The following is a 57,500-nucleotide window of genomic DNA, read 5'->3' as shown; positions in this document are numbered from 1 at the left end:
GCAGGGATCCGCTGTGCTGATAAATTTTGCTCAGTAAATCCTGAGCGATAAATTCACTTTTCTTCATCGGCGCTTCTGTGAGATCGCAAAAACGATATTTGAACATGCGGCGGCGGGGAGGGCAATTGATGACTTCTATCCCTTGCAGGGGATATTAATTTTTTATCCGCCCTGGAGGATAGAAATTGATTTATCCCTTTTAGGGGATATACTAAAAAAATCCGCCATGGAGGATAAAATGAACATAACTTCGACAAAAATGTTGGCCAATGCCCTCCGGAATGAGCGCAAAAAGCGTAAACTGAGCCAGAGTAAAACAGCAGAAACGATAGGACTTAAGCAATCTACCGTTTCAGAATTTGAAAACTACCCGGACGGTACCCGACTGGAAACTCTGTTTAAATTATTAGCAGCGCTGGATTTGGAACTGCAAATAACACCAAGGAACAGTAATCCACAGGATAAAACGACCTGGGATCAGGAGTGGTGATACATGGATAAGTTAACGCTCGCGTTGAACGGCATCATTGTGGGTACGTTAGAAAAAGCAGGCGGCGGGGAAATGTCATTTGTCTATCATGAAAGCTGGCTGGAACGTGCCGGCTCTCGTGCTATTTCACTTTCATTGCCGCTGCAGGTAGCCAAATTCCGTGGTTCTGTGGTGTACAACTTTTTTGATAATCTTCTCCCCGACAACGAACACATCCGAAATCGAATTCAGGCACGTTTTCATATCCCCACCAGGCAACCCTTTGATCTCCTCTCCCGAATCGGCAGTGATTGTGTGGGTGCAATCCAGTTGTATCCGGAAGGTGAACCGGTTTCGCCGGTGACTGAAATCCATGCCCAGCCTTTGAGTGATACAGAGATCGAGCAACTGCTACAGGGCTATAAAGAAGCTCCGTTAGGCATGGGGGCCGAAATCGACGATTTCCGTATTTCCATTGCCGGAGCTCAGGAGAAAACTGCGTTGTTGTGGTATCGCAACCAGTGGCATCGGCCTCAGGGGAGTACACCGACCAGCCATATTCTTAAACTTCCCATCGGATATATCGCTAACAATGGTATTGATTTGAGTGAGAGCGTTGAAAATGAATGGTTGTGCCTGAAGATTGCCGAAAAATTTGGATTTCCGGTGGCGCATGCTGAGATTGCGCGTTTCGGCGGCCAAAAGGTACTGATCGTTGAAAGGTTCGACCGCCGCTGGTCGCAGGATGCATCATGGTTGATGCGTTTGCCGCAGGAGGATTTTTGTCAGGCACTGGGTGTCGCGCCTGCGCTCAAATATGAGTCGGACGGTGGACCCGGTATTGCATCGGCAATGAAGCTGTTGCTCGGTTCTCAGCAGGTGGCAAAAGACCGCGACACCTTCTTTAAAAGCCAGATCCTGTTCTGGATGCTGGCGGCCATTGACGGGCATGCTAAGAATTTCAGCCTCTACATTGAGCCGGGCAGTGCTTACCGGATGACGCCACTTTATGATGTTATGTCGGCATATCCTCTGATGCATCCGCTGGGTATCCCGGCGAAAAAAGCGAAGATGGCGATGGCCTTGCAAGGCAGCAACCGGCATTTTCACTGGAGTAGAATTCTCCCGCGGCATTTTGTCTCAATGGCTCAACGCGTGGATTATCCGGGTGAAAACATCGTTCGTATGATGGCGGAGCTGAAAGAACAAACGGGACCTGTGATCGAAGAGGTGAAATCTCTGTTGCCTGATGATTTTCCTGAAAAAATCAGTAGCGCTATCTTCGATGGATTGCAGCGACAAGCGGACCGATTGCCGTAACTTCGCCAGGATCCTGGCGATGATCCCACCAAAAAAACGGCAGTGAAGCCTCTCATTTACCCTCTGCATGAAAGACAATTCACTGCCGCGTCATTGACCTTACTCAGCCCGATACCAACTGAACCACCACCAGTCTTCCGCCCTCTTCGGCAGACAGAACAAACTGAGTACCGTCATTCAGGGCGATTTTATCACCGATGGGGATATTCTTTTTGTCGGGCAACGACATCAGACCGGTTATCCCTTCGTTCACAAGCCACCACTGATCATGGTGAAAAACAAAGTAACCGACACGTTTTTTTTGCGCGTCGGATGTTCTTTCGTTTGGGGCAATCAGCCGGTTAACGTGCCAGGCAAAAAGAGACTGGCCGCTCCATACCATCAGGCGGTGATCGTCCGGTCGGTAACTGCCTGCCTTGCGGGAAGAGTATAAATTCAGGATCGGTAACTTTCCTTTGAAGGGTGTCGCGCAGTAAGGGCAAACGGGCTGGGTTTTCCCGGAGAAAACATACCATTTCTGCTCGCAGGCGGGGTTCAGGCAGGGCTGGATAAGATCCACTGTTTTCACCAGCGCAGTTTCCCATTCATCGGCGGTCGGACGTTTAGCCGGTACGTGCAGGCCGTCGATAAAGGCCTTTTCAAACAAAGGCGTAAGGTAAGGGCCCATAATGGTGTACGGGATTTGCTGAGGATCTGCCCAGGGTAAAGAAGAAGCGCTCACCTGACTGAGTTTAACCGCATTACTGTGATCTGTCGGGTGTTCAATGAACAGCGCTTTTTCACCCATGGACAGCGACTCGTCGCGCATTTCGTCATCCATATCGTGGATCTTTCCACCACGTAAAGGATGGCGGTAAAAAAGATACATGTAGATCAGTACCGAAAGGGCATGACGATCGGTCGAGATGCTGGGTAAGAATCTCTGATTATCGTCTTTCTCCAGATGGCTGGTTTTCACCACTTCTGGCGCAATGAAATCTGGCGTTCCCACCACGTCGGGAGGATATTTCCCGGCACAACCAGCCCGTCGATATCAATGACGCAGGCGTGCCCTTGCTCGGGATCAATCAGAACGTTTTTATAACTCAGATCGCTGTGACATAAACCCGCCGCATGCATTCTTCTGACCGCCCTGGTCAGCAGCAGACAGACCTTGAGATAATTGAGGATGTTCCCTCGCTCGCGGGGATCCAAAAACTTGCTCTGATTGTTGGCACTGGCAAACCATTTACCCTCTTTTTCACGGCCTTTAATACCCAGAAAATCATTATTTTTAGAGCCGTATTTGAAGAAGAAATGATTCTGATAAGTGGGCACCACTACCCCGATCTTGCCCTGAGATTCGACCACGCTGGTTGGCCAGCAGAATAAGCCTTTCCAGTAGTCACCGCCTGATTGTTCAAAAATGCTCTCCCGGTAACGCCCGGTGATCATATCAATGCGTTCTTTAGCCTGAGCCGATGGGGTCTTTTTATAGAATGCCACCACGTAAGATTTATCCGGTGAGAAGTACACGTCTTTCATCGACCCGGAACCAATAATTTCGTCAACGTACTGGATGGTTTTTCCATCCCGGGTTGTACACGTAATAATATTTGCCATCGTTAATCACCAGTAAACAATGATCGTGCGGTCATCGTGGTTGCCGGGAGAAAAGAAGTTCAGCCATTCAGCCAGCTGCTCCGCCGTATTGCCTGTCCCGTCCAATGACGGTGCGATTTCAGCGATCAGCGCATCCCATTTTTCGGCTTTCAGCAACCCATTATCGGTTTCAAAATAGGGGTCGGAAATACCGTCGGTCATCAGGATCAAATGTGAGATGTCCGGCCACTTACCGATGCGGATACGTTTACTGAATTCAGCATCCTGTAACGCTTCCAGGTCGAGGAACCGCGTTTGCCCGGCATATTCACCGCTGTCGGGTGTACCCAGAACACGGACTTTTCCCGCCGGGCCATAAGCTGCGATCGCGCCATCACCCATCCAGAAAGAGGCGGCAAAAAGTTCGGCACCTGTTCTGAGTGTCACCGTCGCCAGCAGAGTGGTGGAGTAGGATTTCACGGGTTCCTCTGTCGAAATAGAGGCATTGTTGATGTTATTGACGGCCATTTTCGAGGCCTGATGAAACTGTTTAATGAAGTCAGCGCCAATGACCTGCTGATCCTCAGCGCTCCAGTTCAGCACCCGTTCTTTTAACTCGCGGCCACGCTCCCCCCCGAGATACTGTGTCAACTGTTTGCCCACGGTTTCGGTGACAATGCGTGAGCCCTCGCGGGAATTCTTCGCGCTGCCCGCCCCGTCGGCGACCAGCATGATGCTCCAGCCAGGGTCTGCACAGTGGGAGATGAAAAAATCATCATCACGAAAAGATCCGACATGCTCATGCGAACGTCCGCGTCGGCTGGCGGCGGCGATGCGGATACCGTTGTCGTCCAGCTGATGATGATCCACATTGGCTTTGAAATATTTATCGTCAGCCGGCGGATCGATGATTTTCCAGAGACTGCGCGGATCCGGGTTCACAATAAATAACACCTTTTGAGCATGAGATTGGGCATCGCCGGCGGACCAGGTGACGATAATCTCGTGGTCACCACTGGCGGCTGGTGTGCCCTGAAGCGAAGACGTCAGGGGATCGAAGGTAAGCCCGATATCTTGTGAAAAAGAGACATCCTGAATCGTGGCTTTTTCGCCGTTATCCAAGGTGATGTCAATTTCAGAATGGAAAAGTGACCCGGCGCGGGCATTCGCAATGTTAATTCTCGCCACCGATACCGCAGATAACACCGGCGTCACTGTTAGCCTGTCGGCATCCGAAGGCACCTGACCGGGTTTTAATACCGGTTTAGCCGTCACGGGCGGCGGGTTTTCTTCCTGATCGAACGACGGAAAAGGCGCCTGTTTCCACGTTTCTTCAGGGACGGACACCGGCGAAGCGGTTTTTGTCTCTTCTGTCGGAGGAAGTTCCGGTTCAGGCGATGAAAGGATATCGCTGGCGGGCTCCTCTTCCAGTGGTTGTGTCACCTCTGGCATCTCTCTCATTTCGTCTTCCATGACTGAGGGTTCATGCGCTGAGTGATCCCTTTGCGCTTTCTCACTCACCAGACTCACGAAATGCTCAAATGCCGCCTGCAGTTCTGCATCCTCGCACAGCGCCACGCGCCGCGCGTCTGACAATGTCAGTGCGTGAGTCTCAATGATTTGTGACAGCACTTTCTGATGTAAATTGGCATTGATCTCCATCAGCCTCTTCCCCGGTTAACATCAAAATCACAGTGTCCGTTATCGTCACTGAATGAAAGCGCTTTGGCACACCACGGACAGATCACATCATCGGGACCGTTGATACACAGCAATTTCCCGCAGCTACAGGCGGCAAACGCGCTGGAGTTCCCGCAGTGCGGGCAGCCCGGAACGCCATTCAGTTCGCTGGTATTGACCTGTAGCGAAGACGCGGTTTCATCGCTCCATTCAAAATAATCCTCATCAATCGGGAAGCATCCGGCGAGATTAAAGCTGTTGATGTTCAGTTTGAAATTGAGGGTGGAGAGATTGATGTCCGGGCGTTCATATTTCATGAGATAAGGGCGGCGGGAGCGGCTGCAACGGCCGGTCAGCGTGACGCAGTTTTCATCATAGGCTCTCGCCACATCATCTTTCGCCAGCCGGACAATATAATCCGTGTTGTTCAGCAGAGGCGGCGCCTCTTCACCCACGCTGCGGCTGTGCGCGGAAACAGATGCCGTGATCCACTTGATAAACTGGGTGAAATCGCCTTCACGGGCATCTGTAAATAACAGGACATTTTCAGTGAGCTGTTGAAGCACGTTCAGATCGGCCGAAGGCCCGAGGCCAATGGCGATGAGGTTGACCTTGCGGGCGTAGTGCTCATTCCAGCGTTTGATTTCAGGGGTCACATCATCAGTTGGTCTGCCATCAGTGAGCAGATACACCACCGGTTTCCAGTCGCCTTTACGTTCCTGGGTGGTTTTTCGAACCTGGCTGTCAATCTGGCGCGTCAGTTCACGCAGTGCGCTGCCGAGGCTGGTACCCCCGCCTACGGGCAAACGAGGGGGATAAAATGATGCGGCCTCCACCAGCGGAACAATGGTTTTTGCCACACCTGCGAAGGCAATGACGGATACCCAGGCAGTTTCGAGGGCGTGGGGATCTTTTTTCAGGTCGTTGACGATCATCTGCAGACCATCATTCATTTTTTTCAGATTTTCTCCGACCATGGACTCAGAGCAGTCGAGGATGAAGAAAATGGGCAGTCTTCTCATAGCAACATCCTTTTCCGGCACAGACACACAAGTTGCCGCGCCTGAGGAAGCGATAAAAAAGGCAAAGTACAGAATGTCTGCACTTTGCCATCGGACTACAGAACCAGCTGAATCTCAGGTGGGGGAGGCGGGAGATTATCCGTACCTGTGTTGACGCCAGCGCTGCTGCTACCGGAAGCCACACTGGCTGATACCCATTTGAAGAAACCGGAGAAGGCGGTGGAATCCAGCGTCTCCAGCGCCACAATCTGAGAGGTCAATTGTTTCAAAGGCTCATGTCTGGCTTTTGGCCCCACCGCGCACGCGATAATGGAACCAAACGTGCGTTTTTTTATCTCTTTAATCGCTTCACCATAGGCCCACGCATCAGAAGGTGTGCCGTCGGTCATCAGAAAGACCAGAGGACGCCAGTCGCCTTTTTGATCACCCTCTGAACGTTTGATATCGCGGTCTACGCACTGAATCAGGCATTCCAGCGCGGCTCCCGTGAAGGTACCGCCCGCGGCAGGAACCACAATATCAGTGAACTGAAAGTCCTCCAGTGCAGTGAGCGGTATGAACTCACGCGCCTCGTTGTCATAAGTAATGATGGAGATATGTGCACTTTCCAGCGCATAAGGATCCTGACGCAGCGCGCTCAACATCGCCTGAATTCCGACGTTAACCGCGTGAATAGATTCACCACGCATTGAGCCGGAGGTATCGATCAGCAGATAAACGGGGAGCCTTCTCATATTACATATAGCCCTTCAGATGTGAGACAAAAGTATCCGAATCAGAAGGTTCTCCGACCGCAGTCAGTTTCCAGCCGTTGCTCTCGCGCACCAGTTCAGCGAAAAGCATTGACCGACGTCCTGTAAAGGCGGCTCCCCCTGAAAGGTCAAAGCGGGCCATTTCGATGTTTTTGGCGTCGACGGCGCGGATGAACGCATTCTTCACTTTGCCGAAATGCTGGTTCAGCTGGACGCCGTTGTAAATCTGCACGATAAACACAATTTTGTCGTACTTAGGATCCAGGGTGTTCAGTTTAACGATGATCTGCTCGTCATCACCGTCGCCTGCACCGGTTCGGTTGTCTCCGGTCAGCCAGATTTGGCCGGACTTGTGGCGCATGCTGTTGAAGAAAATGATATCGCCATCGACCAGCGTCGGTTTGCCGTTTTCAGTTTTCCCCAGATCGGTGACTTTGCCCTGTGCATTACACAGAAACGCCACCACATCGAGATCATACTCAGGGTCTTTTTTACCCAGCAATCCGCCCAAAAATCCCTTTTTCTCTTCGTTGATATCCCAGCCTAAACCAATGGTGACTGAGGATAAGTCGTGCTCATTTTTTTTCAGGCTTACGCCTTGTCCTTTGCTCAAACTGACTGTCATAGAAACCTCCTGATTATTTCTACAAAACGACGTTAACTTCCGGTGGTGGTGGGGGTAAGTCGTCCAGCCCGATAACCTCTTTCTTGCCGGATTCCACTTTCTGGCTGCCCACTGAAATACTGGCAGATACCCACTTAAAGAAGGCTTTGATCGAGGTGGAATCGGCGGTATCGAGCTGGAGTACGATTTCGGTGATCTCCTGCAAAACCTTGGTTTCAGCCGAATGCCCGGCTGCGCAGGCTACCACTACGCCGGTTCTGGCCGCTTTGAAATCACTGACACCTTTGCGCCAGTCATCGGTCGGTGAGCCATCGGTCATGATGAAGACCAGCGGTCGCCAGTCCCCTTTGGTTTCAGCGGTGGTTTTCTGAACTTCATCATTGATACGGCGAGCGGTGAGGGAAAGTGCTTCTCCCAGCGCCGTGGTGCCGCTGGCGACCAGGTCCGGAAGTTTAAAGTTAAGAAGATCGGTCAGCGGAACGGCTTGTCTGGCAGAAGAGTCGAAGGTAATCACGGAAACATAGGCTGTTTCAAGAGCATAAGGATCCTGGCGCAGGGTGGAAAGCAGCGTCTGAACGCCATTTTTCACCGCTTCAATCGGTTCTCCTGTCATGGAGCCTGACGTATCGAGCAGAAGGTAAACGGGTAATCTTCTCATGTTGTTTGTCCTGAAATAAGTCATGTCAAAATATGTACAATTTTTATTTTCAGGGTGTTATCTCAACAGAGAAGGTTGAGTGTCAAGCGTCATCAGCCGATGACTGATTAGATAGGTGAATGTTTAAAAGAATGTTGATCTCACGCATGCTGTGAGATCAACGGGCCCTAAGTTTCACCGCCGCCAAAACCTATCTGCGCCGCCGCGCTACCCATTGCCTGAGAATGCTGTCGGCGCTGACGGTCAGGATGCCGAGCATGATAAGCATAGCACCAAGAATGAAGTTCACTTTCAGCGGCTCATGCAGAAAAACTACCCCCGCGAGAATACCGAAAACCGGCGTCATAAAGGACAAGATCCCCAGCCGTGAAGCGTGATAGCGGCGCATCAGGCTGAACCACGCGAGATAGCTGGCGAAGGTGACGATCAGCGTCTGGAAAAGCATGCTGCTGACTGACACCGGGGTGAGGCGAAATTGCGTCTGGCCGGTCAGTAATGCCAGCCCGCCGAGCAGCACGAAGGCGCCGGCCAGCTGGTAGAACAACGTCATGGTCGCACTGCCGGAAGAGAGCTTGCTGCGGCGTACCACCAGAGTGGTCATCCCCCAGAACGCACCGGCCAGCAGGCCGAAGAAATCGCCGAGCAGCATGTTGCTGGCCTGCGGCGAGTTCGAAGCATGACCCCCAAACAGAAACGCCACCATCACGCCAAGAAATGTCACGCCGACGCCCGACCATTGCAGCCCGCTCAGCCGCTCTTCAGGCACCAGAAAATGCAGCCCGAGCGCGGCAAATATCGGCGCGGTGTAGAGAAATACCGCCATGTGCGCGGCGGTGGTGAACTGCAACCCCTCGGCGACGAACATAAATTCGATGGAAAAAAGCAGGCCGACCAGCAAACCGGGGCCAAGATTGTCAGCGCTGAACGGCACTTTACGCTGGCGCACCAGCAGCAAAATCAGCACCGCCAGCCCGGCGATCCCGGAACGCAGCGCGACCTGTAATAACGGCGTGATATCTGCCGCAGCGCTTTTGATCGCCACCTGCTGCACGCCCCAAATAACACACAACACCACCATCACGCTGCTGGCAAATCCGTCCAGCGGTTTACGCGGATCCATTTCCTGTCACCCCTTAAAATTCGAGGCGACAGCTTAGCGCGATTTAGCCTTTCAGATAACGATTCAGTGTGCCATTGATGATTTTTTCCACCTCAGGCTGCTCAGCGTCACCGCCATCACCGACAGCACCGCCAGCGCGGCAGCAGGGGCGAAAACGCTCCAGCCTGCACGTTCGATGTAAGGCATTCCTTCGGCCAGCACGCGCCCCCATTCGGGAACCGGCGGCGGTGCGCCGAGGCCGAGAAAGCCGAGGGAGGCCAGCGCCAGCGCAATGCCCGGCAGCCGCAACATGGCATGGCGCACCAGAGGGCCGGAAAGGGCAGGCAGGACGTAAAACAGGGTGCGACGCACTGCACCGACGCCCACCACCGGCAGCATTTTCATATAAGGACGTGCCTGAATCTCTGCCACCAGTGCCGCTGTGTGCGCGGCAAGCGGTGCCCAGCTGACGGCGGTCACGGCGACGATCGCGCCGGTTGCGGTCGGCCCGTTCAACGCGGCGACCACCAGCCCGGCGATCACCGGCGGCAGTGCGTTGGTGACTTCGGTGGGGCCGGTCATCGCGCGAGGGAATGCCCCCACGATGACGCCAATCGCCAGACAAATCAGCGAAACCACCAGCGCCTGTAAACAGGTATTCAGCGTTCCGTGGGCGACGCGGGCGAGAAGATCGCGTCCCATGGCATCCGCCCCAAAAGGCAGCCCGAATGACGGCGGCTGTAACCGCATATAGTCAGACGACAGCGGATCCCGTCCGTAACCGGCCAGGACCATCAGCAGCAGAAGGCCCAGACAGACCAGCGGGATCCACACCCTTTGCCGGTGCGCGGGGGCGGCCTGCGCGGGCACCGGGACGGCACCGAGCGTCAGGGCGCGGCCAAGCAACAGCCGCCGTGCCCCGCCCGCCAGCATGCCGATAACCGAGGCCAGCAGCAGCAGGATCAGCACGCCGGTTTGCAACGCCGGTAAATCTCCGGCGGCAGCGGCGCCCAGCGTGGCGCGCCCGATGCCGGGGATCGCGAACACTTTCTCGACGGCGACCGCGCCGCCGGTGAGTGCCACCAGCACCAGACCGGTTAACGGCATCACGCCCGGCAGCGAACGCAGGATCACTGCGCGCGCCGTATGACGACGTTTTATCCCCAGCACGCTCCAGGTCGTGATCCAGCTTTCGCCGAACGTGCCGGTCAGCGCATCGGAATAAATACGGCCAAGATAGCCTCCCGCAGGCAGCCCCAGCGCCAGCGACGGCAGTACGGCGTAATGCCAGCCCTGCCAGCCGTAAGGCGGAAAAAGTGGCAGCCAGACCGCGCCGGTAATCAGCAACAGCGAAGCCAGTAAAAACTCGGGCATCGCGGTCAGCATCGCGGCCAGAAAACCCGCCGGACGCGGCGTGCCGCCCTGCAATCCGCGCCTCAGGGTGCCAGCACACAGCAGCAGCGCGATGACCAGCGCCACCAGCGCCGAACAGGCCATCAGCGTCAGCGACACGCCGGTCGCCCGCAACATGCCGGGTAAAACCGGCAGGCCTGAAATCCACGACAGCCCTGCATCACCGCGCAGCAGGCCGCCCAGCCAGTGGGCCAGCGCGTGCCACGGCCCCTGATCCAGCCCGAGCGACAAACGGATGGCATTAAGGGTTTCCGCGGTGGCTTCCTGATCGCCGGAGCGTGCGCGCAGCAGCGACAGCGCGGGATCCGTGCCGGAAAGCCACGGCAGCAGGCCGATCAGCACCACGATGGCCGCCAGCGTCAGCAGGCGTGAGATCAGCGGTAACAGCGCTCCGCCGGGCTGGCGCTGACGAAAACGGCTCACCCCCGCGCAGGTGCGGCAATACAAGGACTCGCTCATCAGTCGGCCTGAACCCCGCGCTGCGTGGCGGCGTTAATCAGCGTGCGTTCACGCGGATCGCGCATTGCACCACGTACATCCGCCGCTTCGCCCTGAATCACGCGCTCGTGCAACATCGGAATGGCGGCATCGGTCGCGAGGATCAGGTTTTCAGCCTGCATGATCGCCTGGCGACGTTCCCCGCCCGCCGGAATAACGGCGGCCTGTTGCAGCGCCTTGTCGATTTCCGGGCGGCAAAGTTGCGCGATGTTGAACGACCCTTTACAGGCAAAATCGCTGTACATATAGGCCACCGGATCACCGGAATCGAGTACCGTTGCCCGCGATAAAATAAAGGCGTCGAATTTACCGGCCAGCGCGTCGGTTTCAATTTGCGAATATTCGCGCACAACCTGTCTGACGGTGAAACCTGCCGCGGTCAGCTGTTGCGCCAGGTACACCGCCACTTCCGGCAGTTCGGCGCGATCGCTGAAAGTGGCCAGCGTGATCGTTTCACCGGCCGGTTTGCGGGCGGCGACCGGATAATTCACCGGCTGGCGCAGTTGTGCGGCCCAGGGCAACGCCGGGCCGAGTAACCCCTGTGCAACGTCGGCGCGTTTTTCGTAAACGTTATCCACCAGTTGCTGGCGGTTAAGCGCTTCACGCACGGCGGCACGCAGCGCCGGATCCTGCATCACACCCAGCCGCGTATTGAGATACAACGTATTGGTGCGCGGCATCGGCACTTCGTGAATGAGGTGCTGGTCAAGCAGCGGTGCCTGCGACACCGGAATGGCCTCGACGATGTCCGCCGTGCCGGTGCGCAGGGCCGCGCCGCGAGCGGTGCCGTCCGGCACGAAACTGACGTCGATGCCGCTGGCTTTGGCTTTTTCACCCCAGTATCCGTCGAACCGCTCCAGCCGTGCGCTGCTGGTGCCGTTCACCTGCACCAGTTCGAACGGGCCGGAACCGGTGTGGCGCGGGTCCACCACGCCGCTGGCGCTGTAGGCTTTTTGCGATAACACCGCCAGCTGCGGGCTGGATAAACGTTGTGGCAGAAGCGGATCCGGCTGCGCGGTAGTGACGATCACCGCATGTTCTCCGTCGGCCATGGCGGTCAACTGCACGCCATCGAGAATGCGCGGTTTAGGCGCGGCGTGTGCGGCGACGGTCAGGGCGTTGACCACGGCAGCGGCGTCCAGCGCGGTGCCATCGTGGAATTTTACGTCAGGGCGCAATTCAAACCGCCAGCTGTTTTCGCCGGTCTGCTGCCAGCGGGTGGCCAGCGCAGGCCGGGCTTCGCCGAGTTTATCGAGTATCACCAACGTTTCTGCGGTGCTCCAGCGGGAGAGCTTGAACGCGTCGTCGCTCAGCGGTGTCAGGCCGGAGCGCGGCGGCTGTAACATCGCCAGACGCAGGCGCGCATCGCCGCTGTTTTCGGTGGTTTTATCGGCTTCATTGAAGCAGCCGGTCAGTAAAAGTGCAGCAAAAAGCAGCCCGGCCAGCGGGCTTATGCGTAACAGAGACATCAGAAGTTCCTTGTCAGATTGCAGGAGGAGGCAGCTGGCGGCAGATTTGCCACATCGCCAGCGCGCTTAAAAACGGAACGGCAGCCAGCGCCAGCCACGGGATCACCGCGCCGGGGGAAGGCACCAGCGCGTCATCGAGCAGGCCGCCGAGCAGGAAATTTCCCGCCAGCACGGCAATGCCGCCCATGGAGGAGAGTGCGCCATAATGGGCGCCGAGATTATGTTGCCCGGCAAAGCGCGGAATGAGATCCATCCCCACCGGCACTATCAGCATCTGCCCGACGGTCAGCAGCGTGATCAGTAACACCGAGGGCAGCAGCCGCAGCCAGCCTTCCGGCGGCACCGTCCAGGCAAACATCGCGACGGCGGCGAAGGCTGAAGACAGCAGCAGAAAACCGGCGGGCAGGATAATCCGTGCGCCGATGCGGCGGGAAAATCGTGCCAGCGGCATTTGCAGAACGATCACCAGAACCGAGGCCAGCACAAACAACGGCCCGAGATCTTGCTCGCTGCCGCCTGAGCGGCGCAATTCCACCGGCAGCGCCAGATACAGCTGGTTATAGCTGAACAGGTAAGCGCTGTAAGCCACAATGAAAGCCACAAACCGCGGCTGACGGAACGTCTGCCACCAGGGCACAATGTTCAGTCCGGCAGCGCGTTGCGGCGCGGCGGGCAGGGTGAAAAAAAGCACCACCAGCGCCAGTAAAAACAGCCCCGAACCGGCCAGCGCCACCGGCTGAAAACCATAGCCGGAAAGCAGTGATCCGAGTAACGGGCCGAGCACCGCGCCCAGCTCTGCGCACACCGCCGAAAGCGCGAACCATTCTGCCCGGCTGCGTTTTCCCGCTTTCTCACTGTGCGTTCCGGCCTGTGCCAGCAAGGCTTCGATGGACGGCGAAAACAGCGCGCCGCCGATGCCGGTCAGACAGGCACCGATGATCACCGGCGTCAGCGTGTCAGAAAGCCCGAGCAGCAGATAGCCGGCGATACGCACCACGCAGCCGCACAGAATCACCACCCGCGCGCCGAAACGATCGGACAGCGCGCCGCCGAGCAAAAACATTCCCTGCTGTGAAAACGTTCGCAGGCCGAGCACCAGACCGATCGCCCAGCCGGAAAGCAACATGTCATCGCGCAGGAAAATGGCAAGAAACGGCACCACCGCGTAAAAGCCGATGTTAAACACCAGATTACTGCCGAGCAGCAACGGAGGCCAGGGTGCGCCAGTGCGCGAAAGTGATCGGGTGAACATCCGGTTATCCATTAACGGTCAAAGGTAAATGTGGGACCGCCTGCAACAGCTGGCGGGTATGCGGGTGGTGCGGAGAATGCAGAATATCCTGTGTGGCGCGGTCTTCAATGATCTGGCCATCATGCATCACCAGCAGGCGTTGACACAGCCCGGCGACCATCGATATATCGTGCGTCACCATCATCAGACCCATGCCATTTTGCTGTGTCACCTGTTGCAGAAGGTGTTTGATTTGCGCGCGCAGCGGCAAATCAAGCCCGCTGACCGGCTCGTCGGCAAGCAAAAATTCAGGGCGGATGGCGAGTGCTCTGGCAATCGCCACACGCTGCGCCTGCCCGCCGGAAAGCGCCCCCGCTTTGCGTTCAAGCAGGGTGTCACTCAGCCCGACCTGCGCCATCACTTCCCGCACCCGCGGCATGACCGGCTCGCCCGCGCCGAGGCGTTTGAGCGGCTGTGCCACAATCTGAGCGACGGTGTGATCCGGCGGTAACGAACCTGCCGGATCTTGCGGAATGTATTGAACGCAACGCCGGAAATCGCGCAGCGAGCGGGCAGAGCCGGGGCGAACCGGCACGCCGTGACAGAAAACCTCACCGCTGTCCGGTGCTTCCATCGCCAGCATAATTTTCAGTAATGAAGATTTCCCGCAACCGGAGGCACCCACCAGCCCGACGCGCTCATGGCGGCCAATGCGCAGCGATAAATGCGAAAACAGCGTGTTGCGTTCAACCGGTGCCTGCCTTATGGCACGCCAGAAGGAGCGCGGCAGCGCGATATGGCGGCTGAGGTTGTGCAGATGCAGAAAAGGCTCAGTCACCAGATGCAGGGGAGAATGCATCAGACCGCCACTCCGCAGGCGGAGACGGCGGGAGAATGCAGTGTCGCGGCCTGTTTCGCGGCGTGAACCAGACGTTGGGTGTAAGGGTGTTGCGGGTGGCGCAGTAACTGCGCCATGGGCGCGGATTCCACCAGCCTGCCGTTTTCCATCACCAGTGCATGCTGACAAAGTTGTGCAGCAACCGCCACGTCGTGAGTGATAAACAGCAGCGCGCGAACCTCGCAGGCGTTGCGCATCACGTCTAAAACCCGTTGCTGGGTCAGCACATCGAGGGCAGTGGTGGGTTCGTCGGCAACCAGCAATGAGGAGGAAGATTGCATCGCCAGCGCGATACATAAGCGCTGGCGCTGGCCGCCGGAAAGCTCCGCCGGATAACGGGCCGAAAAGTGCGGGATATCACCCAGCCCGACGGCACCGAGCATGGCGCTGATGTCACTTTCCCTGGCCGCGGGCAGGGCGAGGCGCAACTGTTTGCCCAGCGTCATCAGCGGGTTAAGGGCGGTGGAAGAGTCCTGAAACACCGTTGCTACGCGGCCTGCCAGAGGGCGTGCCACCGGGTGTTTTCCGCAGACTTCCACGTCGTTGACGCGGATGCTGCCGCTGATTTTTGCCCCCGCAGGGGGAACGCCGGTGATACTTTTGGCGGTCAGCGATTTTCCGCAACCGGATGCACCCAGCAGACAAACGCGTTCACCCGCGTTCACGTGAAAGCTGAGATCGTCGATGCGTTTTTCCCCGGCGATCCACAGCGTCAGCCCTTCAACCGCAAGCACCGGTCGGCCATTTTTCATCCTGTCTGCTGTCATTCCCGTCAATCCGTCTTTCGCTGCTGATCATCTGATATGTGATAACATAACAAAATGTATCAATTTGATGCAAAAGGTTTTGTGATTTTCTTTCGTCAGCGGCACTGGCGCATTCTTATGCTCTCCGCCATGTCTTGTGCCACCTCGCGCATCAGCGACTGTTGCGCGCTGACCAGTCCGGCATCGCCTCCCCGCGCCGTTTGCTGATGTTGCGTGCGGCAGGTGAGGAGCTGTTCTTCGGCGGATCCTGCCGCAAAACTCAGCCGCCAGGTGACGGCGATGCTGGCGCGCTTTTCCGGCCAGGCATCGAAACGCTGAACCGCCACGCTGATGCCGACCACCGGTTTATCCTGCGGCGGCGTTAGCCCGCTGATCTCGGTGGTATTAAGCAAACGTTCCAGCTGGCCGGTAAGCGCGCTGCGCATTTCGTCCGGCAGTGGCGAGGCCCACAGGGCGTCGTCGGACATCACCATTTCGCCGTCGCCTTTGCGCGTGACCATTTGCGGCTGATTCAGCTGTTCCGGCACTGTCACCGGATGAATGCGGATCACGAACGGCGCGGCGGCCACGGCGGGCGGTGCGCTGTCGGCGGCGGTCACCAGCGTGTAATAGTGCGGCGGCGTGGAGGAAGCACAACCGCTGAGCAGCAGGGCGCAGGCGGTGTTTACAGCAGCGGTAAGTTTCATGGGTGTTCCTTCGGGTCATTCTGTCTGCCGGTCAACAAAGCCTGCGGCTGACGCGTCAGTAAACCGCTCAGTGTGCGCAGGGAATAGAGCGTGCGCTGGAATTCGGCCAGCGTGCTGAAGAGCGGAGAGTCCGCCGCCAGCAGCGCCTGCGCGCTTTTCATCGTTTGATCCAGCTGGCGCAGGGTTTGCGTGGTTTGCGGCAACACCTGGCCGTTCACCTGAATCAGCGTCTGATTGAGATTGCCCAGCGTGGCGTTGAGATTATTGCCTATCGACTCAATGGGCATTTTCGACACTTTGCCGATGATGGTGGCGAGCTGTTCCTGCAAATGGTCGAAACCACCGTTCAGCGTCGGAATGCGCAAAGGGCGGGCGTTGAGATCGAAAGGCACCGGCGCGGCACCGGGAACAAAATCGAGGGAAATATACAACTGGCCGGTCAGTAAATTGCCGGTACGCGCCTGTGCCCGCAGGCCATGCTGCACCAGATCGCGCAGGAAAAAGGCCGCCTGTTTATCGCCATCTTTCTGCGGTTTAGGCAGCTTTTGCAGCACGCGGCCTAAACGGTTCGGGTAGACCTCGAGCGTGACCACCGAAATAAAGCGTGAGCCCGCCGGTTCGAAATCCAGGTCAATCGCCGTCACTTTGCCAAGCTTTACGCTGGAAAATTCCACCGGCGCGCCGGTTTGCATCCCGCGTAAGGACTGCTGAAAACGCAGCTGAAGGATTTGCGGTGTGCCGTCCTGCGGGGCCATCGCCGAAGCCTGATCGTCTGCCAGATGAAAGACGCTGTGGCCGCCGGAGGGGAGAGACGCGCCACTTTCCGGCGGATTGGCAAACGCGATCCCGCCAGCTATCACCGAGGCCAGTGTCTGAGTTTTCAGCTGTAACCCGTCGGAATTCAATGATAAATCGACACCGCTGGCATTCCAGAAACGGGTGGATGGCGTGACAAAACGGTCATAGGGGGCATCAATGAAAATATTCACACTCACGCCCTTGCCGTCCGGGCGCAGCGCGTAAGAAGAGACGCGGCCAACCGGTATCCGCCGGTAATAGACCGCCGAGCCGATATCCAGCGAACCCAGATCGTCGGCCACCACTTCAAACTGTTTGCCGGGCATGCCGTTTATCACCGTCGGCGGCGATTCCAGCCCCTGAAAAAGACTGCCGGATTTCTCAGAGGTGCCGGTGTCGAGACTGATGTACGCGCCCGACAGCAACGTATCAATGCCTGATATGCCGCCCATACCGACGCGCGGGCGAACCACCCAGAAACGGGTGTCGGCTTTCGCCAGATTTTGAGCATTCTTCATCAGCGACACCGTGACCAGAACGCGCTGGCTGTCAGGGCTTAACACAATGGATTTCACCAGCCCGACGGTGACGTCTTTGTATTTCACTTCGGTTTTACCGGCCTGTAATCCGCTGGCTGTCTGAAAGGTAATGGAGACTTCCGGCCCGGCGGACATCCAGAGCTGGATCAGCAAAAACAGGCCGGTGAACGCGGCGATCCCCGGCACCAGCCACATAAGCGAAGGACGCCAGCGGCGCGGCAGGATCTCAGGCGGGGGTGAGTCGTGGTCAGTCATTCTTTTTATTTTCCCAAAGCAGACGCGGATCGAACGTCAGTGCGGCCAGCAGAGTGAACATCACCACTGCGCCAAAAAAAACAATGCCGATACGGGGTTCGGCGGTGCTGAAACCGGGGAACTGCACCAGCGCGGCGATGATCGCCACCACCATGACGTCGAGCATTGACCAGTAACCGACATGTTCCGTCAGGCGGAACAGGCGGGATCGAAAACGCTGACCGCCGGTCTGCGGCCTTTTAGCCGCGATCAGCAGCCCGCCGAGGATCAGGAATTTGGCGCAGGGCACAACGACGCTGGCGACAAAAATGATCGCCGCGATGGCGTAATCACCGGAATTCCAGAATCCTGAGATTCCGCCAAGAATCGTGCTCTCCCCGCCGTGACCGGCAAAGCTGTTGTACATCACCGGCAAAAGATTGGCGGGCAGATACAGCAGCAGACCGGTCAGCAGCAGCGCCCAGGTTTGCGACAGACTCTCCGGGTGACGGGGGTGCAGCGGCGTGTTGCAGCGCGGGCAGGGCAAATCCTGCACCGCCAGCACATGCTCACACACCAGCCCGCAGACAGGGCAGCGCACCAGACCCGCAGATAACGCCTGTCTGACCGGCTTCATCCGCGCTTCTCTTTCAGGGTTTTCAGTCTCCACAGCGAATGAAAATCCTGATGATTGATTACCGGGAGTAACAGGCATAACCCGAGCAGTGCCCAGGTGCCGGGGCCGGTGGTGATGTGCACCAGCCCGGAGAGTTTGATGGCGGCGATCAGAATGCTGAGCAGCGCCACTTCCGCCATGCTCCACGGCGCAAGACCGGCCAGTAAACGCATGACGGGCGCGAAGCCCGGTGCGATTTTATTCCGGCAGGCGTGCCACAGCACCCAGCCCAGCAGCAGGATTTGCAGGCACGGACAAACGATAATCAGCAACGCCAGCGGAATAGCCAGCGGCGAGGCGTAACTGTGCGCCAGCGCCATCGTGGTTTCCGCTAAGGTCGCCGCCTGCGACTGACCGTGAAACTGGATTTCCAGCACCGGAAACAGATTGGCGATGATAAAAAACACCGCCGCCGCCACCGTTAATGCCAGCCACTGTTCCAGACTCAGCCAGCTTCCCCGGTACAGTACGGCATGGCAGCGCTGACACCGCGCGGCCTCGCCGGACCGCACGGATTGTCGGGTATACAGGCTGTCGCAGTGTTTGCAGATGACCTGCTGCGGGTAGGTTTTCATTCTGCGTCCCGTTTATTTCAGCTGTTCTTGCAGCTGTTCGGCGCCAATGTCGAGGCCGGTTTCAGCCGCGCTCAGCGCACCCCAGCTCGCGCCGATGTTCAGCGAGTTCGGATACTGTTTGGCGATGTAAGCGCTGAGCAACTGGTCAGACGTTGCATCGTAAATTTCCACCGCGTAACTCACCGAGCCGGTGAACGATCCTTGTTTACCCCGGACGGACTGAACGATGTTGTACGGCCCGCCCATCAGATCGAAACGGGAGAACGTGCCCAGCACCGGCGTGGTGGTTTCAGCACCGGTCAGCGTCAGGCGGATGCGCAAGGTGCCGGGCGTCTTTGTCTGCGTCAGCGGGAAATGCTGACCGACACTTTTGCCAAATGCCTGGTGCATATAGTCCGCCAGCGCCTGCTTCTGTTCGGCGGAAACATCATCAAACTGGGCATCCGTCCCCTGATAAATCACCACCGGATCGAGGATCGCTCTGGAGTATTTATTCCAGTCCGTCGGGATGCTGTAGCGGTATGAAATGTGGCCGGATTCATCCTGCGTATCAGGTTTCATCCGGGAGGAAGAGGTGACCCCGGTGTAGGGCACAGGCTGGGTGCTCGCGCACCCGGTGAGAAAAGCTAAAGAAATCAAAGCTGCCAAAGAATAGCCGTTCGTTAACGCAGACATTCGTCTTACCTTCTGTCAGGAGTCGCAGCGGGACGTCGGTTTGTTTTTACATCAAAACCGTACGGTACGGTATATTTATGAAGTAAGACTTTTCGTCTGTCAAGAAAATGTACACCCCGGTTCAGTTATGCACGGATTTCCACGCAGGCTGTGTTAAATCACTTGAAAGAAAATGTTTATTTGTGTAAATAAAAGCGTCAGACGTAATTGATAATCATTTTCATTCAACTTGATCTACTTATCCTGGGAAACTGAACTTCATGGCTGCACACACTCTTACCCTGCGCTCGCTGGCCTGCGCGCTGTCGTTCGCGACGCTGAGCCTCAGTGCTTCTGCTCTGGCAGAAATCAAAACCATTACCGACGTCATCGGACGTCAGGTAAAAGTCGATCTCCCCGCCAAACGCGTGGTGGTGGGTTTTTATTTTGAAGATTACATGTCCGTCGGCGGCGAAAAGGCCTACGACTCGGTTGTCGGGATTTCACGCGAAGCGTGGGAAGGCTGGGTGCCGGCAAACTGGCAGATGCACGTTGCACACCGTCCGTCGCTGAAAGACATTCCTGACGTGGGCGAAGTTGAAGCGCAGAGTTTCTCGGTAGAAAAAGTGCTGAGTCTGAACCCGGATTTGCTGGTGCTGGCCGACTGGCAGTTTAAAGCGCTGGGCGCCGACGTGGCGCGCATCGAGAAGCAGGGCATTCCGGTGGTGGTCATCGATTACAACGCGCAAACCGTTGAGCGCCATGTGGCCTCAACCCGCGTACTGGGTACGCTGACCGGACAGGAAGCGCGCGCCAGTGAAATGGCGGATTTGTATGCCTCTTCCCTAAAAGAGGTGGCCGATCGCATCGCCGCCTCCGGTAAACCTAAGCCGAAAGTGTATGTGGAATTTGGGAACAAAGGGCCGGAAGAGTATTCGTTCACCTACGGTAAAAATATGTGGGGCGCGATGGCTACCGTGGCGGGCGGCGACAACATTGCTGCGCCGTTTGTTGAGTGGTGGGGGCCGATCAACCCGGAGCAGGTGCTGGCGTCAAAACCGGATGTGATCTTCATTTCAGGGCGTGAAAACAATAAAAATCCGTCAGCCCTGCCGATGGGCGTGGGCATCAGCAAAGCCGAAGCGCGTGAGAAGCTGAAAGGCTTTGAAAACCGTCGTGGCTGGGCAGAATTACCGGCAATCAAAAACGGCCAGTTGTACGGCGTCTATCAGGGCGCGTCCCGCACCCTCTCTGATTTCGCGATGGTGCAGTACATGGCGAAACAGCTCTATCCGGCGCAGTTCAAAGATATGGATCCGCTGGCGAACTACCTGAACTTCTACAAAAAATATCTCCCTGTCACCCCGCAAGGCACGTTTGTGGTCGGCCTGAAAGACTGATCCTGAGGGTGTGTGATACCGGGGCGCTGCCACTGAGCAGCGCTTCTTTCGTTTTCTGACAGGGGATTTTGATGACCATTTCCACCGGACGGAGCGAAGCGATTTCCGCTCACCGCGCGCGTGAACGCAAACGCTGGCGCTACGTTCTGCTTTTTGTGCTGATCACCGCCGTCAGCCTGGTGTTTGATATTGCCACCGGCCCGTCGATGCTGTCGCCTTCCGAAGTCATCCGCTCGCTGACCGGCATTGGCGAACGGGCAGCGATGACCGACGCCATCGTGCGCGAGTTCCGTTTACCGATGGCGCTGATGGCGTTAGTGGTCGGTGCGGCTTTAGGCGCGGGCGGCGCGCAGATGCAGACATTGCTCAACAATCCGATGGCCAGCCCGTACACGCTCGGCATGGCCGCTGCGGCCGGGTTTGGCGCGGCACTGAGTCTGGCATTTGGCGGTTTCGGGCTGAACCCGATGATTTCCGTGCCGATCGGCGCGTTTATCTTTTCGATGATCGCCGCGCTGTTTCTGTTCATGCTGGCGTCGATGCGCACGGTCAGAACCGAAACCATCATTCTCGGCGGTATTGCCCTGCTGTTTTTGTTCCAGTCACTGTTGTCGCTGATTCAGTTTTTGTCGTCGCCCGAGCTTTCGCAGCAGATCTTATTCTGGCTGTTCGGCAGCCTGACCAAAGCAACCTGGCCGACGCTGGCGCTGACCGCGGTCACCACCCTGGTGTGCTGCCTGTTGCTGATGGCGGATTCGTGGAAACTGGCGGCGCTGCGCATGGGTGAAATGCGCGCGCTGAGTCTGGGCGTTAACGTCCGGCGGCTGCGGATGAAAATCCTGATCATCGTGGCGGTGATGACCGCGACGGCGACCAGTTTCGTGGGAGTGATCGGCTTTATCGGGCTGGTCGCGCCGCACATCGCCCGCATGATGGTGGGCGAGGATCAGCGCTTCTCAATGCCGATGTCGGTGCTGGCCGGGGCGCTGATGCTCTCGGCGGCATCGGTGTTGTCGAAGTCGATTGTGCCGGGGGCGTTATTCCCCGTGGGTATCGTGACGGCGATTGTCGGCGTGCCGTTCCTGTTGTGGCTTATCTTCGCACCGCGCAGGAGAACCCTATGATGTGGCTCGACAATGTGAATATTCACCGGCAGGGACGCACGATCATCGGCGGGGTTAGCACGCATCTGGAAGCCGGTAAAATCCATGTGATCATTGGCCCGAACGGCACCGGTAAAACCACGCTGCTCAACGCCATGTTTGGCGAACTGACGCTGGCGGAAGGGCAGATCCGCTGCGGCGAACGCACACTCTCGCCCGGCAAGGTGCGGGGGAAATCGCTGCACGGCTGGCGTGATGCGATAGCTTATCTTCCTCAGGACACTACCGCCGATATCGACCTGACGGTGCTGGAAGTGGTGGTGCTCGGGCGGCTCGGCAAACTGGCGCTGCACATTGATGATGAAACGCTCGACGCCGCGATGCAGCGGCTGGAGCAGGCGGGCATTGCGCATCTTGCCGGACGTGAAATCGCCTCGCTGAGCGGCGGGCAGCGGCAGATGGCGCTGTTTGCCCAGGTGATGATGCGCGAACCCGACGTCATGCTGCTGGACGAGCCGGTCAGCGCGCTGGATCTGAAACATCAGATGTCGTTGCTCAATCTGGTGCGTCGCGAAACCCGTACGCGTGGCTGGGTGACGGTGATTGTGCTGCACGATCTCAATCTGGCCTGCCAGTATGCCGATAATTTACTGGTGGTCGCGCAGGGGAAAATTCAGGCCGCAGGTAAACCGCGTGACGTCGTGACGGCAGAGCTTATCGCGCAGACCTACGGCGTGGAGGTGGAAGTCTTGCAGGATCGCGCAGGAAATCCGGTGATCCAGCCGGTCAGCGGCGGGTAAAAGACATCAGACAGGGGCGGGGCGAACGCCTCTGTCTGACATTCGCCACAATTTACTTCATCGCCTGCGTCATGATGTCAGTGACCAGTTGCATCGCCGGACCGGCGTCTTTCACGCCTGATACTTCCTGCCTGATCACCCAGTCGGCCTGAATCTCCCGATAACGCGTCACCTGTTGCCAGTGCGCCACTTCGCTGTGTCGCAGAACGCGCACTTTCGCCCCCTGTTTTCGCAGCGCTTCGAGCTGCGTTTCAAAATGACTGTCCATCACTGAACCCGTGGTTTGATACGCGGTGCTGGCGGCGCGGGTGATGGCGTCTTTATCTTCCTGCGCCAGTCCGTTCCAGACGTTCTGGTTCATCACCAGCAGATACACATGGCCGAGCCACAGCTCTTTTGAGACTAAAACGTCCGGCGCCATTTTGTGAATGTTGAGATCATAACCGCTGTCGACGTTGACCATAATGCCGTCCAGCGCGCCGGTCTTAAAGGCGTTAACCGTCTGTGCGCCCCACGGCATGGTCACCGGTTTTGCGCCCGCATTGCGCAGGAAATCCTGATGCCAGAAACTGGCTGAACGCCACGTGGTGCCGGTGATGTCTTCCAGATTTTTCAGCGGATGCGTGCTGAAAAATGCCACCGGATAGCCGGTCGCAGAAAAGAGGTTCACCACATTTTCTTTTTTAAGCTCCGCGCTGAATGCGGGGATTTCAGCAAACACGCGGCGGAAAAACGCGATCTGCTGAGCGCCCGAAGGCCCGACCGGAAAGCTTTTAAATATCTGATGCAGCGGTAACTGTTTAGCGGCGTATTCCGGCACCACTATGCCGATATCAGCCGTTTTACCTTCGCCGAGGGTGCGCAGCGCGTCGTAACCCGTGGAGAGTTCGCCGCCCCAGTGGGCTTCAATTTTCAGGCGACCCTGAGATTCTTTTTCAATTGCCGGAAAAAGTACGTCTTCAATAAAGCGGGTACGCATCGCGCCCGCCGGTTCGTGATCGGTGTAGCGCAGGGTCGTGGTCGCCGAAACCGTGAGGGGTAACAGCAGCAGGGCGAGGGCCAGCGCGACGGGTTTTCTGATTAATTCCATGTAATCTCTCAAGGTAAAAAAGGAAAACGCCTATTCTGACGTTTCAGCATTGGGCGAAACGTGCGCGCCGACAGGTTTCATACGGATAACAAAAAAGGCGCCATGTTTGCACATGACGCCCCTGATTTTTACTGTGTGGAATTATCTTTTAGAAATCGACGTTAACGCCCAGCTGGAAGTTACGGCCTGGCATCACGGCCAGCGCTTTGTTGTAAGCATCCTGATTGGTGGTGTCTGTCAGCGTACGGCTGCTCAGGTAATCCCAGTATTTACGATCGGTGAGGTTGTACACGCCACCGTTGATTTTCACGTTCTTCGCCACCTGCCAGTACGCCGTCGCATCTACCATGCCGTAGCCCGGCACGTTCATGTACTCCACCGTGGAATCGGCGATTGGCGTGCCGCTGTTGGTGTAGCTCTGACGGTTAGTGGATTCGGCTTTTTTGCCTTTCACGAAGGTCGCCGTCAGCGCGGTGCCGTACACGCCGGACGGATCGTCCCACGCCACGCCTGCCACCAGTTTCATTGGCGGAACGCTGTCGAGATCGACGTATTTGTCGCCCGCATAGCTGGACTTGGACTGACCCTTCGCGTAACCCAGGGCAAAGGTGGTGCTCAGGCCATTCACATCGCTGAACCAGGCGCCGTAGTCAATTTTGGTGCTCAGCTCGCCGCCGTAGATGTACGCTTTATCGCGGTTTTCAGCCTGATAAATCGTATAAATGTTGGAGGGCACGTTGGTGAACATGTTGCCGTTGGCCGCACGGGTGTAGCGGGTGTTGGCGATGAAGTTCTTATAGGTGTTGTAGAACACGGAGGTTTTGAAGCTCACGCCTTGCGTGGCTTCCCCTTTCACGCCCCACTCAAAGTTGTTGCTGGTTTCGGTTTTCAGATCGGTATTACCGATCAGCGCATACTGCGCAGCGCCCGCGTAAGACGAACCGAGGTTCCATGAGCCGTAAAGCTGGCTGGCATCCGGGAACTGTGCGCCGCGTTTGTATTGCAGATAGGTCATCAGTTTTGGCGTCAGATCATAAGTGAACGCCAGAGAAGGCAGAACCTGTGTATCCGTATTGGCTTTGCCGTACAGGGTGGAGACGGAATCTTCCGACACCACGTTGTTGGACAGGTCAGACAGGTCTGTCGATTTGGTGTTCTGATAGGCCACGCGCACCGCAGGGATCACCGAGAAGTTATGACCATCGAGGTCAAACTTCATGGTGTCTTGCAGGAAGCCGCCCAGAATGTAGCTGCGGCTGTTGGCTTCCGGCTGCATGGTGGTGGTGTAAATGCTTTGCTCAGGGCTTTCGCGGAACGGACGTTCGGTATTGGATACGCGACCGTTGATCCCGGCGCTCAGCTCATGGCGGCCAAGGGTTTTCAGCCAGCTGGTTTCCGCGCCGTAGGTGTTGACGTCATAGTTGGAATAGACGTTCATCATCTGCTTGCTGGCGTTCGGCATGTAGGTGTTGTCGTGCGCCTGCGTGTACTGGTAATAGACTTTGGAAACCACGGCGTCAGCGAAATCGTTAAACGGCGTCCATTCGTCTTTCAGGCTCACGCCCCAGCGGCGGGTGTTACTTTGCTGCTGTGCGGTGCCGAGCACGGCGCTGCCTGCGCTGTTCCACGCATCGTAATGGGTGTGGTTTACTTTTTCGTAGTAATCCAGCGTGCCGGTGAATTTGTGTTCATCGTTTGGCTGCCAGATCCCGGAGGTCATAATCGCGTTGGAGTGCCAGTTGGCCGGATACGCGTCATGCGTATCGCTGTTGTTACGGGTTTGCTGACCGTCACGACGGCTGATCGCCACCAGCCCGCGCAGTTCCTGGTCGCCGGCGGCGGCAGTGATGCCGTTGTGCCATGAGCGATCGGCGGAGCTGTAATCTGACTGGTAACCGAAGTAGGTTTCTTTGCCCGGACGCAGATAATCGTCTGCGGATTTAGGCAGGAAGGAGACGGCACCGCCGATGGAGGTGTTGGCGCGCTCAGCCGAGGTGGCACCGGATTCAATATCCACCTGACCGTACATGTACGGATCGATGTAGTCACGGCCAATGCCGAACGTGCCCAGACCGGCGCGGCTGGCGTAGGCGCGGCCAGTGGCGCTGGGCTGCGGAATGCCGTCGACGTCGATGCTCACGCGGTTGCTTTCCAGACCACGAATGTTGTAGCCGGTGTAGCCGGCGCGGTCAAAGCCGCTTTTGCCGTTACCGGAACCGCCGCTGGAACCCGTTGCGCTTATCAGCGGTTCATAACGCATGATCGTACCGAAATCTTTACCGCCTTTTTTCTGCATGTCGGCGGCGGTGAGGGTGGTTTTCGAGCCCGGTTTTTTATCCGGCAGCGTCTCGGTAACCGTCATAACTTCTTCGTTGCTCTGCGCCAAATCCTGCGCGGTACGCACAGGTTTCTTCTTGGTCACTTCAGAAGTGGTCTGGTTTTGTGCCAGATCGGTGGTGTCTTTTACGGCTTCCGCTGCGTGTACGTTAAAAGTGGTGGTGAGAATCGTCCCCATAAAAACGACGTTTTTCACCAAACCCTGCTGTGAAAAGGATTTGAACATGTGTTTTTAGTCCTGCACTGATTTTTTAAGTTCTGCTCAACAAAACTGCCCTGCAAATTCTAAGACGCACTGGTGATTCTCTTCCTGAGAAAGCCTTTGTCCTTATAAAATATGGGTTTATTTTTTGCGATACCCATTTTGGCGTTGGTGCGAATGATAATGATACTGATAATTGTTATCAACAAAATGATAAAGATAAATGCGTTTCTTAACGGAATCTTTGCACTTCGTACGCCGCCAGGGGCGTTTCAGGCTGGCTTTACAACCCCTAAACCCGCAGTTAGAGTGAAGGTATACAAGAACTGTACCGTACAGTTTAGCGCCCGGCGGCGGCGATTCTCCCCTTGCCGGTGCCGGAAAATGTCTCAGGAGGGAAGATGAAAGTTCGTACCGAAGCCCGCAGGGAAGCGATCGTCGAAGCTGCCGCAACGTTGTTTCAGGAAATGGGCTACGAGCGTGCGTCAATGAACGAACTCGCCAGACGCCTCGGCGGTTCCAAAGCCACGCTTTACAGTTATTTCCCCTCGAAAGAGGCGCTGCTGGTCGCGGTGGTGAAAGCTTTTACGACCGGGCACCTTGCCGAAGCGGTTGACGGGCTGGACGTGGCTTTTGCCGATCTGGATTTAGAAAACGTGCTGACGCGTTTTGGTGAACGCATGTTGCTGGTGCTGACCAACGACAGCACCGCGCTGGCGGTGTACCGCATGGTGATCGCGGAATCCGGGCATTCGGACATCGGCACGCTGTTCCATGATTCAGGCCCGCGCGAATCCATCGGGGCGCTGGCCGCGTTCATGACGGTGGCGATGGAAAAAGGGCAACTGGCGAAGGCCGATCCGCACCTGCGCGCGCAGCAATTTCTGGCGCTGGTGACCGCTGAAACCAATATGCGCATCTATCAGCAAAACCCGGAACCGCTACAGATTGCCGAGATCCGCCAACTGGTAGTGAACGCCGTCGATATGTTTTTACGGGGTGGCGTGCGGTAAGGCACTTGCGTAAAACATTCCTAAGATATATCTTTCATGGCAACTGATTCCCTGAAAGAGAGAAGAACATGGAACAACATCGCACTGATTTACCTGCCGCTAACTTGCCGGTTCGCGTTAAAAACGAGCTGGCTTTTCGTGATCTCACCGTGAAGCGCACTGAAAATCTTGCAGGCTGCTTTAAGCGGATTGTCCTCGGCGGAGAAGATCTGAAAGGTTTTACCTCCCGTGGCTTTGATGATCACATCAAACTGTTTTTCCCTGCCAGCCAGGGGGATGTGGTCACGCCGCCGGTGGCCACCGAAGAGGGCATTGTGTGGGGCGAGGGGCCGCGTCCGCTTAACCGCGAATACACGCCGCTGCACTTTGACGCGCAGGCCAATGAGTTAACGCTTGATTTTTACCTTCACGACGGCGGTGTCGCCAGTGAGTGGGCGGAGGGCGCGAAGCCCGGCGATACGCTGATTATCGGCGGTCCGCGCGGTTCGTTGATCATTCCGATGGATTATCAGTGGCAATTGTACGTGTGTGATGAAACCGGTCTTCCGGCGCTGAAACGCCGCCTGAGTGAGCTGAAACAGGCCGCGACAGGCGCGAAAATCACCGTGCTGGTGAAAGCCAGAGACGCCAGCTGTGTGCGCTACCTGGAAGACGAAAAAGACGTCAGCGTTGAGTGGATCATTGGCGCAGAAGACAGCGACGATCTGGAAACCGATGCCCTGATGCAGAAAGTCAAAAGCCTGACGCTGCCGGACAATGATTTCTATATCTGGGCCACCGGCGAAGGCAAACGGGTGAAAGCGCTGAACGACTATTTCACCGTCACTCAAAAATGCGATCCAGCTTATGTACGCTGCGTGGCTTACTGGCACAATAAATAATGCTGATGAATAAACATCGTCGCGAAAGAATGTTTGAAACCGGAGACATCCGGTTATTAATGCTGCATTTTCTAAAGCAGCGTCCGGCGCATGGTTATGAATTGATTAAGGCAATCGAGGAATTAGCCAAGGGCGAATACACACCGAGCGCCAGTATTATTTATCCCAATCTCACTTTTCTGGAAGAGCAGGCGTTAATCAGTTCTTCTCAGGAAGAGGGCGGGAAGAAGCAATATACCATCACCGCAGAAGGGGCCGAATCGCTGGCACAGCAGGGCGAATTACTGAATGCGGTAACCGGTAAACTGCATTCGCTGGCGATATTATCGAATAACCGCAGTATTCCGGAAATGCAGCGGGCCATTAATAATCTCCGCATGGCGTTAAACCTGCGGCTGGCGAAAGGCCCCGTCGGGCAGGATACGTTATTTAAAATTGTCGATGCGTTAGATCGCGCGACAAAAGACATTGAGCGCAGCTAAACCGCGCGCCAGAAAGCAAAACGCCTCCGGACGGAGGCGTTGTAGTATCAGAGCATCAATTCTCTTCAGGCCACGGCGTCAGGATCTCATAGCCCGTTTTCGTCACCGCAATCATATGTTCCCACTGCGCCGACAACGAGTGATCTTTGGTCACGACCGTCCAGCCATCGCCCAGCACTTTGTTCTGCTTCTTACCGGCATTGAGCATCGGCTCGATGGTAAACAGCATGCCTTCCTGTAGCACCAGCCCGCGGTTTTTCTCGCCGTAATGCAGCACCTGCGGATCTTCGTGATAACCCATGCCGATACCGTGACCGCAATACTCTTCCACAATGGAGAAGCCTTCGCGGTGTGCCACGGCGGCGATGGCAAAGCCGACATCGCCCAGCGTCGCGCCAGGGCGTACCACTTCAATACCGGCCATCATTGCTTCAAACGTGGTGTCCACCAGACGGCGCGCCATAATGGAGGGTTCACCGGCGTAATACATGCGGCTGGTGTCGCCGTACCAGCCGTCTTTGATCAGCGCCACGTCAATATTGACGATATCGCCTTTTTTCAGCGCCTTGTCGGAAGGAATGCCGTGGCAAATCACATGATTAATGGACGTGCAGACGGTCTTCTGATAGCCCTGATAACCAATGTTGGCCGGGATCGCCTGAAGTTCATCCACGATAAAATCGTGGCAAATGCGGTCCAGCTCATTGGTGGTGACACCCGGTACGACGTAAGGGGTGATCATGTGCAGCACGCGGGCGGCCAGTTTTCCGGCGATGCGGGCTTTATCGATGCCTTCCGGGGTTTTGATCATCCGGTTGTTATTAACGAAATACCTGCTGTCTAAACCACTATTCATTGCTTGCCTTCCTGTGTGTGCCACCCACGTTTAACAGCGTGCGGATACTGCCGGTGTTTTCATCCGACTCCAGACTGCATTGCACCAGCAGCCGCGAAATTTCACTGTGCGTCATGTCCGGATGGGTTTCCATCAGCATGCCTATTTTCATCCAGTGTTCCGCCTGCGCATTCATCGAACGCGTATAGGCCAGACTGGCGATACGCAGATTTTCATGCATCAGTTCTGAAATCTTAATGATACCCATCGGGCGACCTCGGCAGTATACGAATCATATATGTTTCGTATACTACGCAAAATATCCCCTAAACTCAACCGGCGCATGTCATGACACCTTTCAGGCAATGGCGTATATTGTGGCGACTTTTCAGTCTCTTATCGCCGATGATAAATTCAAAAGGTTTACATGAAATCTACAAGTAAGTTACTTATTGGGCTGGTGTGCATTTTTTCACTGGCAGGCTGCTCGCGTACTGAACCGGTATTAACGCCACACACCACCATTACCACGCATAATTCGGAAGACCAGATTAAAACCGCGATCATGAGCGCCGGATTAAACCGTGGCTGGATCATGACTGCTGGCGGACCGGGCGTGATTAATGGCCGTCTGAACAACCGTGATCACGTGGCGAATATCCGCGTTAATTACACCCAAAACAGCTACACCATTAATTATGTGAGCAGTTCTAATCTGCTGGCAGAGAAGGGTGAAATCCACCGCGGGTATAATCACTGGGTGAATAATCTCGATAACGATATTCAGAACCGTCTGGCTTCCACTGCCGCGAAATAACGTTTTTTTGCTCCGCTAAGACAAAGCAAAACGCCTCCGCGATAACAGACGGAGGCGTTTTTTTATGCCTGAGGCTCAGGCAGCGGGAGCCGGATTACTGGCCGGACGGCTCTTTTTTCATTGCATCTTTAGACATGTTGTCTTTGGACATACTGTCCTTCGACATGGAGTCCTTAGGCATACTGTCTTTTTTCATGTGATCTTTGGACATGCAGTCTTTGCCCATGCTGTCTTTCGCCATGGTATTTTTGCTCATGCTGTCTTTTTTCATGCAGTCTTTCGACATGTGGCCCATGGTGTCTTTTTTCGCCATGGCGTCAGCGGCATAAGTGGTGCTGACCGCACCCATCATCAGACAAGCAGACATCATCATTACGGTTAATTTTTTCATGGTCATTCCTTCTTTCAGGTTTTAAGAGACAAAGGTTTTGTATGGCGTGTTCAGCTTCCGCCGAACCAGTTGTAGCCCTGATCTTCCCAGTAGCCACCGGTGAATGTGTTCGTTATTTCAATCACTTCTATATGCTTGGGGTTTTTGTAACCCAGCTTGGTCGGCATTCTCAGTTTCATCGGGAAACCGTATTTTCGTGGCAGGATCTGCCCGTCATAAGTCAGCGCCAGCAGGGTTTGCGGATGCAGCGCCGTCGCCATATCAATGCTGGTGTAATACTGATCTGCGCATTTAAAGCTGACGTATTCTGCCGTGAGATCTGCCCCAATCAGGCGGAGAAAATCCCCGAACGGCACGCCGCCCCATTTACCGATCGCGCTCCAGCCTTCAACACAAATGTGGCGCGTGACCTGGCTGACCTGCGCCATCTTGTACAGCGTCGGCAGGGACCATTCGCGTTTATCCAGCGCCAGACCGGCGATTTTCAGGCGATATGCGTTGCCGTCGACTTCAGGTGCATCGTCTTCGGCGTAAAACGCATTAAACGGAAACGGACGGGTGATCATCGATTCGGCATACACCGGCGCGAGACGCGTCGAACCGAACAGCCAGCCCTGTACGCGGTCGTTAAAGCCCGAAATCTTACCGAGCGCGTTTTCCACGCTGGCGTTATCGCTGATGTCGCAACCGGTCAGCATCGCCACGCCGCCGAGGGTCAGTCCGCGCTGTAAAAACAGGCGACGCGAGGGCGCATCCAGCTGACGGATAATCTGTTTCTGCGCTTCCTGCACAATGGCTTCACTGTCCGACGGGCTAAAAATCTGGCTGATACTTTTTTTGATGATGTTTTTCATCGGGTTTTCCTTAACGTCCGCGGATCATGGCGATCAGCGTTTTTGGCACCAGCGCCACCATCACTACATGCAGCACCACAAATCCCACCAGCGAGGCCATCGCCAGAAAATGCACGTAACGCGCGGTATCGAAGCCGCCCATCAGTTCGCGCAGCAGCGGAAACTGCACCGATTTCCACACCACCAGCCCGGAAAACACCAGCACGATGCCGTCAAACATCACGAACACATAGGCAGCGCGCTGCACCATGTTGTAGTGGCGTAAATCGCTGTGTGACAGCGTGCCGCGAAGCGCTGCCCGCAGATCGTTGAAAATACCGCGCGGGGTCAGCGGCCAGAATTTCTGTTTCATGCGGCCGGTGAAAATATTCATCAGCAGGTAAAACACGCCGTTAAAACCAAACAGCCACATACCGGCGAAATGCCACTGAATCGCGCCGCCCAGCCAGCCGCCGAGCGTCACGGTGGAGGGGAAATCAAAATCAAACAGCGGCGAAGCGTTATAAATCTGCCAGCCACTGGTCACCATAATCAGCACCGCCAGCGCGTTCAGCCAGTGCGTCAGGCGCAGCCATAAGGGATGAACCGTGACCGGGGATGGTTTCACCGCCGGAGGTAACGTTGTGTGTGTTGTCATGATGTCTGCCCGCCATCTGCCCTGTTGATGTCATCAGTATCCGGCGGATTTGTTCCCGAAGACCTCACGCAAAGTTAAATTAAATGTGATAACTCTGAGGCATTCGCTTGTGTAGACTCAGGGAAGAGATTGGAAGCAAGGGTTGAGAAAAAATGGATAAAACGAAGAAGATCCTGATTGTCGAAGACGACGGTGATATTGCGGATTTACTCAGTCTGCATCTGCGTGATGAAGGCTATGAAATTACCCACGCCGCTGACGGCAATCTGGGTGTGGCGCTGCTGGAAAAAGGCGGGTGGGATGCCCTGATCCTCGATCTGATGCTGCCTGGCGTTGACGGGCTGGAGATTTGTCGCCGTGCCCGCAACATGACGCGTTACACGCCGATCATCATCATCAGTGCGCGCTCCAGTGAAGTACACCGCGTGCTGGGGCTGGAACTGGGGGCTGACGACTATCTGGCAAAACCCTTTTCCATGCTCGAACTGGTGGCGCGGGTCAAGGCGCTGTTCCGCCGTCAGGAAGCCATGAGCCGCAATATGAAGATGGATGCGGGTACGCTGAGTTTCTCCGGGCTGGCGATCGACCCGATCGCGCGCGAAGTGGTGCTCAATCATCAGCCGGTGGAGCTGACGCCGCGTGAGTTTGATCTGCTGTATTTCTTCGCCAAAAATCCCGGCAAAGTGTTCTCCCGCCTCAGCCTGCTGAATCAGGTCTGGGGCTATGAGCACGAAGGGTATGAGCATACGGTGAACACCCACATTAACCGGCTGCGCATCAAGATAGAAACCAATCCGGCCGAGCCGGAACGTATTCTGACCGTGTGGGGCAAAGGCTATAAATTCGCGTCTTCCGTTGAAGAGGCGCAAGGGTAAATCATGAAAAATCTCACGCTGGCACAAAGACTGACACTGGTATTTACCTTGCTGCTGATCGCCTGCTGCGCGCTTTCCGGCTACATGCAGGTGCGCTCGAGCAATCAGTACAGTCAGGCGGTGATCCAGCGTTTGTCAGCTAATCTTGCCACGCAGATCGCCGCCAATAATCCGCTGCTCAGCCAGGGCGACTGGGATCCGAAAGCGGTGCATTCGCTGTTCAACCAGCTGATGGCGGTGAATCCGAGTGTCGAAGTGTATCTGCTCGATAACAACGGCAACATCGTCGGTAATGCCGCGCCAGCCGGGCGGCTGCAACAGCAAAAAATCGATCTGAAACCGGTCACCGCGCTGTTGCAGGGCGCGAAAATGCCGGTGTACGGCGACAACCCGCGTGATCCGCAAACCCGTCAGGTGTTCAGCGCCGCGCCGTTGCAGGTGGACGGCGTGACCAAAGGCTACGTGTACATTGTCCTGCTGGGTGATGAATACACCGCGCTGACCAGCGACGCACAATATCAGTCGGCCATTTATCTGGCGCTGCGCTCGATGGGGCTGGTGGCGCTGTTTGGTCTGCTGGCCGGTGCGCTGGCATTCCGCTGGGTGACGCGTCCGGTGCGTAAACTGACGCAACAGATAGCCCGCCTTGACAGCGGCGGTATGGCCGCCATTCAGGCACTGGCGAAAAGTGAACCGCCGGCCGGTGCGCCGCGCGATGAAGTGGCGCAGCTGCAACTGGCGTTTGTCGCGCTGGCAAAACGTATCGATCAGCAATGGCAAAGCCTGATGGTGCAGGATCAACAGCGCCGTGAATTTATCGCCAATATTTCCCACGATTTGCGCACGCCGCTGACCTCGTTGCACGGTTATCTGGAAACGTTGTCAGTAAAATCGGACCACCTGAGCAACGAAGACCGGCAGCGTTATCTCAACATTGCCCTGACGCAGAGTAAAAAAGTCGGGCGTCTGGCGCAGGAGTTATTTGAACTGGCCCGTCTGGAATATGGCGTAGTGAAGCCGCAGAAAGAGCCGTTCTCTCTGTGCGAACTGGTGCAGGACGTCTTCCAGAAATTCGAACTGGCGACCGAAACGCGCGGGCAAAAACTGCTGGCAGATATCACGCCGGGCATTCCGCTGGTGAATGCCGATCTGGGGATGATCGAGCGCGTGCTGACCAATCTGCTGGATAACGCCATCCGCCACACGCCGCAAGGCGGCACTATCGAAATCAAACTGTGGAAGAGTGAAGGGCAGGTGATGGTGCAACTGAAAGACTCCGGGCCGGGCATTGCGGCGGAGCTGAAAGACAGCCTGTTTGTAAGGCCGTCGATCCTCAGTGCCAATAAACACCGGGCAGGCGGGCTCGGGCTGATGATTGTGCGCCGCATTCTGCAACTGCACGGCAGCGATATCCGGCTGATTGAAGAGCCACAGCGCGGCGCGTGTTTCCAGTTTTCTGTGCCGGTGTGAAACTCTGCGTTATAATTTTCTCTCACAACGCTGACTGGACGACCAGAGATTCGGCATTACTCTTCAGGGACGACCCTGGCACGGTAAAAAGGACAGGTTATGGCCTGGGTATATTTGTTTTTCGCAGGAATTTTCGAAGTGGTCTGGTCGGTGGCGATGAAAGAGTCTCACGGTTTCAGCCGCCTTGTTCCCAGTATTATCACCATCGTTTTTATGCTGCTCAGCTTCGCGCTGCTCTCTGTTGCCATGAAAACCCTGCCGCTCGGCACGTCTTACACCGTCTGGGTCGGCATCGGCGCAGTGGGCGCCTTTATCCTCGGCGTGACCCTGTTTGGCGAGAGCCTGAGCCCGCTGCGGGTCGTCGCCGCGCTGCTGATTTTTTCCGGCGTGGTATTGCTGAAGTTTGCGACAAAAGATTGAGTGACCGGTTAAGTCAATCAAAAGCCGCTCAGGAGAATGAGCGGCTTTTTGTATTGCGGGCTAGAGAGCGATCAATGCAGAGTATTCATACTTCATTAACACCAGATCAGCGCCTTCACTGAGCAAATCGTTAATTGAACGTCCGGTGGCTTGAGCGGCCAGTGCTAATGCCGCATGTTGTGGAGGTGCCAGCCGGGTAGTCACCTTGCCACTGAACGTTTTTACCGGGGCGATACCTTTCTCTTCACACACTTCCAGAAACACCCGCAGCGATGTTTTACCTTCTTCTTTCAGCTTTTCAACGCTGTCCGCGTAGAAATCTGCACCCCCGTTAAGGTGAAGAAATTCGCCACGGAACATTTCAATTTCCGGATCGTAGGTAACGACGGCAATGTGACCGTCGATTTTCATTGTGTTGTTCATCATGGTTTATATCCTAATCTTTCTAACCATTTTCTGACGGAAGACACCGCGCCTTTATCAGTTTCCGGTTGTGGGTGAGGCCGGTGGAAGACCTGAACTTCATCATCCAAAATCACCGCCATACGCGAGCCTTCCCTTTCTTCAATTTCTCCGCCCAGTGCTCTAGGCAGGGCTTCTATATCTGACCATTTAATTGACGGATTTACCGGTCTGGAAAATACAGAGACAAGAACCCGTTTATGCTTTGCTGACAACCCTGTCAGCCGGGGATTAGGTACGGCAGTCATTATTTGCATAACGCATATGATACCAAAAAGTGACACCATAACCAGTCTCTGGTGTCATTTCATAGTGTCATTATTGCCTCTTTTTCCTTCAGGCTGGTGTTGTGATGAGGTGTGGGTGCTGGTAGCAGAGAGGGTCTGACTGGCACGGTAATGCCTGTATGTTTATGCTTTTTAATGAGATGGCAGATATACCTTCATACTCAACGTTATGGCATCTCTTTAGCATTATCCGTAAGGTATTCGAAAACAATGATGGACTGAATCAGGCAGGAAAGGAGATTAGCGGTGGCAACGGAATACTATTTATTACAGCAAATCGAGGCGCTGATGAGCGATCCGGCTAACTGGGATAACGCTTATGCCCGTGAAACGGACCCTCTGAAACGGCTGGAATGCCTGACCCGCCACTATAACGGGCATCTTCGCCAGCGGGCGGTGCTCTGTCTGGGAATTATGAAAGCCGGAGAGGCATTGCCGGCAATCATCAGGCGGGCGAATGACTGGGTGTGTCAGGTGCGTGATGCCGCACGCCAGAGCATCCGCCAGTTTATGGTTCCGCAAGGTGCCCGATGGCTGGTGGAGTGTCTGCCTGAATTCGGCAAGTTACTTAGCAGCCAGCGTGATGACCATGCACGGCTGCTGGAAGAAATTCACCGCTTTCTCGTCCGGCCAGAGAATAACGCCGTTTTGATGGAAGGCCTGAACTCAGCCAAACCGGATGTCGCCAGACTGGTGCTTGGCCTGATGCTGGAACAGCAACTGTTTACGGTGGACGTTATTTTTGAACGCACGCAGGGTCATAAAAATCCGTCTGTCAGACTGATCGCCACCCGCGCCTGGCTTGGTCAGTCCGGAAGGCGGAACGAACAAGGTCTGCTGACGCTGCTAAAAGACCGCTATGCGCCGGTCAGGCAGGTGGCACTCGCTGTTGTGATGGATGAAAACGCTGACGTGCCCGTCACGATGCTGCTGACGCTGTTGCATGATAACAACGAACTGGTGCGCAAACGTGCGGCCAGAGTGCTGACTGAACGCGGTCATTCCCCCGTGGCGCACAGTCTGGCGGTGTTTAACGATGCGACTCAGAACCTGTCCCGCCGGTGCGTGGCACTCAGGGCGCTGGACGAGCAGAAATATGAGGATGTGCTGGCGCTGGCCCTGGATTGCCTGAAAAGCAACATTACCGCGCTGTACAAAACGGCGTTGGACATTGCCGTTGATCATTTGCAGGAAAATGCCAGGGAATTGTTGCTTGAGGCGATGTCGTACCCGGCTTATTCCGTGGCGAAACGGGCCTGCAGGCAGTATGCAAAACGCAAGTTTTTCCTGACGCTGGAGGAGATTTTACGCAGTCAGGCGGCCGCGCTATCAGCTGAACATCTCGGGCTCTATCTGCCATTATCCGCTCGCCTCGGGTTGTGGGAAGGTCTGCAATTTATGCTGATGCAAGCCGGGAATGCTGAACGTGAGCCGATGAGACAGGCGCTGGCAAAATGGACGACGCGCTTAAACCGCTTTTACACTGAGCCGACGGCGCACCAAAAAACAGCATTACGGGCGCTGCTCATTCAGCATCCCGACGTCGGCCTGCGTGACAAAAACTATCTGATGCAGGTGTTATCTGCCTGAAAAAAAAATGCCCCGTCAGGGGCATCTTCTCAGAACCGGGCACCCGCCAGCGACGGATCGGTCAGGGCGTAAATTTTACCCCAGCCCTCGCCGTTATTGAGCAGTTGCTGAATGTGCAACGCGACGTCACTTCGGCGAACGCGCCCGTGGGCTTCGGTTTCCAGCCGTTGCGCCTGGCCGGTCGCTTCGCCATCCGTCAGGCCACCGGGGCGCAGGATGCATCCTTGCAGCGTACTGGTTTGCAGCCAGCTTTCCGCCAGCGATTTCTCACGCACCGCCTGCCCGAACGCCTGTTTCGCACGGTCAGACAGGGTAGACCAGCTGTCGCCGCAGCCGATGGAGGTGACCAGCACCATCTGGCGGATACCGGTCTGTTCGGCGGTATCGATGATCAGCCGGTTAGCGTGATAATCAGAGTGTTTCCCGCCCAGCGTGGAGACAATCTGCGCCTGCGCCCCGGCGGTCTGGCAGGCCAGCAAGACGTCCTGCGGGTTAAGCGCATCGCCTTCAATCACCGTGACACCCGCCTGGCGCAAGGCGTTTGCCTGTTCAGGTTGGCGAATCAGCGCCACCAGCGGGCGCTCTTGCACACTCAAGGCAGCCAGTTCAGCACCGACACCGCTGCCGGCGCCAAAAATCAGCAAAGTCGTCAAATTACACTCTCTCTTTCAGCCAGCATGGCGGGAAGCGCGCGAAACGCCGTCAGCTGATCGTTCAAAAGCTGGCGGTGGCTGTCGCGTCCCACGAAAACCTTGAGCATCGCATAACCGGCAGCGTTTAAAAACCAGACGCTTGCTGTGCTCATTCCCATAAATGGCCGTTCGACCAGTGCGATATGCTGGCAATGTGTCGCGCGGATATGCCCGCTCAGCCCCTGTTTGCCACGCAGATTAAAATAGCCGTGGCGGTGTGTGCCGGTCGGCAGCGCACCGTGAAATTCGAGGATCAGGTCATCATTGTTGACCAGCGTCGTCACCTCGCCCCATTGCGTAATGCTGTCCCACACCGTGTCGAAATGTGCGCCTGAAAACAGATAACTTCCCGGTAAATTTTGGATCACGTTCAGCGGCGCGATGCCATATTCGCGGGCAATATCTTCCACGGTGCCATCGGGTTCTGTGGCTAAAAAGTCGATCAGGGTTTGCAGTTTATCCGTGTGCATGGGCGGCACTCCGTAAAGTCAGTTGTGGGATCAGATCTTGCAGCGCCTGCAACATATTGCTGGCCCAGAAACGTCCGGCAGGGGTGAGATCAAAGCGTGCGCCGTGACGGTTCATCAGGCCGCATTGCTGCCATTGCTCTAATAAAGGTTCGAGGGGAAGCGGATCTTCAACGATGCGGCTCAAATCGTAGCGGCCTGCTTCGATGCCGCCTTGTAAATCGAGACGCCAGCGCTGCTCGTCAGAGGCACCGGCGGTCATCATCATGATCGGTTTCTGCCCGGCATCCAGTTGCTGATACCACGCCTCCAGACTGCGTGCCGTCATGTACGACTGACCGCCCAGATTGCCGCCCGCGCCGCTGCCAAATGCCAGGCAATCTGCGCCCTGTTTGATCAGCAGATTGTACAGATTGCGCTCCCGCGTGGTGCGCGCCCAGTGGCTGTTGCTGATCTGATGCCAGCCATCGCGCGCCAGAAAGGCTTCGCCTTCAAGATAAAAATCCCGGCGCATTGCGACATCGGGCAAAGTGACGCGGTGATTTTCAACCGCTTTGCCCAGTGGCGTAGAAGGCAACAGGTTCAGCGCATACAGATCGACGCCGTCGAGCGGCAAATCACGGACAATCTGTAAATCCTCACGCCATGAGGTGGGCGTCTGTGCCGGCAGGCCAAACATCAGGTCGCACACCACCGCGGCGCGGTCGCGTTCGCCCAGTTTTTGCAGGAAGTGGATCGCCTCCTCACGGCTGGCGCGACGGCCCATCCGCTGGCGGATGCGGGTATCGAACGTCTGAATGCCGATGGAAAAACGGTTGGCACCGGCTTCCAGACAGGCATCGATTCTCTCATCGTCAAAGTTGAGAATGCGCCCCTCGACGGTGATTTCGCAGTCCGGCGCCAGCGGAAGGAGGCGTCGCAGCGCGCTGATGATGCGGTGCAACTGTGTCGCGCTCAGCGCCGTGGGCGTGCCGCCGCCAAAATAGACCGCATGAACCGGGGCGGACTGATGCAGCGGCGAGCCAGCTTCCTGTTCGATTTCGCGGATCAGATAATCGCAGTATTGCTCCGTCGCCTCTGCTTCGAGTTTGTTCTGATAGAACCCGCAGAATGTGCAGTGCGTGGCACAGAAGGGAATATGCAGATATACCAGACGCTTATTGGCCGCAAGTGTCTGCTGACACAGCGCCTGCCACTGCGCGGGAATATCCTGAGGCGCGACGGGTTGCTGTGGCCGCCAGGGCATCACCGCCCGGCGGTCGGGAAACGGCAACCCCTGTTCGGCAGCATAAAAGCGCGTGAGGTCTAAGCTCATAGGGTTCTTCTTCTCCTGAAGAATCAAGTATCGGTGAGCATTAAACGATAATGATTATCATTCGATCAAATCAAAACCACGCTTTCGATGATCTGCATCAAGGAGTGCGTTTCGCCGCGCCGCGGGATCCCCTGCCGTTATCAGACGAGTGTGTCGCTAACCGGGCTTAAGTCAGAATGCCGGAAAGGGATTATTTCAGATTAAGAACATTTGTTTGACGTGAAGCGTATAACGCCTGAGCCGCCTCTGAATGTGGTGTGGTTATTTTTATCTTTTTGTGCCTGGGCTTTGACGTGGAATTTATTTTCATTAATTTCAGTCATGACAACCGTCGCGGATGATTTCACCCCTTTTAGAATACAGGTTCTCTTAACAACTACCCGGTGCGCGGTGTTATTTGTATAGTAATTTTCGCAATTGCTATCCTTAAATTTAACGTTTCGATTAATCGTTTTAAGAAGGAGTGATTCTGTCGGGGATACGCAGATTTTACCCAGCGTGCCGGTGACATTGGCGACTGCCCATTCACCCGGTTTGATGGTGATTGCACTGGCCGGGTTTAAAAGGGGCAGGGAGAAAAGAACCATTAATAACAGCGTGTGTTTGCGCATTTTTATTACTCCTTTAATAAAAACTTTATATGTATTCTTTTGGCTATATATAAATAAAGTATTCTTCCTGGCATATTCATGAGGAATATCCCTGAAGCGGGCGTGCTGATAAATATAAGGCAGGTCAAAAGATAAGACGGGGGGATATTACGGACTGACGTTATTATTGTAAAGCCATGCGCCAGCACGCCGGCCCGGCGCATTATTCAAGCAGTGTCAGCGTTTGGCTTTATCCCGCCGTGGCCTGACGGCGATATCGGTAATTTGAGTATCGTCACTGGCACTGACCACCAGACGCACTGCCGCAGCAACCGATTCGGGTGTGCTGTAATCCCGCGGATCGATGGCGGCAAAATCTCCCTGACTTTCGCGGGTTTTGCGGTTCATCGGCGTATCCGTAGGCCCTGGCGCGACGGTGGATACGCGCACGCCATGTTCGCTTTCTTCCTGCCGGAGAGCATGAGCCAGCGCATTCAGGGCAAATTTCGATGCGCAGTACACCGTATTTCCGCCGTCGGCTTTCGTGCCCGAACCCGAACCGATAAACACCACCTGACCTTCCTGTTTTCTCAGCGCGGGCAGCGCCAGCCGGGTGAATTGTGCAGGCGCAAACACGTTAATGGAAAATTGCTGCTGCCAGTCCTCCGGGGTGGCGTTTTCAACACGCAGGGGTTTGGAGATTGCCGCCGAATGGACCAGCACATCAATCTGCGGCAGCTCGCGGATAAAGTGTTCAATGGCGGTAAAATCGAGTAAATCGATTTCCACCGCGTCAACGTTTTCAATCAGCCGCAACGCCAGCAGGCTCTCTTTATTCCGCCCCAGCGCAAAGACCCGATGGTCGCGTGCCAGATTATGGACAATCGCCAGCCCGATACCGCTGGTTCCGCCGGTAATGACGGCGACAGGAAGTGTGCTCATGGTGTTCTCCTCGGTTTTTTTCTCAACCTAACAGCAGAAAGATGCCCGCGCGACGGACTTTATTGGCTTAGCTTGTGTGGAAAAAAGAAAAGCCCCGCAGTGCGGGGCCTCTGAGAGTATCGGTATGATCTAACTGCCCAGTTCCACCTCCACCTGATGCTCAGCCCCGTCATCCACCAGCGGAATTCGGTCATTTTCCAGAACCTGGCCGTCGAGCAGTACACGGTATTCGCCGGTGCTGCGGCGCACGGTTATCTGATAATGGCTGCTGCCCTGCTGATACGAGACGGTGATCTCCGGCCAGGCGGCGGGCAGATGGCTGTGAATGGCGATCGCGTCGCCGTGGCGGGTGATGCCGAGCAGGGCTTCGGTGATCAGACGATACGTCCAGCCTGCCGAGCCGGTGTACCAGCTCCAGCCGCCGCGTCCGCTGTGCGGATCCACCGAGTAAATATCGGCGGAAATCACATAAGGTTCGGCTTTATAACGGCTGACGTCGCTGGCGCTGAGGCTGTGATTGATCGGGTTGATCATCGACATCAGCTCCCATGCCCGTTCGATATTGCCCTGTTTGGCAAAGGCCATCACCGCCCAAATCGCACCGTGAGTATATTGCCCGCCGTTTTCGCGCACGCCTGGCAGATAACCCCGGATATAGCCTGGGTTCGGGCCGTTGCCGTCGAACGGCGGCGTCAGCAGTTTGATCAATCCGGCGTCGTTATCCACCAGCCGTTGATCGACCGAATGCATGGCGCTGGCGGTGCGTTCCGGCGTACCTGCACCGGAAAGCACAGACCAGCTCTGGGCGATAGCGTCTATCTGACATTCGTCATTCAGATGTGAGCCCAGAGTTTCACCGCTGTCGAAGTAGCCGCGCAGATACCAGTCGCCGTCCCAGGCGTGTTCGTTCAGATTGTGTTTCAGCAGCGCCGACTGTTCGCGGCACAGCGCGGCGGTGTCTTCGTCATGGCGTTCTTCTGCCAGTGCGCCGTAGCGTTGCAGCACGTCATACAGGAAGAAGCCCAGCCAGACGCTTTCACCGCGACCGCCAAGGCCGACCAGATTCATGCCATCGTTCCAGTCGCCCGCGCCCATCAGCGGCAGGCCGTATTGCCCCATTTTCAGGCTGTGTTTCAGTGCGCGAACCCCGTGCTGCCAGAGGGTTTCGTGCGTTGAACTGACCACCGGCAACTCATAGAAAGACTCTTCACCGGCGGCCAGCAAACGTGCTTCGAGATACGGAATTTGCTGCTCCGCGATGTCGTGATCGCCGGTCACCGAGATGTAATGGCTGATGGCCAGCGGCAGCCACAGATAATCATCTGAGCAGCGCGTGCGCACGCCATTGCCGGTTGGCGGATGCCACCAGTGCTGGACGTCGCCTTCAACAAACTGCCGCGAGGCGCACAGCAGGATCTGCTCGCGCATGCGCTGCGGTGCGGCGTGGGTGAGCGCCAGCGTGTCCTGAAGCTGATCGCGGAAACCGAACGCGCCGCCCGACTGATAATAGCCGCTGCGCGCCAGGATCCGGCTGGCTAAGGTCTGATAAATCAGCCAGCCGTTGGCGAGTAAATTCACCGACGGATCCGGCGTGGTGACCTGAATTTTATCCAGCACCTGATGCCAGTGCTGATGCACGCGATCCAGTTCGGCCTGCGCCTCGCCTTCCTGCAAGAACTGGCGGATCAGCGCTTCGGCGTCATTGGCGTTTTGCCCCAGACCCAGCACGAAGGTAAAGGTGCGCTGATCACCGTCGATGAGCGTGGTCGCCGACTGCACCGCGCCGCACGGGTCCATCGCTGCGCCCGTGCGGTCTGAAAGCCGCTGGTTTTTCATGGCCGCCGGAGAGGCCGGTGAACCGGCACGGCCAAAGAACTCACGGCGATCGCCACTGACCGAGCAGTGTGCGCCGGTCACCGCGAAGAAGGCCGTGCGTTCGCCGCCGTTGCTGGTGTAATGGTTGGTCGCCAGCACGCCGCAGCCCTGCGTCACACGCGCCTGCGAGGTGACGATGTGCATGGCGGATTTGGTGCGCAGATCGGCCATCACCCATTCCACATAACCGGTGACCGACAGCCTGCGCGGGCGGCCGGAGACGTTGGTCAGGGTGAGCATGATCAGTTTCACCGGCGCATGTTCGGCGACCAGCACCGTCATTTCGCTGGCGATCCCGCGTTCGGTGTGTTCGAACACGCTGTAACCAAAACCGTGCCGCGTGACATAACCGCCCGCGCCGCGCACCGGCAACGGTGCCGGTGACCAGACGCTGCCGCTCTCTTCGTCACGCAAATAAAACGCTTCGCCGGAACTGTCGCTGACCGGGTCATTTTCCCACGGCGTTAAACGGTATTCGTGGGCGTTTTCATACCAGGTATACGCCTGACCGCTTTCTGAAATCACCGTGCCAAAATCGGCGTTCGCCAGCACGTTTGACCACGGCGCCGGCGTGTTTTGCCCTTCGTTGAGTAGGATCTGATATTCACGGCCATCAGGGGAGAATCCGCCGGTGCCGTTGAAATAGGTCAGGCCACGCGGTTCTGCGGCCACCGGGCTGATGTCATCGTCGCTGCGAACCGGCAGCAGGGCCTGCTGGGAAGCGTGCGGCATTTGCATCCGCTGGTTAAGCTGATCGGTCAGCGGACCGTGACGGTCGTCGATCACCACCCGCGCCACGCTCATCAGCAACGTGCGGTCTTCCTGCGAGATCTGCTCGCCGTTACGCACAAATATCCCACCCGGAATATCGGTCTGGCTGGAGCCCGCGCCGGAAGCCACCAGGCCGAGGATCTGGTTTTGCAGCGCCTGCTGATAACCGCCCGGATCGTTGGAGAGCAGCACCAAATCGACTTTCAGGCCTTTCAGCCGCCAGTAGTTGTGCGCGCGGATCAGCAGTTTCACCAGATTGATGTTTTCGCTGCTGGAGAGGGTGAGCAGCACGATCGGCAGATCGCCCGACAGCGAAAGCCCCCACAGGCCGGACTGCCCGCGTCGATTATGGATAATGGTCTGAGCATCACCGCGCATTTCCTGGCTGGCGAACAGCAACGCGCCGGCCAGACGGTTAAACAGCCCGGCGTCATCTTCGGTGGCGTTGAGCTGGCGCAGAACCACCTGACTGTGCGACCAGGCGATTTCGAATACCCGATCAGCAATATGGTGGTCGCGGTATTTTTCCAGCAGCGCCAGGCTTTGCAGGCGGGTGTCGCCGATGCCATACACCATATCGACCACCACCGGCACGCCGGGTTTCAGGCGGATGCGCTGGCGGATAGCCAGAACAGGGTCGAGCACCGCACCGGCGCTGTTACTGAGTTTGCCGGGCTGTTGCAACGCCTGCGGGTGCGCCGCGGTGTGGCCGCGACCGATAAAGGCCGCGCGATCGGTTTCGAACGAAGTTTCCCGTTCGACCGGACCGTGGATCGCCATCATGTGGAACATCCACGGGCAATGCTCGTCCGGCTCGCGCGGGCGGCGGTGGCACAAAATCCCTTCCTGCGCAGGCACCAGTTCGGTTTGCACAAACAGGTTGCTGAACGCCGGATGGGTGGCATCGTTGGCCGCCGGAGCCAGTACCACTTCCGCATAGGTGGTGATTTCCACCGTACGAGGACGACGTCCGTGGTGCGTGATCGTCATACGGCGGATTTCCACGTCGTCTTCCGGTGACACCACGATGTGCGTTTTCAGGGTCAGCGACCCCTGTGTACGGGTGAACTCCGCCCCGGAGTCTGTCAGCACCGCGTGATAAGTGCCTTTTTGTTTGCCTGCGGGCTGCCAGGTATTGCTGGAGATTTCACCGGTGGCCGGATCGCTCAGGTAGCAGAAGATGCCGCGATGATCCCGCGTCGCATCTTCCCGCCAGCGGGTTAACGTCAGATCTTTCCAGCGGCTGACGCTGCCGCCAGCCTGCGTCACCATCAGGTGATAATTCGTGTTGGAGAGCAGCTGAACTTCCGGCGTCGGGCTGTCCACGTCGGTGAATTCGCGCAGTTCGACGTTGACCTTTTGCAGCGTGCTGTCGTGTGACTCAAAGTGACGGCGCGGGCTGTAAAGTTCGACCGCATCCGGCACGCGTTCCTGCAACAGCAGGCGGGCGGACTGGAATGCCGCATTCGCCGCAAAGCGCGCAGGCATCGGGGAATCGAGCAACACGTTCGCCAGCGCGAGGAATCCCATCCCCTGATGGTGCGCCATGTAAGAACGCACCACGATGTAAATCTGCCCGCGAACCAGCCGCGACGGGCTGTAATCGAGCGCGTCGTAAAAGCCGTATTCGCCGCGCGCGCCGCAGTTTTCCAGTTCGACCAGATTGAGGCAAGCCTCCTGCGGACGGAACATCAGCGCCATCATGGTGGCGTAAGGCGCCACCACCATGTCTTCGCCCAGCCCGCGCTTCAGCCCGAGGCCGGGTACCCCAAAGGCGTGATACTGGTAATTCTGGTTGAGATCAAAGGCCGCGTACGCCGACTCCGAAATCCCCCACGGCACGTTGTTCTCCTTGCCCCAGGCGATTTGCCGGTCAACGGCGGTCTGGCACATTTGTACCAGCAGCGTATCGGGATAAGCGGGCATCACCAGCTGTGGCATCAGGTATTCAAACATCGACCCGCTCCACGACATCAGCGAAGGCTGTTTGTCGATCACGGTGAATAACCGGCCCAGCGCGAACCAGCTTTTTTGCGGCAGCTGGTTGGTGGCAATGGTCACATAGTTGGTCAGGCGAATTTCAGACGGCAGCAGATCGTATTTTCCGCTGTCCATTTTATGCGCATCGCAGTTGTAACCGACGGTCAGCAAATGGGTGTTGGTGTCGTACAGGAAGCGGAAATCCATGTGCGCGTGATCGTTCAGGCGTTGTTCCAGCTCACCGATAATGTCCAGACGCTGACGCGCCAGCCCGATGGCGCGGGAAAGTTGCGGCGAGCTCAGGGCATCCTGCTGCGCCAGCCACAACAGTGAAGGCAGAGGCTCGTCGTATGCCTCTGGCGACAGCCAGCCATAAAACGCCGACCACTCGGCCAGCCCGGCATCCAGCTGTTCCGCCAGCCGTGGCAGATAACCTTCCGACGAGGTGGCGATCAGCGCCCGCATGGCCCGCAGGTGAACAAAGATCTCCTCACCCTGCGCCGTACTGGCCTGCGTCCAGCTCTCGCGCAGTTTTGCCATGGCGGCCGCGCCGTTTTTATTTTCGGCCAGATACAGCGTGTCTTCCAGGCCGGTCAGCCATTGCGGAAGGTTGACCGCAGGTTGCACACGCCACAGGTGCAGGCCGGTGCTCAGGGTCAGCAGATGTCCGGCGAAGTTGCCGCTGTCAACGCTGGAAATGTAGCGCGGGTTGAGCGGTTCCAGCGTGCGCGTGTCGTACCAGTTGTACAGATGGCCGCGATAATGCTCGAGTTTATCCAGCGTATCGAGCGTCTGGCTGGTGCGCAGTAACACTTCGCCCTGCGTGATGTAGCCGAAATCCCAGGCGGTAATGTTGGCCAGCAAAGAGAGGCCGATATTGGTCGGCGAGGTGCGATGGGCCACCACCGGCTGCGGGATTTCCTGAAAGTTATCCGGCGGCAGCCAGTTTTCCTGCTCATTGACGAATGTCTCAAAGAATGACCAGGTCTGACGTGCCGCCTGACGCAGGAAAATACGCTGCTGTGCGTCCAGATCGGGTGCCGGACGTGACGCGGGCTGGCTCAGCCAGCACATGACGCGCGGCCCGAGGAACCAGAGAATGCCGAGTGGCAGCGCCGCCCAGACCAGCGAAGAATGGGTCAGCGCGGGCAACATCACCAGCGCAATCCCGGCCAGCGGGTTTGCCCACATGCGGCGGTAGAAATATTCCGGCGACTGCGCGCGGCTTTTCTCACTGACGTTGACGCTGGCCCATTCGTGCAACTTACGGTGGCTGACGTTCAGCCGCCACAGCGTCAGTAAAATCGCCTGCACCGAGTAAACCGCTTCATGCGGCAGCGTCATCAGCGTCACGAAAATGCGCGACAGGCGGCTGAGGGTGGCAGAGGCCACGCTTTTCAGATGGGGGAGCAGCGAGCGGCGCGGGCCTTTATTGAGTAAATCCAGCACCAGCGCGACCAGCACCGGGAACAGCAGCATCGCGGCGATAAATCCAAACCAGTACATTTTGTTTGGCACCAGCGCCACGGTGCAAAAGATGATCACCAAAAAGGCCGGGGCGACCAGACTGCGGCGCAGGTTATCAAACAATTTCCAGCGCGAAAGGGTGGTCAGCGGATTGCGGCAGCGCTGCCCGTCCTCCTGACGGACACGAAAACGCAGCCAGTTCAGCAGTTGCCAGTCGCCACGGATCCAGCGGGTTTTACGCGCCACGTCGGCCAGATAATGATCGGGATATTGCTCGTAAAGCACGACATCGCTGAGCATGCCGGAACGGGCGTAACAGCCTTCCAGCAGGTCGTGGCTGAGCACCAGATTTTCCGGGCAGGTGTTTTCGTTGGCGCGGATAAACATATCAACATCGTAAATCCCCTTGCCGACAAATGAGCCTTCGCCGAACAAATCCTGATAAATGTCTGACGACATCGACGAGTAAGGATCGTTGCCCGGCACGCTGCTGCACAAAGCGGCATAGCGCCCCTGGCCGTTGGCGGGGATCTCTTCCGCCAGACGCGGCTGGAGAATGGCGTAACCGGACACCACCAGATGGCGCTGTTCGTCGTACACCGGATGGTTCAGCGGATGGGCCATCGCCGCCACCAGCTGATGCGCCGTGGCACGCGGCAGGACGGTGTCGCTGTCGAGCGTGATCACGTACTTCACCTGCTGTAAATGCGCCTGCGTGCTGCCTTCGATCAGCGAAAACGGTTCGCCGTGGCCGCGTAACCACAGATTAAGCGCGTTGAGTTTGCCGCGTTTGCGTTCATAACCCATCCACACGCCCTGAGCGGCATTCTTTTCGCTGTCACGGTGCAGCAAAGTGAAAAGCGCGCCTTGCGTGACGGTGTAACGTCGGTTCAACTGCTGAATTTTCTGTCGGGCATACACCAGCAGGGTATCGTTGTCCTCACTGTGCGGCTCCTCGCTGTCGTGAAAATCGCTGAGCAGCGCGAAATTCAGATTCGGCAACACGTTGCCGAGATAACAGACTTCGAGGCTGTTGATCAGTGCGTCGATATTTTTACGGCTGCCAAGCAGGCAGGGGATCACCACCAGCGTGCTGGCGCTTTCAGGAATGCCGCCAACAAATTCCAGACGCGGCAACGGCTGCGGCGTGCGGCTGCGGGTGGTGATTTCACTGAGCAGATTAAGGGCAAACTGGCTGGCGACCAGCATCACAGGCACCAGCAATGCCCACCACAGCCAGTTATTGCCCGGATGGCCGGAGCGGTACAGCGCATCGGCGGTGACGGCGGTGGTGACCAGTAACAAACTGCCCAGCCACGACAGCAGCGGCGTCTGGCTGAGTTTGGCGCGCGCGCGGTTAAGCAGCGAAAAGCGCACCTGCAACTCTTTTTCCAGCACCGGACGGCCGGGGCCAATCAGATAATACCCGACGTGTTGCTGCTGATAGGTGCCGCCGGCCTGCTGCGCCAGCGCCACGGCGCGGGCCGCAACGGCGGCTTCATCATAACGGGAGTTACGCGAAAGCCGTTCAATCTGATGGCGGTAATTGTCACGTGTGTCGAAATGCATGGTGGCGTAAATACCGGCCGGATCGCCGCGCAGGATTTTCTCCACCACGCTGAGATTTTCGGCGAAATCCGCCCAGTCCATTTCGGTGAGCTGGCGTAACCCCATGATGCTGTTACTGACGGAAAGCTGATTTGCCGCCAGTTGCTGATTGAATTTGTCGATGACTTCACGCTGCGTCAGGCCGACTTCGCTCAGACGTTGTTCCACCCAGGTCAGCGGCAGCGCCAGCATGGATCCGTGGCCCTGCAGGCGGCGAACCAGTTCGGCGACAAACGCACTGGTGCGCGGCGGATTGGTGCGCGCCATATCGGCAATCACAATGATCTGACTGGCCGGATCGTTTTCGGCGCTGTCCTGCAATTTATTGACCCAGAAATCGGCCAGATTGCGTTCTTTCTGGGCGTTGGCGACTTCAATGCTCACGCGGCGCAGATTCTCTATCAGCGCCAGACGCAACATCCCCGGAAACGCCCACAGTTCACCCAGCGTCAGCGGCCTGACACTCTGATAAGTGGAGAGAAAACGGGTCAGGGTTTTAATGTCCCACAGGCCGTCGCTGTGGCTGACCACCTCGGTGGCGATGTCGTAAATGCGCGGGCAAAAATGCGGTGATCCCAGCGAGGGCAAACCCTTGCCGAAGTTTTTCGGCAACAGCTGACGCACCACGCGGATTTGTTCTTCGATCAGATAGTAGTTATCCAGCAGCCATTCACCGGCGGGGGTGATACTGGCTTTTTCGCCACTGCTGAGGATCAGACAACTGCGGGTCAGGACCTTCTCATTGTCATCGAGGCGTTTGAGCAGATAGTAGGGGAGTTTCTTCTTGGATAACTTATGCGAGAGGGCCAGTTTTCCGCCGTAGCGTTCCATCTGGTCTGCCGAAAAAAGCTCGGCACGGATCGGCGTGGACTGTTCAAGCGCGCTGGCGCGATGACGTCGGGTGGCCGGTGATACAGGTGGTGCTCCTTTACTTTTGAACCAACTGAAGACAGCATTTTTCACGTCAACATTCCTTATGCGGACCCGAGAAGGCAGTTGCCTGAGCTGCGATAAGAGTTCACATAGTGAGATAAAGAGGTCAGGGGCAGGGAGGCATATCGGAACAGGCACCGGTAACGGGTGTCTCCTCCAAGCTTAGTGTGTTAATGCGCGGGATGTCGGTTTTCTTTTCACATTTGCGCAGACCCGACGGGAAAAGGCGCAGGATCCTCGATTGTAATGATAACTATTATCAATTATTATCCGATGGTGAATTTCTGGTCTGGTTATGTAACTTTCTATGTCCATCAACGCTGCCGTATCACCCGCCCGCGCGTTTGAAGCGCTCTACAGCTCGCACCACCGCTGGCTGAAAAACTGGCTCCGGTTAAAACTGGGGTCGGCCAATGACGCCGACGATCTGGCGCAGGACACCTTTATGCGCGTCCTGACCGGCGACAGTGCGCAGGAAATTCGCGAACCCAAATCTTTTCTCTGCACCATTGCCCGCCGGGTGATGGTGGATTTTTTCCGCCGCAACGCGCTGGAACGCGCTTATCTCGACATGCTGGCGCTGATGCCGGAAGCGCATATGCCGTCGCCGGAACAGCGCCAGTGCCTGCTCGAAACCCTGCAACAGATCGATACGATGCTCGATGGCCTGGGTGAAAAAGTGCGTCAGGCTTTTCTGCTCTCCCAGCTGGAAGGGCTGACCTATCCGGTGATTGCCCGGCGTCTGAACGTTTCGGTCAGTTCGGTCAAAAAGTACATGGCGAAAGCCACTGAGCATTGTCTGCTGTTCAGCCTGGAACATGGCTGAGCGCAATGACCTCCTCCCTTACCGATAATCAGCGTCTGGCGCTGAAAATGGCCGCGCAGTGGTTCGCCACCTTGTGCTCGGGCGAGGTGACGCCGCAACAAAATCAGAAATGGCAACGGTGGCTGGCGCAGCACGAAGACCATCGCTGGGCGTGGCAGCGGGTGGAATCCTTACAGGGTCAGTTGCACAGCATGCCGGGCCGCTTCAGTTATCAGACGCTCAATCACGCGAGCCAGCAGTCGGAGGTCACCCGCCGCCGCGTGCTGAAAGGTTTGCTGGTGCTGCTCGGGCTGGGCGGCAGCTGGAAAGCGTGGCAGACGCCAGCCGGACAAGGCCTGCTGGCGGATGCGCGCACCGCCACCGGCGAAATCAAAACCCTGCGTCTGCAAGACGGTTCCCAACTTTCGCTTAACACCGCCAGCGCCGCCGATATCCGTTTTACCCCGCAAGAGAGGCTGATCCGCCTGCATCAGGGCGAAATCAGCATCATCACCGCGCAGGATACGCAGCCCGTCTCGCGGCCTTTCCTGGTGCAAACGCAGCAGGGCATGCTGCGCGCCCTCGGCACGGAATTTATCGTCCGCCAGTTTGATGACGCGACCCGCCTGACCGTGCTGAAACACGCGGTGGAAGTCACGCTGCCGGGCCAGCGCTTGCAGGTCAGCGAAGGCCAAACCGTCCGTTTTACCGCCAGCACATTTGGCGAGGTGACGGCTCTTTCGGGCGGAGCGGGCAGCTGGAGCAAAGGCGTGCTGAGCGTCAGCGACCGGCCTCTGGCGGAAGTGGTGGATGAACTGGCGCGTTACCGTCACGGCCATCTGAGCTGCGACCCCGCTGTTGCACATCTGCGCATCAGCGGCACTTTCCCGCTCAACGACACCGACGCGGTCCTCAACATTCTTTCGCGCACGTTACCCGTCAGGATCCACACCCTGACCCGCTACTGGGTGAACGTGGTGCCCGCGTAATGCTGCCGTAATACCGCCTGCAAATAAAAATGATAAATAATCGCATTCGCGATTGTCCCTTTTGCATTCTCATCCGACTCCTATGCAGCACTGAAAAAAAACACACAGCAAAAACATAAAATCTGGAGAGGGTATGTCCATTTCACGCTCACGCGTTCTGCGTTCTTTTGGCAACACAACACCACTGGCGATGGCCATTCACTGCGCGATCCTTCCTGCTGCGCTGATCACCGCGCTGCCTGCGGCGGCGGCGGTTCAGTCTGCACCCTATCAGATTGCGGCAGGCAATCTTGATACCGCACTCAATCAGTTTGCGGCAAAGGCGGGTATCACGCTGTCGGTGGATTCTTCGCTGACGCGCGGCAAGCACAGCAAGGGTTTACAGGGAAATTACACCCTCAATGACGGCCTGACGGCGCTGCTGGCAGACAGCGGGCTGGAAGCCCGATCATTGGGTAACAATGCGTTTACGCTGGCGGCCATTCCGGCGCCGGTTCAGGAGCCGGAATCCCTGACCGTGGTCGGCGACTGGCTGGCTGATGCGCGTGAAAACGACGTGTTTGAACATGGCGGGGCGCGCGACGTGATCCGCCGTGAGGATTTTGTCAAAACCGGCGCGACGACGGTGCGTGAGGTGATGAACCGCATTCCGGGCGTGAATGCGCCGGAAAATAACGGCACCGGCAGCCATGATATGGCGATGAATTTTGGTATCCGCGGGCTGAACCCGCGCCTCGCCAGCCGTTCCACCGTGCTGATGGACGGCATTCCGGTGCCGTTTGCGCCTTACGGCCAGCCGCAACTTTCCCTTGCGCCGGTTTCGCTCGGTAACATGGACGCGGTGGATGTGGTGCGCGGCGGCGGCGCGGTGCGTTACGGGCCGCAAAGCGTCGGCGGCGTGGTGAACTTCGTCACCCGCGCCATTCCGAAAGATTTCGGCATCGAAGCCGGAACGGAAGGCACTTACAGCCCGACCTCCAGCCAGAACGACCCGAAAGGCACCGGTAACCTGATGATTGGCGGCACGGCGGATAACGGCCTCGGCGGCGCGTTATTGTATTCCGGCACGCGCGGCAGCGACTGGCGTGAACACAGTGCGACCAAAATCGACGACGTGATGCTGAAAACCCGTTACGCGCCCAATGACGTCCACACCTTTAACAGCCTGCTGCAATATTACGAAGGCCGCGCAGAAATGCCGGGCGGTTTGTCCCGCGCCGATTACAACGCCAACCGTTTTCAGTCCACGCGCCCTTACGATGAATTCTGGGGACGCCGCCAGCTGGCGAGTTTCGGCTATCAATATCAGCCGGATCAGCAGCATAAATTCAATATCCAGAGCTTCTACACCTACACCCTGCGCAGCGGCTATCTCGATCAGGGCAAAAACCTGACCCTTTCCCCGCGCCAGTATTGGGTACGCGGCATCGAACCGCGCTACAGCCAGAGCTTCAACCTCGGCCAGACGGCGCATGAAGTGGGCGTCGGTTACCGCTACGTCAGCGAATCCACCCACGAACTGCGCTATTACAGCCCGGCCAAATCCGGCGTCCTGCCGACCGGCGACAGCCCGTACGATCGCGATACCCAGTCCGGCACGCAGGCTAACGCATTTTACGTCGATGACCGTATCGACGTCGGCGACTGGACTATCACGCCGGGGATGCGCTACGAACATATTCAGTCGTATCAGAATAACTACATCAAAGGCACGAAGCAGGAAATCAGCTACAACGCGCCGCTGCCCGCGCTGAATGTGGTGTATCACCTGAACGATGCCTGGAATATTTACGGCAACACCGAAGGATCTTTCGGCACCGTGCAGTACAGCCAGATTGGCAAAGCGGTGGACAGCGGCAATATCGAGCCGGAAAAAGCCCGCACCTGGGAACTGGGCACGCGCTTTGATAACAGTATTGTGAAAGCGGAAGTCGGCCTGTTCCTGATCAACTTCAACAATCAGTACGACTCCAACCAGACCACCGACAGCGTGACGGCGCGCGGTAAAACCCGTCACACCGGGCTGGAGAGCCAGATCCGTTACGACCTGTCAGATTTGTCCCCGACACTGGAAAATGTTTCTGCCTACGCCAGCTATGCCTACGTCAACGCGGTGATCCGCGAAGAGGGCGATACGCACGGCAATCAGGTGCCGTTCTCGCCAAAAAACAAAGGCACGCTGGGGCTGGATTACACGCCGGGCAACTGGTTCTTCAACGTCAACAGCGAATACCAGTCCGGCCAGTTTGCTGACAACGCCAACACCGTTGAGGAAAGTGCCGATGGCAGCACCGGCCGCATTCCCGGTTTCATGCTGTGGGGCGCACGCGCCGGTTATCAGTTTGGCGCAGACATGGCGAACCTGAATCTGGCCTTCGGCGTGAAGAACATCTTCGACCATGAATATTTCACCCGCGCCTATGACGACAACAACAAAGGGTTGTATGCCGGCCAGCCGCGCACCTTGTATATGCAGGGCTCCCTGAAGTTCTGATTGTTTCATGCCCGCCGGGCGTAGCGCCGCTGCGCCCGGTTTTTCCTGTTAACCGCACAGAGGTTTTATGTCTTTCTTCTCCCGCTTTGCGCTTTTTATCGGCTTATGTTTTTCACTGAGTAGCGCCCAGGCCGTGACGGTCACGGACCAGCAGGGCAGCTTTACCCTGGATCCCACGCCAAAACGTGTGGTGGTGCTGGAGTTGTCCTTTGTGGACGCGCTGGCGGTGGTGGATGTCAGCCCGGTCGGCGTGGCCGACGATAACGATGCGGACCGCATTTTGCCGCAGGTGCGTCAGCGCATCGGCGTGTGGCAATCGGTCGGCACGCGATCGCAGCCCAGCCTTGAGGCGATTGCCGCCCTGAAACCGGACCTGATCATCGCCGACAGCAGTCGCCACAGCGGCATTTACGCCGCGCTGAAAGGCATTGCGCCAACGCTGCTGCTGAAATCCCGTAACGAAACCTACCGCGAGAATCTGGAGTCGGCGGCGATCATCGGCAAGGTGCTGGGCAAAGATGCGCTGATGCAGCAACGTCTGACGGAACATCATCAGCGTATGCAGGCGTTTGCCGCGCAGTTGCCACAAGGCACGCAGGTGGTGTTCGGCACTTCGCGCGAGCAGCAGTTCAACCTGCATTCGCGGGATTCCTACACCGGCAGCGTGCTGACCTCGCTCGGCCTGAAGGTGCCGGAGCCGGTGAACCAGCAGCCGCTGGCGAACATCAGCTTCGAGCAACTGCTGGCGATCAACCCGGACTGGCTGATCGTCGCGCATTACCGTCAGGAAAGTATCGTGCGCCAGTGGCAGCAGGATCCGCTGTGGCAGATGATGAAAGCCGCGCAGCAAAAACAGGTGGCGTCGGTGGACAGTAACGTCTGGGCGCGGATGCGCGGCATGTTTGCCGCCGAACAGATCGCCAGCGACACGGTGCAGATCCTGCATCATCAGGCGCTTAACACCGCCCCATGATGGCAGTGAAACGCCTGTTTACGTGGTGGCGCTGGACGCTGCCTCTGCTCGTTCTGGGCGTCAGCTTCTGGCTGACGCTTTTTTGCCGTTCTGCGGTGCCCATTGGCGCGCTGGAAGCGTTGCGCGCCTTGCTGCCCGGCCCGCCGGTTTCCCTTGCACAGGCGCTGGTGCTGAACCTGCGCCTGCCGCGCAGTCTGGTGGCGATGCTGCTGGGCGCGAGTCTGGCGCTGGCGGGCAGTTTGCTGCAAACCCTGACCCGTAATCCGCTGGCGTCGCCTTCACTGTTTGGCATTAACGCGGGCGCGTCGCTGGCGATGGTGGTGGTCAGCGCGCTCAGCCCGCAGCTGTTCTCCGGTTTCAGCATCGCGCTGGTGGCCGCACTTGGCGGCGGCGTCAGCTGGGGCGCCGTCATGCTAATGGGCGGCGGCTGGCAACAGGCAGGGGATCGCAGCCGGTTGATCCTCGCGGGTGTGGCGGTATCTGCGCTGTGCGCCGCGCTGGCAAAAGCCACGCTGATCCTCTCCGAAGACCACGCTTACGGCATTCTCAGCTGGATGGCCGGCGGTGTGGCGCACGCCCGCTGGCCGGAGTTCTGGCATCTGTTTCCGTTCACCGCCATCATCGCGCCGTGGGTGTTGCTGCTCGCCAGCCACCTCAACCTGTTGCAGGTCAGCGATGACAGCGCGCAGACGCTGGGTGTTAACCTGCCGCGTCTGCGACTGACCCTTAATCTGATGGTGTTGCTGCTGGTCGGTGCCTGCGTGAGCGTCGCCGGACCGCTGGCGTTTATCGGCCTGCTGGTGCCGCACATTTCCCGTTACTGGATTGGCTACGACCTGCGCCGTATGTTGCCGCTGTGCATGATTTTTGGTGCCACATTGATGCTACTGGCCGATTTGCTGGCTCGTTTTCTGGCGTGGCCGGGCGAGCTACCGGCGGGCGTGGTGCTGGCGCTGATCGGCGCGCCGTTCTTCGTCTGGCTGGTGAGGACGCGCACATGATCCGCCAGCTGACGGTATTCCTCATCCTCAGCGCGCTGCTGCTGCTGACCTTCGTGATGTCCCTGCGCTACGGCACGCACACGCTGACGTTTGAACAGATGCGCCTCGCGCTTTCACCTGCTGACAGCAACCATTTTCCGCTGACGGAGTACCGGCTGCCGCGCGCGCTGCTGGCAATACTGATCGGTGCGGCGCTGGCGCTTTCCGGCGTGCTGGTGCAGGGAATTATCCGCAATCCGCTGGCCTCGCCGGACATTCTCGGCGTCAATCATGCCGCCGGATTAGCGTCGGTGGGGGCGCTGATGTTGCTGCCTTCGCTCTCTGTCATGTGGCTTCCGCCGCTGGCATTTGCCGGGGGGATTGCGGCCTTTGTGCTGCTGAGGCTGATTTCCGGGCGCTCTGCGCCGTTGCGGCTGGCATTAACGGGCGTGGCGCTGACCGCCTTTTACGCCAGCCTGACCGATTACCTGATGCTGTCTCGCCCGATGGAGATCAACAGCGCGCTGCTGTGGCTGACCGGCAGCCTGTGGGGACGTGGCTGGAATTTCGTTGAGATCGTCGCGCCGTGGTTGCTGCTCCTGCTGCCGCTGAGCCTGTGGTTTTGCCGCGATCTGGATGTGCTGGCGCTCGGCGATGACAGTGCCGCGACGCTGGGTATTCGCGTATCCCGCGTGCAGCGGTGGGTGCTGTTGCTGGCGGTAGCGCTGGCGGCGATAAGCGTTGCGGCGTGCGGGCCGGTGGGCTTTATCGGCCTGGTCGCCCCACACCTGACCCGTCGGCTGGTGGGCGGCCGCCACCGTGTGCTGATCCCCGCGTCCCTGCTGGTGGGGGCGCTGATTTTACTGCTGGCGGATGTGCTGGCGCGAACCCTGCACCCGCCGCTGGAACTGCCCGCGGGCGTATTAACGGCGGTGATTGGTGCGCCGTATTTTTTCTGGTTATTAATGAGAACCCGCTGATTATGCAACTCAGTGCAGACAATCTGACTGCCGGTTACGGCAAAAAAAA

51 protein-coding genes and 3 pseudogenes (2 of these 54 only partly in view) are annotated in these 57,500 nt (G+C 57.2%); 21 read left to right on the top strand and 33 right to left on the bottom strand.

What is annotated here, in order from left to right; translation table 11 throughout:
• Nucleotides 1–67 carry the start of a GntR family transcriptional regulator gene (locus tag ABSH60_RS21300; protein ID WP_056780134.1) on the bottom strand. 644 nt of this gene lie to the left of the window's left edge, so the window shows 67 of its 711 coding nt (coding positions 1–67); the start codon lies at nt 65–67; its stop codon lies off the left edge, out of view.
• A gap of 171 nt (nt 68–238) precedes the next feature.
• Between ABSH60_RS21300 and ABSH60_RS21295 the strand changes: the two genes are divergently transcribed.
• Nucleotides 239–490: a helix-turn-helix domain-containing protein gene (locus ABSH60_RS21295; protein ID WP_056779646.1), complete on the top strand. Its 252-nt coding sequence runs from the start codon at nt 239–241 to the stop codon at nt 488–490.
• A gap of 3 nt (nt 491–493) precedes the next feature.
• Nucleotides 494–1,789 (top strand): HipA domain-containing protein, encoded by a 1,296-nt coding sequence (locus ABSH60_RS21290; protein WP_390976023.1) that lies wholly within the window; start codon nt 494–496, stop codon nt 1,787–1,789.
• 103 nt (nt 1,790–1,892) lie between these two features.
• On the opposite strand, the pseudogene ABSH60_RS21285 reads toward ABSH60_RS21290, so the two are convergent.
• The 17 genes and pseudogenes from ABSH60_RS21285 to ABSH60_RS21205 all read right to left on the bottom strand — a co-directional run bounded on the left by ABSH60_RS21285 (nt 1,893) and on the right by ABSH60_RS21205 (nt 19,665).
• A pseudogene (locus ABSH60_RS21285) lies at nt 1,893–3,391 on the bottom strand (helix-hairpin-helix domain-containing protein).
• 6 nt (nt 3,392–3,397) lie between these two features.
• Nucleotides 3,398–5,032: a protein phosphatase 2C domain-containing protein gene (locus tag ABSH60_RS21280; protein ID WP_390976021.1), complete on the bottom strand. Its 1,635-nt coding sequence runs from the start codon at nt 5,030–5,032 to the stop codon at nt 3,398–3,400.
• Nucleotides 5,032–6,072, bottom strand: coding sequence for a TerY-C metal binding domain-containing protein (locus ABSH60_RS21275; RefSeq protein WP_217204371.1), 1,041 nt, complete (start codon nt 6,070–6,072; stop codon nt 5,032–5,034). The genes ABSH60_RS21280 and ABSH60_RS21275 overlap by 1 nt, the downstream gene beginning before the upstream one ends.
• Nucleotides 6,073–6,167: 95 nt before the next feature.
• Nucleotides 6,168–6,806, bottom strand: coding sequence for a VWA domain-containing protein (locus ABSH60_RS21270; RefSeq protein ID WP_136376911.1), 639 nt, complete (start codon nt 6,804–6,806; stop codon nt 6,168–6,170).
• Between the two features lies 1 nt (nt 6,807).
• Nucleotides 6,808–7,449, bottom strand: a complete 642-nt coding sequence (locus tag ABSH60_RS21265) for a TerD family protein (protein ID WP_056779631.1) — start codon at nt 7,447–7,449, stop codon at nt 6,808–6,810.
• Between the two features lie 19 nt (nt 7,450–7,468).
• On the bottom strand, nt 7,469–8,107 hold the full coding sequence (locus ABSH60_RS21260) for a VWA domain-containing protein (protein WP_217204370.1): 639 nt from the start codon (nt 8,105–8,107) through the stop codon (nt 7,469–7,471).
• 190 nt (nt 8,108–8,297) lie between these two features.
• Nucleotides 8,298–9,227, bottom strand: coding sequence for an EamA family transporter (locus ABSH60_RS21255; protein ID WP_390976018.1), 930 nt, complete (start codon nt 9,225–9,227; stop codon nt 8,298–8,300).
• Between the two features lie 63 nt (nt 9,228–9,290).
• Nucleotides 9,291–11,078: an ABC transporter permease subunit gene (locus tag ABSH60_RS21250; protein WP_390976016.1), complete on the bottom strand. Its 1,788-nt coding sequence runs from the start codon at nt 11,076–11,078 to the stop codon at nt 9,291–9,293.
• The gene (locus ABSH60_RS21245) at nt 11,078–12,586 is read right to left on the bottom strand and encodes an ABC transporter substrate-binding protein (protein ID WP_390976014.1); all 1,509 of its coding nucleotides are present in this window, start codon (nt 12,584–12,586) and stop codon (nt 11,078–11,080) included. Before ABSH60_RS21245 ends, ABSH60_RS21250 begins: the two co-directional genes overlap by 1 nt.
• A gap of 13 nt (nt 12,587–12,599) precedes the next feature.
• A complete protein-coding gene (locus ABSH60_RS21240; protein WP_390976012.1) occupies nt 12,600–13,838 on the bottom strand; it encodes an MFS transporter in 1,239 nt (412 codons plus the stop codon).
• A gap of 4 nt (nt 13,839–13,842) precedes the next feature.
• A complete protein-coding gene (locus ABSH60_RS21235; RefSeq protein WP_390976010.1) occupies nt 13,843–14,676 on the bottom strand; it encodes an ATP-binding cassette domain-containing protein in 834 nt (277 codons plus the stop codon).
• Nucleotides 14,676–15,467 (bottom strand): ATP-binding cassette domain-containing protein, encoded by a 792-nt coding sequence (locus ABSH60_RS21230; RefSeq protein WP_390976008.1) that lies wholly within the window; start codon nt 15,465–15,467, stop codon nt 14,676–14,678. Before ABSH60_RS21230 ends, ABSH60_RS21235 begins: the two co-directional genes overlap by 1 nt.
• Before the next feature lie 110 nt (nt 15,468–15,577).
• Complete coding sequence (locus ABSH60_RS21225; RefSeq protein WP_390976006.1) at nt 15,578–16,168, bottom strand: ABC-type transport auxiliary lipoprotein family protein; 591 nt, start codon at nt 16,166–16,168, stop codon at nt 15,578–15,580.
• Nucleotides 16,165–17,760, bottom strand: coding sequence for an MlaD family protein (locus ABSH60_RS21220; RefSeq protein WP_390976004.1), 1,596 nt, complete (start codon nt 17,758–17,760; stop codon nt 16,165–16,167). Before ABSH60_RS21220 ends, ABSH60_RS21225 begins: the two co-directional genes overlap by 4 nt.
• On the bottom strand, nt 17,753–18,376 hold the full coding sequence (locus tag ABSH60_RS21215) for a paraquat-inducible protein A (protein ID WP_122096870.1): 624 nt from the start codon (nt 18,374–18,376) through the stop codon (nt 17,753–17,755). Before ABSH60_RS21215 ends, ABSH60_RS21220 begins: the two co-directional genes overlap by 8 nt.
• A complete protein-coding gene (locus ABSH60_RS21210) occupies nt 18,373–18,990 on the bottom strand; it encodes a paraquat-inducible protein A (RefSeq protein ID WP_390976002.1) in 618 nt (205 codons plus the stop codon). The genes ABSH60_RS21215 and ABSH60_RS21210 overlap by 4 nt, the downstream gene beginning before the upstream one ends.
• Nucleotides 18,991–19,002: 12 nt before the next feature.
• On the bottom strand, nt 19,003–19,665 hold the full coding sequence (locus ABSH60_RS21205) for a DUF3313 family protein (protein WP_390976000.1): 663 nt from the start codon (nt 19,663–19,665) through the stop codon (nt 19,003–19,005).
• 260 nt (nt 19,666–19,925) lie between these two features.
• Here ABSH60_RS21205 and ABSH60_RS21200 point away from each other — a divergent pair, with 260 nt between their 5' ends.
• The 3 genes from ABSH60_RS21200 (at nt 19,926) to ABSH60_RS21190 (ending at nt 22,947) form a co-directional block, all read left to right on the top strand.
• Nucleotides 19,926–21,044, top strand: coding sequence for an ABC transporter substrate-binding protein (locus ABSH60_RS21200; protein ID WP_390975998.1), 1,119 nt, complete (start codon nt 19,926–19,928; stop codon nt 21,042–21,044).
• Between the two features lie 71 nt (nt 21,045–21,115).
• Nucleotides 21,116–22,168 carry an iron chelate uptake ABC transporter family permease subunit gene (locus ABSH60_RS21195; protein ID WP_390975996.1) on the top strand — a complete coding sequence of 351 codons (1,053 nt, stop codon included), beginning with the start codon at nt 21,116–21,118 and terminating at the stop codon, nt 22,166–22,168.
• Complete coding sequence (locus tag ABSH60_RS21190) at nt 22,165–22,947, top strand: ATP-binding cassette domain-containing protein (protein ID WP_390975994.1); 783 nt, start codon at nt 22,165–22,167, stop codon at nt 22,945–22,947. The genes ABSH60_RS21195 and ABSH60_RS21190 overlap by 4 nt, the downstream gene beginning before the upstream one ends.
• 52 nt (nt 22,948–22,999) lie before the next feature.
• On the opposite strand, the gene dctP is transcribed toward ABSH60_RS21190, so the two are convergent.
• A complete protein-coding gene (dctP, locus tag ABSH60_RS21185) occupies nt 23,000–24,037 on the bottom strand; it encodes a TRAP transporter substrate-binding protein DctP (protein WP_390975992.1) in 1,038 nt (345 codons plus the stop codon).
• Between the two features lie 148 nt (nt 24,038–24,185).
• Nucleotides 24,186–26,600, bottom strand: a complete 2,415-nt coding sequence (locus ABSH60_RS21180; protein ID WP_390975990.1) for a TonB-dependent receptor domain-containing protein — start codon at nt 26,598–26,600, stop codon at nt 24,186–24,188.
• A 377-nt stretch (nt 26,601–26,977) separates the two neighbouring features.
• Here ABSH60_RS21180 and ABSH60_RS21175 point away from each other — a divergent pair, with 377 nt between their 5' ends.
• From ABSH60_RS21175 to ABSH60_RS21165, 3 genes are all read left to right on the top strand, one after another.
• Nucleotides 26,978–27,589, top strand: coding sequence for a TetR/AcrR family transcriptional regulator (locus tag ABSH60_RS21175; protein WP_056779575.1), 612 nt, complete (start codon nt 26,978–26,980; stop codon nt 27,587–27,589).
• A 68-nt stretch (nt 27,590–27,657) separates the two neighbouring features.
• Nucleotides 27,658–28,470: a siderophore-interacting protein gene (locus tag ABSH60_RS21170; RefSeq protein ID WP_390975988.1), complete on the top strand. Its 813-nt coding sequence runs from the start codon at nt 27,658–27,660 to the stop codon at nt 28,468–28,470.
• Nucleotides 28,470–28,952 (top strand): PadR family transcriptional regulator, encoded by a 483-nt coding sequence (locus tag ABSH60_RS21165; protein WP_056779567.1) that lies wholly within the window; start codon nt 28,470–28,472, stop codon nt 28,950–28,952. Before ABSH60_RS21170 ends, ABSH60_RS21165 begins: the two co-directional genes overlap by 1 nt.
• 55 nt (nt 28,953–29,007) lie before the next feature.
• Here ABSH60_RS21165 and map read toward each other — a convergent pair whose 3' ends face one another.
• Entirely contained in the window at nt 29,008–29,808 is an 801-nt protein-coding gene (map, locus tag ABSH60_RS21160) for a type I methionyl aminopeptidase (RefSeq protein WP_056779562.1), read from the bottom strand.
• Nucleotides 29,801–30,055, bottom strand: a complete 255-nt coding sequence (locus ABSH60_RS21155) for a ParD-like family protein (protein ID WP_056779560.1) — start codon at nt 30,053–30,055, stop codon at nt 29,801–29,803. Before ABSH60_RS21155 ends, map begins: the two co-directional genes overlap by 8 nt.
• Nucleotides 30,056–30,214: 159 nt before the next feature.
• On the opposite strand from ABSH60_RS21155, the gene ABSH60_RS21150 reads away from it, so the two are divergent.
• Nucleotides 30,215–30,604: a hypothetical protein gene (locus ABSH60_RS21150; protein WP_390975985.1), complete on the top strand. Its 390-nt coding sequence runs from the start codon at nt 30,215–30,217 to the stop codon at nt 30,602–30,604.
• A 64-nt stretch (nt 30,605–30,668) separates the two neighbouring features.
• Nucleotides 30,669–30,788, top strand: a pseudogene (locus tag ABSH60_RS21145) (hypothetical protein); the annotation flags it as partial.
• On the opposite strand, the pseudogene ABSH60_RS21140 reads toward ABSH60_RS21145, so the two are convergent.
• The 3 genes and pseudogenes from ABSH60_RS21140 to ABSH60_RS21130 form a co-directional block, all read right to left on the bottom strand.
• Nucleotides 30,771–30,995, bottom strand: a pseudogene (locus ABSH60_RS21140) (pentapeptide MXKDX repeat protein); the annotation flags it as partial. The pseudogenes ABSH60_RS21145 and ABSH60_RS21140 overlap by 18 nt on opposite strands.
• A gap of 50 nt (nt 30,996–31,045) precedes the next feature.
• Nucleotides 31,046–31,849 carry a molybdopterin-dependent oxidoreductase gene (locus tag ABSH60_RS21135; protein WP_122096880.1) on the bottom strand — a complete coding sequence of 268 codons (804 nt, stop codon included), beginning with the start codon at nt 31,847–31,849 and terminating at the stop codon, nt 31,046–31,048.
• A gap of 10 nt (nt 31,850–31,859) precedes the next feature.
• The gene (locus ABSH60_RS21130; RefSeq protein WP_390975983.1) at nt 31,860–32,486 is read right to left on the bottom strand and encodes a cytochrome b/b6 domain-containing protein; all 627 of its coding nucleotides are present in this window, start codon (nt 32,484–32,486) and stop codon (nt 31,860–31,862) included.
• Between the two features lie 152 nt (nt 32,487–32,638).
• Between ABSH60_RS21130 and ABSH60_RS21125 the strand changes: the two genes are divergently transcribed.
• From ABSH60_RS21125 to sugE, 3 genes are all read left to right on the top strand, one after another.
• Complete coding sequence (locus ABSH60_RS21125) at nt 32,639–33,361, top strand: response regulator transcription factor (RefSeq protein ID WP_056779545.1); 723 nt, start codon at nt 32,639–32,641, stop codon at nt 33,359–33,361.
• A 3-nt stretch (nt 33,362–33,364) separates the two neighbouring features.
• On the top strand, nt 33,365–34,831 hold the full coding sequence (locus tag ABSH60_RS21120; RefSeq protein ID WP_056779543.1) for an ATP-binding protein: 1,467 nt from the start codon (nt 33,365–33,367) through the stop codon (nt 34,829–34,831).
• A gap of 99 nt (nt 34,832–34,930) precedes the next feature.
• Nucleotides 34,931–35,251 (top strand): quaternary ammonium compound efflux SMR transporter SugE, encoded by a 321-nt coding sequence (gene sugE, locus ABSH60_RS21115; RefSeq protein ID WP_056779540.1) that lies wholly within the window; start codon nt 34,931–34,933, stop codon nt 35,249–35,251.
• Nucleotides 35,252–35,311: 60 nt separating this feature from the next.
• Here sugE and ABSH60_RS21110 read toward each other — a convergent pair whose 3' ends face one another.
• Together ABSH60_RS21110 and ABSH60_RS21105 are read right to left on the bottom strand one after the other, a co-directional pair.
• A complete protein-coding gene (locus tag ABSH60_RS21110; RefSeq protein ID WP_238485196.1) occupies nt 35,312–35,677 on the bottom strand; it encodes a type II toxin-antitoxin system HicB family antitoxin in 366 nt (121 codons plus the stop codon).
• Complete coding sequence (locus ABSH60_RS21105; RefSeq protein WP_321186553.1) at nt 35,674–36,000, bottom strand: type II toxin-antitoxin system HicA family toxin; 327 nt, start codon at nt 35,998–36,000, stop codon at nt 35,674–35,676. Before ABSH60_RS21105 ends, ABSH60_RS21110 begins: the two co-directional genes overlap by 4 nt.
• A gap of 246 nt (nt 36,001–36,246) precedes the next feature.
• Between ABSH60_RS21105 and ABSH60_RS21100 the strand changes: the two genes are divergently transcribed.
• Nucleotides 36,247–37,590 carry a HEAT repeat domain-containing protein gene (locus ABSH60_RS21100; RefSeq protein ID WP_390975978.1) on the top strand — a complete coding sequence of 448 codons (1,344 nt, stop codon included), beginning with the start codon at nt 36,247–36,249 and terminating at the stop codon, nt 37,588–37,590.
• 29 nt (nt 37,591–37,619) lie between these two features.
• On the opposite strand, the gene ABSH60_RS21095 is transcribed toward ABSH60_RS21100, so the two are convergent.
• The 6 genes from ABSH60_RS21095 to ABSH60_RS21070 all read right to left on the bottom strand — a co-directional run bounded on the left by ABSH60_RS21095 (nt 37,620) and on the right by ABSH60_RS21070 (nt 50,260).
• The gene (locus ABSH60_RS21095) at nt 37,620–38,243 is read right to left on the bottom strand and encodes an NAD(P)H-binding protein (protein WP_390975976.1); all 624 of its coding nucleotides are present in this window, start codon (nt 38,241–38,243) and stop codon (nt 37,620–37,622) included.
• Nucleotides 38,240–38,752: a heme utilization cystosolic carrier protein HutX gene (gene hutX / locus ABSH60_RS21090; protein ID WP_056779532.1), complete on the bottom strand. Its 513-nt coding sequence runs from the start codon at nt 38,750–38,752 to the stop codon at nt 38,240–38,242. The genes ABSH60_RS21095 and hutX overlap by 4 nt, the downstream gene beginning before the upstream one ends.
• A complete protein-coding gene (gene hutW, locus ABSH60_RS21085) occupies nt 38,739–40,064 on the bottom strand; it encodes a heme anaerobic degradation radical SAM methyltransferase ChuW/HutW (protein WP_390975974.1) in 1,326 nt (441 codons plus the stop codon). Before hutW ends, hutX begins: the two co-directional genes overlap by 14 nt.
• Before the next feature lie 200 nt (nt 40,065–40,264).
• Complete coding sequence (locus ABSH60_RS21080; RefSeq protein WP_056779525.1) at nt 40,265–40,675, bottom strand: hypothetical protein; 411 nt, start codon at nt 40,673–40,675, stop codon at nt 40,265–40,267.
• Nucleotides 40,676–40,891: 216 nt separating this feature from the next.
• Complete coding sequence (locus tag ABSH60_RS21075; protein ID WP_122096886.1) at nt 40,892–41,596, bottom strand: SDR family oxidoreductase; 705 nt, start codon at nt 41,594–41,596, stop codon at nt 40,892–40,894.
• Nucleotides 41,597–41,725: 129 nt separating this feature from the next.
• The gene (locus tag ABSH60_RS21070; protein WP_390975971.1) at nt 41,726–50,260 is read right to left on the bottom strand and encodes a GH36-type glycosyl hydrolase domain-containing protein; all 8,535 of its coding nucleotides are present in this window, start codon (nt 50,258–50,260) and stop codon (nt 41,726–41,728) included.
• Nucleotides 50,261–50,537: 277 nt separating this feature from the next.
• Here ABSH60_RS21070 and fecI point away from each other — a divergent pair, with 277 nt between their 5' ends.
• The 7 genes from fecI to fecE all read left to right on the top strand — a co-directional run.
• Nucleotides 50,538–51,056: a ferric citrate uptake sigma factor FecI gene (fecI, locus tag ABSH60_RS21065; protein ID WP_217204353.1), complete on the top strand. Its 519-nt coding sequence runs from the start codon at nt 50,538–50,540 to the stop codon at nt 51,054–51,056.
• 5 nt (nt 51,057–51,061) lie between these two features.
• Complete coding sequence (gene fecR / locus ABSH60_RS21060; protein WP_390975969.1) at nt 51,062–52,024, top strand: ferric citrate uptake sigma factor regulator FecR; 963 nt, start codon at nt 51,062–51,064, stop codon at nt 52,022–52,024.
• 133 nt (nt 52,025–52,157) lie between these two features.
• A complete protein-coding gene (gene fecA, locus ABSH60_RS21055) occupies nt 52,158–54,518 on the top strand; it encodes a TonB-dependent Fe(3+) dicitrate receptor FecA (RefSeq protein WP_390975967.1) in 2,361 nt (786 codons plus the stop codon).
• Between the two features lie 67 nt (nt 54,519–54,585).
• A complete protein-coding gene (locus tag ABSH60_RS21050; protein WP_390975965.1) occupies nt 54,586–55,491 on the top strand; it encodes a Fe(3+) dicitrate ABC transporter substrate-binding protein in 906 nt (301 codons plus the stop codon).
• Nucleotides 55,488–56,492: an iron-dicitrate ABC transporter permease FecC gene (fecC, locus tag ABSH60_RS21045; RefSeq protein ID WP_390975963.1), complete on the top strand. Its 1,005-nt coding sequence runs from the start codon at nt 55,488–55,490 to the stop codon at nt 56,490–56,492. Before ABSH60_RS21050 ends, fecC begins: the two co-directional genes overlap by 4 nt.
• Nucleotides 56,489–57,451, top strand: coding sequence for a Fe(3+) dicitrate ABC transporter permease subunit FecD (gene fecD, locus ABSH60_RS21040; protein ID WP_056779500.1), 963 nt, complete (start codon nt 56,489–56,491; stop codon nt 57,449–57,451). The genes fecC and fecD overlap by 4 nt, the downstream gene beginning before the upstream one ends.
• Before the next feature lie 2 nt (nt 57,452–57,453).
• Nucleotides 57,454–57,500, top strand: the beginning of a protein-coding gene (gene fecE, locus ABSH60_RS21035; RefSeq protein WP_390975961.1) for a Fe(3+) dicitrate ABC transporter ATP-binding protein FecE. 721 nt of this gene lie beyond the right edge of the window; the window shows 47 of its 768 coding nt (coding positions 1–47); it begins with the start codon at nt 57,454–57,456; the stop codon falls past the right edge of the window.

It is taken from the genome of Rahnella sp. R3(2024), assembly GCF_042920125.1.
Taxonomy (GTDB): Bacteria; Pseudomonadota; Gammaproteobacteria; order Enterobacterales; family Enterobacteriaceae; genus Rahnella; species Rahnella rivi.
This window is presented reverse-complemented; position numbering and strand designations above follow the sequence as displayed.

Bases quoted from the DNA above. Each gene is read 5' to 3' on its own strand.
- fecC (WP_390975963.1), top strand. From the start codon at position 55,488: ATGATGGCAGTGAAACGCCTGTTTACGTGGTGGCGCTGGACGCTGCCT.
- ABSH60_RS21270 (WP_136376911.1), bottom strand. From the start codon at position 6,806: ATGAGAAGGCTCCCCGTTTATCTGCTGATCGATACCTCCGGCTCAATG.
- ABSH60_RS21075 (WP_122096886.1), bottom strand. From the start codon at position 41,596: ATGAGCACACTTCCTGTCGCCGTCATTACCGGCGGAACCAGCGGTATC.
- ABSH60_RS21180 (WP_390975990.1), bottom strand. From the start codon at position 26,600: ATGTTCAAATCCTTTTCACAGCAGGGTTTGGTGAAAAACGTCGTTTTT.
- ABSH60_RS21190 (WP_390975994.1), top strand. From the start codon at position 22,165: ATGATGTGGCTCGACAATGTGAATATTCACCGGCAGGGACGCACGATC.
- ABSH60_RS21205 (WP_390976000.1), bottom strand. From the start codon at position 19,665: ATGTCTGCGTTAACGAACGGCTATTCTTTGGCAGCTTTGATTTCTTTA.
- sugE (WP_056779540.1), top strand. From the start codon at position 34,931: ATGGCCTGGGTATATTTGTTTTTCGCAGGAATTTTCGAAGTGGTCTGG.
- hutX (WP_056779532.1), bottom strand. From the start codon at position 38,752: ATGCACACGGATAAACTGCAAACCCTGATCGACTTTTTAGCCACAGAA.
- ABSH60_RS21125 (WP_056779545.1), top strand. From the start codon at position 32,639: ATGGATAAAACGAAGAAGATCCTGATTGTCGAAGACGACGGTGATATT.
- ABSH60_RS21265 (WP_056779631.1), bottom strand. From the start codon at position 7,449: ATGACAGTCAGTTTGAGCAAAGGACAAGGCGTAAGCCTGAAAAAAAAT.
- ABSH60_RS21230 (WP_390976008.1), bottom strand. From the start codon at position 15,467: ATGAAAAATGGCCGACCGGTGCTTGCGGTTGAAGGGCTGACGCTGTGG.
- ABSH60_RS21240 (WP_390976012.1), bottom strand. From the start codon at position 13,838: ATGTTCACCCGATCACTTTCGCGCACTGGCGCACCCTGGCCTCCGTTG.
- ABSH60_RS21280 (WP_390976021.1), bottom strand. From the start codon at position 5,032: ATGGAGATCAATGCCAATTTACATCAGAAAGTGCTGTCACAAATCATT.
- fecR (WP_390975969.1), top strand. From the start codon at position 51,062: ATGACCTCCTCCCTTACCGATAATCAGCGTCTGGCGCTGAAAATGGCC.
- ABSH60_RS21195 (WP_390975996.1), top strand. From the start codon at position 21,116: ATGACCATTTCCACCGGACGGAGCGAAGCGATTTCCGCTCACCGCGCG.
- dctP (WP_390975992.1), bottom strand. From the start codon at position 24,037: ATGGAATTAATCAGAAAACCCGTCGCGCTGGCCCTCGCCCTGCTGCTG.
- ABSH60_RS21255 (WP_390976018.1), bottom strand. From the start codon at position 9,227: ATGGATCCGCGTAAACCGCTGGACGGATTTGCCAGCAGCGTGATGGTG.
- ABSH60_RS21200 (WP_390975998.1), top strand. From the start codon at position 19,926: ATGGCTGCACACACTCTTACCCTGCGCTCGCTGGCCTGCGCGCTGTCG.
- ABSH60_RS21050 (WP_390975965.1), top strand. From the start codon at position 54,586: ATGTCTTTCTTCTCCCGCTTTGCGCTTTTTATCGGCTTATGTTTTTCA.
- ABSH60_RS21170 (WP_390975988.1), top strand. From the start codon at position 27,658: ATGGAACAACATCGCACTGATTTACCTGCCGCTAACTTGCCGGTTCGC.
- ABSH60_RS21215 (WP_122096870.1), bottom strand. From the start codon at position 18,376: ATGAAGCCGGTCAGACAGGCGTTATCTGCGGGTCTGGTGCGCTGCCCT.
- ABSH60_RS21135 (WP_122096880.1), bottom strand. From the start codon at position 31,849: ATGAAAAACATCATCAAAAAAAGTATCAGCCAGATTTTTAGCCCGTCG.
- ABSH60_RS21120 (WP_056779543.1), top strand. From the start codon at position 33,365: ATGAAAAATCTCACGCTGGCACAAAGACTGACACTGGTATTTACCTTG.
- ABSH60_RS21275 (WP_217204371.1), bottom strand. From the start codon at position 6,072: ATGAGAAGACTGCCCATTTTCTTCATCCTCGACTGCTCTGAGTCCATG.
- fecA (WP_390975967.1), top strand. From the start codon at position 52,158: ATGTCCATTTCACGCTCACGCGTTCTGCGTTCTTTTGGCAACACAACA.
- hutW (WP_390975974.1), bottom strand. From the start codon at position 40,064: ATGAGCTTAGACCTCACGCGCTTTTATGCTGCCGAACAGGGGTTGCCG.
- ABSH60_RS21220 (WP_390976004.1), bottom strand. From the start codon at position 17,760: ATGACTGACCACGACTCACCCCCGCCTGAGATCCTGCCGCGCCGCTGG.
- fecD (WP_056779500.1), top strand. From the start codon at position 56,489: ATGATCCGCCAGCTGACGGTATTCCTCATCCTCAGCGCGCTGCTGCTG.
- map (WP_056779562.1), bottom strand. From the start codon at position 29,808: ATGAATAGTGGTTTAGACAGCAGGTATTTCGTTAATAACAACCGGATG.
- ABSH60_RS21250 (WP_390976016.1), bottom strand. From the start codon at position 11,078: ATGAGCGAGTCCTTGTATTGCCGCACCTGCGCGGGGGTGAGCCGTTTT.
- ABSH60_RS21290 (WP_390976023.1), top strand. From the start codon at position 494: ATGGATAAGTTAACGCTCGCGTTGAACGGCATCATTGTGGGTACGTTA.
- ABSH60_RS21150 (WP_390975985.1), top strand. From the start codon at position 30,215: ATGAAATCTACAAGTAAGTTACTTATTGGGCTGGTGTGCATTTTTTCA.
- ABSH60_RS21110 (WP_238485196.1), bottom strand. From the start codon at position 35,677: ATGATGAACAACACAATGAAAATCGACGGTCACATTGCCGTCGTTACC.
- fecI (WP_217204353.1), top strand. From the start codon at position 50,538: ATGTCCATCAACGCTGCCGTATCACCCGCCCGCGCGTTTGAAGCGCTC.
- ABSH60_RS21105 (WP_321186553.1), bottom strand. From the start codon at position 36,000: ATGGTGTCACTTTTTGGTATCATATGCGTTATGCAAATAATGACTGCC.
- ABSH60_RS21080 (WP_056779525.1), bottom strand. From the start codon at position 40,675: ATGCGCAAACACACGCTGTTATTAATGGTTCTTTTCTCCCTGCCCCTT.
- ABSH60_RS21295 (WP_056779646.1), top strand. From the start codon at position 239: ATGAACATAACTTCGACAAAAATGTTGGCCAATGCCCTCCGGAATGAG.
- ABSH60_RS21245 (WP_390976014.1), bottom strand. From the start codon at position 12,586: ATGTCTCTGTTACGCATAAGCCCGCTGGCCGGGCTGCTTTTTGCTGCA.
- ABSH60_RS21130 (WP_390975983.1), bottom strand. From the start codon at position 32,486: ATGACAACACACACAACGTTACCTCCGGCGGTGAAACCATCCCCGGTC.
- ABSH60_RS21235 (WP_390976010.1), bottom strand. From the start codon at position 14,676: ATGCATTCTCCCCTGCATCTGGTGACTGAGCCTTTTCTGCATCTGCAC.
- ABSH60_RS21165 (WP_056779567.1), top strand. From the start codon at position 28,470: ATGCTGATGAATAAACATCGTCGCGAAAGAATGTTTGAAACCGGAGAC.
- ABSH60_RS21175 (WP_056779575.1), top strand. From the start codon at position 26,978: ATGAAAGTTCGTACCGAAGCCCGCAGGGAAGCGATCGTCGAAGCTGCC.
- ABSH60_RS21260 (WP_217204370.1), bottom strand. From the start codon at position 8,107: ATGAGAAGATTACCCGTTTACCTTCTGCTCGATACGTCAGGCTCCATG.
- ABSH60_RS21210 (WP_390976002.1), bottom strand. From the start codon at position 18,990: ATGAAAACCTACCCGCAGCAGGTCATCTGCAAACACTGCGACAGCCTG.
- ABSH60_RS21155 (WP_056779560.1), bottom strand. From the start codon at position 30,055: ATGGGTATCATTAAGATTTCAGAACTGATGCATGAAAATCTGCGTATC.
- ABSH60_RS21225 (WP_390976006.1), bottom strand. From the start codon at position 16,168: ATGAAACTTACCGCTGCTGTAAACACCGCCTGCGCCCTGCTGCTCAGC.